The 57,671-nt window shown below is 47.6% G+C and carries 51 protein-coding genes, 1 tRNA gene and 1 riboswitch (2 of these 53 running past the window's edge); of the genes, 23 read left to right on the top strand and 29 right to left on the bottom strand.

Going from position 1 to position 57,671, the window contains the following annotated elements; all coding sequences use genetic code 11:
- Together CAN90_RS00575 and CAN90_RS00570 are read right to left on the bottom strand one after the other, a co-directional pair.
- On the bottom strand, positions 1 to 855 hold the 5' portion of the coding sequence (locus CAN90_RS00575) for a toxic anion resistance protein (RefSeq protein WP_085831894.1). Its footprint begins 279 nt before the window's first position; the window shows 855 of its 1,134 coding nt (coding positions 1-855); its start codon is at positions 853 to 855; its stop codon lies beyond the left edge, outside the window.
- A gap of 32 nt (positions 856 to 887) precedes the next feature.
- Complete coding sequence (locus CAN90_RS00570; RefSeq protein ID WP_085831893.1) at positions 888 to 1,628, bottom strand: 5-bromo-4-chloroindolyl phosphate hydrolysis family protein; 741 nt, start codon at positions 1,626 to 1,628, stop codon at positions 888 to 890.
- Between the two features lie 399 nt (positions 1,629 to 2,027).
- Between CAN90_RS00570 and CAN90_RS00565 the strand changes: the two genes are divergently transcribed.
- The gene (locus tag CAN90_RS00565; RefSeq protein ID WP_143750771.1) at positions 2,028 to 2,342 is read left to right on the top strand and encodes a hypothetical protein; all 315 of its coding nucleotides are present in this window, start codon (positions 2,028 to 2,030) and stop codon (positions 2,340 to 2,342) included.
- Positions 2,343 to 2,431: 89 nt separating this feature from the next.
- Here CAN90_RS00565 and hgdB read toward each other — a convergent pair whose 3' ends face one another.
- The 14 genes from hgdB to CAN90_RS00495 all read right to left on the bottom strand — a co-directional run bounded on the left by hgdB (position 2,432) and on the right by CAN90_RS00495 (position 17,004).
- Positions 2,432 to 3,586 carry a (R)-2-hydroxyglutaryl-CoA dehydratase subunit beta gene (gene hgdB / locus CAN90_RS00560; protein ID WP_085831891.1) on the bottom strand — a complete coding sequence of 385 codons (1,155 nt, stop codon included), beginning with the start codon at positions 3,584 to 3,586 and terminating at the stop codon, positions 2,432 to 2,434.
- Positions 3,587 to 3,591: 5 nt separating this feature from the next.
- The gene (locus tag CAN90_RS00555; protein WP_423236542.1) at positions 3,592 to 4,872 is read right to left on the bottom strand and encodes a 2-hydroxyacyl-CoA dehydratase subunit D; all 1,281 of its coding nucleotides are present in this window, start codon (positions 4,870 to 4,872) and stop codon (positions 3,592 to 3,594) included.
- An 84-nt stretch (positions 4,873 to 4,956) separates the two neighbouring features.
- Positions 4,957 to 5,745, bottom strand: coding sequence for a (R)-2-hydroxyglutaryl-CoA dehydratase activase HgdC (hgdC, locus tag CAN90_RS00550; protein ID WP_085831889.1), 789 nt, complete (start codon positions 5,743 to 5,745; stop codon positions 4,957 to 4,959).
- Positions 5,746 to 5,848: 103 nt separating this feature from the next.
- Positions 5,849 to 6,646, bottom strand: coding sequence for a glutaconate CoA-transferase subunit B (gctB, locus tag CAN90_RS00545; protein WP_085831888.1), 798 nt, complete (start codon positions 6,644 to 6,646; stop codon positions 5,849 to 5,851).
- Complete coding sequence (gctA, locus tag CAN90_RS00540) at positions 6,646 to 7,620, bottom strand: glutaconate CoA-transferase subunit A (protein WP_085831887.1); 975 nt, start codon at positions 7,618 to 7,620, stop codon at positions 6,646 to 6,648. The genes gctB and gctA overlap by 1 nt, the downstream gene beginning before the upstream one ends.
- Before the next feature lie 197 nt (positions 7,621 to 7,817).
- Positions 7,818 to 8,837, bottom strand: coding sequence for an electron transfer flavoprotein subunit alpha/FixB family protein (locus CAN90_RS00535; RefSeq protein WP_085831886.1), 1,020 nt, complete (start codon positions 8,835 to 8,837; stop codon positions 7,818 to 7,820).
- 20 nt (positions 8,838 to 8,857) lie between these two features.
- On the bottom strand, positions 8,858 to 9,637 hold the full coding sequence (locus tag CAN90_RS00530) for an electron transfer flavoprotein subunit beta/FixA family protein (RefSeq protein ID WP_085831885.1): 780 nt from the start codon (positions 9,635 to 9,637) through the stop codon (positions 8,858 to 8,860).
- A gap of 13 nt (positions 9,638 to 9,650) precedes the next feature.
- Entirely contained in the window at positions 9,651 to 10,790 is a 1,140-nt protein-coding gene (locus CAN90_RS00525; protein ID WP_085831884.1) for an acyl-CoA dehydrogenase, read from the bottom strand.
- A 32-nt stretch (positions 10,791 to 10,822) separates the two neighbouring features.
- The gene (locus CAN90_RS00520) at positions 10,823 to 11,605 is read right to left on the bottom strand and encodes an enoyl-CoA hydratase-related protein (protein ID WP_085831883.1); all 783 of its coding nucleotides are present in this window, start codon (positions 11,603 to 11,605) and stop codon (positions 10,823 to 10,825) included.
- Positions 11,606 to 11,637: 32 nt separating this feature from the next.
- Positions 11,638 to 12,936 (bottom strand): acetyl-CoA hydrolase/transferase family protein, encoded by a 1,299-nt coding sequence (locus CAN90_RS00515; RefSeq protein WP_085831882.1) that lies wholly within the window; start codon positions 12,934 to 12,936, stop codon positions 11,638 to 11,640.
- A 265-nt stretch (positions 12,937 to 13,201) separates the two neighbouring features.
- The gene (locus tag CAN90_RS00510) at positions 13,202 to 14,977 is read right to left on the bottom strand and encodes an acyl-CoA carboxylase subunit beta (RefSeq protein WP_085831881.1); all 1,776 of its coding nucleotides are present in this window, start codon (positions 14,975 to 14,977) and stop codon (positions 13,202 to 13,204) included.
- 363 nt (positions 14,978 to 15,340) lie between these two features.
- Positions 15,341 to 15,784, bottom strand: coding sequence for an acyl-CoA carboxylase biotin carboxyl carrier protein subunit (locus CAN90_RS00505; RefSeq protein WP_085831880.1), 444 nt, complete (start codon positions 15,782 to 15,784; stop codon positions 15,341 to 15,343).
- A 62-nt stretch (positions 15,785 to 15,846) separates the two neighbouring features.
- Positions 15,847 to 16,098, bottom strand: coding sequence for a hypothetical protein (locus tag CAN90_RS00500; RefSeq protein WP_085831879.1), 252 nt, complete (start codon positions 16,096 to 16,098; stop codon positions 15,847 to 15,849).
- Positions 16,099 to 16,251: 153 nt separating this feature from the next.
- Entirely contained in the window at positions 16,252 to 17,004 is a 753-nt protein-coding gene (locus tag CAN90_RS00495) for an IclR family transcriptional regulator (protein WP_085831878.1), read from the bottom strand.
- Positions 17,005 to 17,387: 383 nt separating this feature from the next.
- Here CAN90_RS00495 and CAN90_RS00490 point away from each other — a divergent pair, with 383 nt between their 5' ends.
- Together CAN90_RS00490 and CAN90_RS00485 are read left to right on the top strand one after the other, a co-directional pair.
- Positions 17,388 to 18,572: an acetyl-CoA C-acetyltransferase gene (locus CAN90_RS00490; protein ID WP_085831877.1), complete on the top strand. Its 1,185-nt coding sequence runs from the start codon at positions 17,388 to 17,390 to the stop codon at positions 18,570 to 18,572.
- Positions 18,573 to 18,875: 303 nt separating this feature from the next.
- Positions 18,876 to 19,709 carry a 3-hydroxyacyl-CoA dehydrogenase NAD-binding domain-containing protein gene (locus tag CAN90_RS00485; RefSeq protein ID WP_085831876.1) on the top strand — a complete coding sequence of 278 codons (834 nt, stop codon included), beginning with the start codon at positions 18,876 to 18,878 and terminating at the stop codon, positions 19,707 to 19,709.
- A gap of 870 nt (positions 19,710 to 20,579) precedes the next feature.
- Here CAN90_RS00485 and CAN90_RS00480 read toward each other — a convergent pair.
- The 8 genes from CAN90_RS00480 to CAN90_RS00440 form a co-directional block, all read right to left on the bottom strand.
- Entirely contained in the window at positions 20,580 to 21,425 is an 846-nt protein-coding gene (locus CAN90_RS00480) for a response regulator (protein ID WP_085831875.1), read from the bottom strand.
- A complete protein-coding gene (locus CAN90_RS00475; RefSeq protein ID WP_085832151.1) occupies positions 21,422 to 22,711 on the bottom strand; it encodes a sensor histidine kinase in 1,290 nt (429 codons plus the stop codon). Before CAN90_RS00475 ends, CAN90_RS00480 begins: the two co-directional genes overlap by 4 nt.
- A gap of 473 nt (positions 22,712 to 23,184) precedes the next feature.
- Positions 23,185 to 24,153 carry an NAD(P)-dependent oxidoreductase gene (locus CAN90_RS00470; RefSeq protein ID WP_085831874.1) on the bottom strand — a complete coding sequence of 323 codons (969 nt, stop codon included), beginning with the start codon at positions 24,151 to 24,153 and terminating at the stop codon, positions 23,185 to 23,187.
- A 93-nt stretch (positions 24,154 to 24,246) separates the two neighbouring features.
- A complete protein-coding gene (gene gdhA / locus CAN90_RS00465; RefSeq protein ID WP_085831873.1) occupies positions 24,247 to 25,596 on the bottom strand; it encodes an NADP-specific glutamate dehydrogenase in 1,350 nt (449 codons plus the stop codon).
- A 286-nt stretch (positions 25,597 to 25,882) separates the two neighbouring features.
- A complete protein-coding gene (locus CAN90_RS00460; protein WP_085831872.1) occupies positions 25,883 to 27,139 on the bottom strand; it encodes a sodium/glutamate symporter in 1,257 nt (418 codons plus the stop codon).
- Between the two features lie 403 nt (positions 27,140 to 27,542).
- A complete protein-coding gene (murI, locus tag CAN90_RS00455; protein WP_085831871.1) occupies positions 27,543 to 28,340 on the bottom strand; it encodes a glutamate racemase in 798 nt (265 codons plus the stop codon).
- An 802-nt stretch (positions 28,341 to 29,142) separates the two neighbouring features.
- Complete coding sequence (locus tag CAN90_RS00445) at positions 29,143 to 29,532, bottom strand: PH domain-containing protein (protein ID WP_085831869.1); 390 nt, start codon at positions 29,530 to 29,532, stop codon at positions 29,143 to 29,145.
- Positions 29,533 to 29,545: 13 nt separating this feature from the next.
- Positions 29,546 to 30,040, bottom strand: coding sequence for a pyridoxamine 5'-phosphate oxidase family protein (locus CAN90_RS00440; protein WP_242953531.1), 495 nt, complete (start codon positions 30,038 to 30,040; stop codon positions 29,546 to 29,548).
- Positions 30,041 to 30,333: 293 nt separating this feature from the next.
- Between CAN90_RS00440 and dcd the strand changes: the two genes are divergently transcribed.
- The gene (dcd, locus tag CAN90_RS00435; protein WP_085831868.1) at positions 30,334 to 30,861 is read left to right on the top strand and encodes a dCTP deaminase; all 528 of its coding nucleotides are present in this window, start codon (positions 30,334 to 30,336) and stop codon (positions 30,859 to 30,861) included.
- Positions 30,862 to 31,152: 291 nt separating this feature from the next.
- Here the strand turns inward: dcd and CAN90_RS00425 are convergent, their stop codons facing one another.
- The 5 genes from CAN90_RS00425 to CAN90_RS00405 form a co-directional block, all read right to left on the bottom strand.
- Positions 31,153 to 31,419 carry a DUF4321 domain-containing protein gene (locus tag CAN90_RS00425; protein ID WP_085831866.1) on the bottom strand — a complete coding sequence of 89 codons (267 nt, stop codon included), beginning with the start codon at positions 31,417 to 31,419 and terminating at the stop codon, positions 31,153 to 31,155.
- Between the two features lie 24 nt (positions 31,420 to 31,443).
- Positions 31,444 to 31,887, bottom strand: coding sequence for a dUTP diphosphatase (gene dut / locus CAN90_RS00420; RefSeq protein ID WP_085831865.1), 444 nt, complete (start codon positions 31,885 to 31,887; stop codon positions 31,444 to 31,446).
- A gap of 24 nt (positions 31,888 to 31,911) precedes the next feature.
- Complete coding sequence (locus tag CAN90_RS00415) at positions 31,912 to 34,002, bottom strand: U32 family peptidase (RefSeq protein ID WP_085831864.1); 2,091 nt, start codon at positions 34,000 to 34,002, stop codon at positions 31,912 to 31,914.
- 131 nt (positions 34,003 to 34,133) lie between these two features.
- Positions 34,134 to 34,319: a histidine kinase gene (locus tag CAN90_RS00410; protein WP_085831863.1), complete on the bottom strand. Its 186-nt coding sequence runs from the start codon at positions 34,317 to 34,319 to the stop codon at positions 34,134 to 34,136.
- Between the two features lie 41 nt (positions 34,320 to 34,360).
- On the bottom strand, positions 34,361 to 34,996 hold the full coding sequence (locus CAN90_RS00405) for a cell division protein ZapA (RefSeq protein ID WP_085831862.1): 636 nt from the start codon (positions 34,994 to 34,996) through the stop codon (positions 34,361 to 34,363).
- A gap of 500 nt (positions 34,997 to 35,496) precedes the next feature.
- Between CAN90_RS00405 and CAN90_RS00400 the strand changes: the two genes are divergently transcribed.
- The 19 genes from CAN90_RS00400 to aspS form a co-directional block, all read left to right on the top strand.
- A complete protein-coding gene (locus tag CAN90_RS00400) occupies positions 35,497 to 37,926 on the top strand; it encodes a glycogen/starch/alpha-glucan phosphorylase (protein WP_085831861.1) in 2,430 nt (809 codons plus the stop codon).
- A gap of 62 nt (positions 37,927 to 37,988) precedes the next feature.
- A complete protein-coding gene (locus tag CAN90_RS00395; RefSeq protein WP_085831860.1) occupies positions 37,989 to 39,833 on the top strand; it encodes a glycoside hydrolase family 13 protein in 1,845 nt (614 codons plus the stop codon).
- Between the two features lie 117 nt (positions 39,834 to 39,950).
- Positions 39,951 to 40,027: transfer RNA gene (locus tag CAN90_RS00390), tRNA-Arg, on the top strand.
- Positions 40,028 to 40,594: 567 nt separating this feature from the next.
- Entirely contained in the window at positions 40,595 to 41,971 is a 1,377-nt protein-coding gene (locus CAN90_RS00385; protein ID WP_085831859.1) for a sigma-54 interaction domain-containing protein, read from the top strand.
- 251 nt (positions 41,972 to 42,222) lie between these two features.
- Complete coding sequence (locus CAN90_RS00380; RefSeq protein ID WP_200807576.1) at positions 42,223 to 42,981, top strand: CoA transferase subunit A; 759 nt, start codon at positions 42,223 to 42,225, stop codon at positions 42,979 to 42,981.
- Positions 42,982 to 43,006: 25 nt separating this feature from the next.
- Entirely contained in the window at positions 43,007 to 43,666 is a 660-nt protein-coding gene (locus tag CAN90_RS00375) for a 3-oxoacid CoA-transferase subunit B (RefSeq protein ID WP_085831858.1), read from the top strand.
- An 11-nt stretch (positions 43,667 to 43,677) separates the two neighbouring features.
- The gene (locus CAN90_RS00370) at positions 43,678 to 44,820 is read left to right on the top strand and encodes an acyl-CoA dehydrogenase family protein (protein ID WP_085831857.1); all 1,143 of its coding nucleotides are present in this window, start codon (positions 43,678 to 43,680) and stop codon (positions 44,818 to 44,820) included.
- Between the two features lie 366 nt (positions 44,821 to 45,186).
- A riboswitch (glycine riboswitch) is annotated at positions 45,187 to 45,282 on the top strand.
- A 142-nt stretch (positions 45,283 to 45,424) separates the two neighbouring features.
- The gene (locus CAN90_RS00365) at positions 45,425 to 46,855 is read left to right on the top strand and encodes an alanine/glycine:cation symporter family protein (protein WP_085831856.1); all 1,431 of its coding nucleotides are present in this window, start codon (positions 45,425 to 45,427) and stop codon (positions 46,853 to 46,855) included.
- 373 nt (positions 46,856 to 47,228) lie between these two features.
- Positions 47,229 to 47,681 (top strand): GNAT family N-acetyltransferase, encoded by a 453-nt coding sequence (locus CAN90_RS00360; protein ID WP_085831855.1) that lies wholly within the window; start codon positions 47,229 to 47,231, stop codon positions 47,679 to 47,681.
- Positions 47,682 to 47,962: 281 nt separating this feature from the next.
- A complete protein-coding gene (locus tag CAN90_RS00355; RefSeq protein ID WP_085831854.1) occupies positions 47,963 to 48,667 on the top strand; it encodes an alpha/beta hydrolase in 705 nt (234 codons plus the stop codon).
- A gap of 197 nt (positions 48,668 to 48,864) precedes the next feature.
- Positions 48,865 to 49,212: a hypothetical protein gene (locus CAN90_RS00350; protein WP_085831853.1), complete on the top strand. Its 348-nt coding sequence runs from the start codon at positions 48,865 to 48,867 to the stop codon at positions 49,210 to 49,212.
- Positions 49,213 to 49,526: 314 nt separating this feature from the next.
- Positions 49,527 to 50,540: a rod shape-determining protein gene (locus CAN90_RS00345; protein ID WP_085831852.1), complete on the top strand. Its 1,014-nt coding sequence runs from the start codon at positions 49,527 to 49,529 to the stop codon at positions 50,538 to 50,540.
- A gap of 122 nt (positions 50,541 to 50,662) precedes the next feature.
- Positions 50,663 to 51,592 carry a rod shape-determining protein MreC gene (mreC, locus tag CAN90_RS00340; protein ID WP_242953544.1) on the top strand — a complete coding sequence of 310 codons (930 nt, stop codon included), beginning with the start codon at positions 50,663 to 50,665 and terminating at the stop codon, positions 51,590 to 51,592.
- Entirely contained in the window at positions 51,589 to 52,110 is a 522-nt protein-coding gene (mreD, locus tag CAN90_RS00335; RefSeq protein ID WP_085831850.1) for a rod shape-determining protein MreD, read from the top strand. Before mreC ends, mreD begins: the two co-directional genes overlap by 4 nt.
- 13 nt (positions 52,111 to 52,123) lie before the next feature.
- Positions 52,124 to 54,322 carry a peptidoglycan D,D-transpeptidase FtsI family protein gene (locus tag CAN90_RS00330; RefSeq protein WP_085831849.1) on the top strand — a complete coding sequence of 733 codons (2,199 nt, stop codon included), beginning with the start codon at positions 52,124 to 52,126 and terminating at the stop codon, positions 54,320 to 54,322.
- A gap of 250 nt (positions 54,323 to 54,572) precedes the next feature.
- Complete coding sequence (locus tag CAN90_RS00325; RefSeq protein ID WP_085831848.1) at positions 54,573 to 55,316, top strand: nucleotide-binding protein; 744 nt, start codon at positions 54,573 to 54,575, stop codon at positions 55,314 to 55,316.
- 49 nt (positions 55,317 to 55,365) lie between these two features.
- Positions 55,366 to 55,770, top strand: a complete 405-nt coding sequence (mgsA, locus tag CAN90_RS00320) for a methylglyoxal synthase (protein ID WP_085831847.1) — start codon at positions 55,366 to 55,368, stop codon at positions 55,768 to 55,770.
- A gap of 111 nt (positions 55,771 to 55,881) precedes the next feature.
- The gene (gene hisS / locus CAN90_RS00315; protein ID WP_085831846.1) at positions 55,882 to 57,189 is read left to right on the top strand and encodes a histidine--tRNA ligase; all 1,308 of its coding nucleotides are present in this window, start codon (positions 55,882 to 55,884) and stop codon (positions 57,187 to 57,189) included.
- 149 nt (positions 57,190 to 57,338) lie between these two features.
- A protein-coding gene (aspS, locus tag CAN90_RS00310; RefSeq protein ID WP_085831845.1) for an aspartate--tRNA ligase crosses the window boundary here: on the top strand, positions 57,339 to 57,671 show its 5' end (the start). The gene runs 1,467 nt beyond the window's last position; 333 of the gene's 1,800 nt are visible here — the first part of the coding sequence; its start codon is at positions 57,339 to 57,341; its stop codon lies beyond the right edge, outside the window.

Genomic DNA, 57,671 nt, shown 5'->3' with positions numbered 1-57,671 from the left:
TTGCTGCGAATGCGCTAAGCCCAAAGCAAGAACCATCTGGCTCTTCCATAGGGGGATGGTATTTACCAGGGATGACTGAATCTTCTCTGCCATCAGGCTGTCGTTGTTCTGAATGAGGCGAACCTGCGGACCCATTTGAATGGAAATCATTCGGGTCAGCTCAAGGTCATGCAGCTTCTTTTCAAAACGATTACACTGGTTAGCAAGGTCATTTGCCGCCTGAGCATCTTCCGGCAAGCCGCTAAGCTGTGCTTTCTCACGTGCAAGGCGAAGCTCGTTTTGCTGCACGCTCTCCAGCTTTTCTCTGCCTGCCAGAATGTACATAGAAACCTCTTTAAAATAGTTGAGGTTCTGCTCATACATTTTATCGAGCATGGCAATATCTTTCATAAGCTGAATTTGGTGATTCTCGAGCGTTGTGGTAATTTTATCTACATTTACCTCAACCTTATCGTACTTGGTTTTGATTGCGGCAATCTGATTATTGGTCTTCTTAAAAAAGCCGAAGATGCCCTTTTTGTCTTCGGGTTTTAACTCCATATCCTTTAGCTCAGTTACCAAATCAGTAAGCATGCCGCCTACCTCGCCCATATCCTTTGTGCGAACGTTGGCAAGTGCCGAAGCAGAGAAATCGGCAATCTTTTTTTGCGCACCCGAACCAAACTGAAGCACCTGATTGGTGTCTTTTAAATCGATTTTTTGTGAGAACGCGCTTACGAGCTTCTGCTCCTCCGGAGTCAATTGGCTTTTATCGAGCGCTTTTGGAGCGGAGGCCTCTTCCTCCTGCAAATCCCCCTGAACGGTTACAGCGGTAGGTTCTAAAGTCAAATCGGGCACAAAATCCTGATGCTCCATTGAAAAACACCCTTTCTTTCATATTTACAGTTCTATTTTAGTTTGTCTTTTGCCAGCCCTTCTCGAGCCATCATATTTTCTAATACCGTAATATCGGTTGAAATATCCAGCGCTTCATCTGCAAATAGATGGTCGAGCTGTTTTTCAAACGCTTCTTCAATACTGGAGAGTATCCCCTCCACACCCCGCATGGCAGACTCAATATTTTCCCCGGAAATATCCTGCGAAGCCATGTTCTCATAGCTTTCTAACAGCTTCACGGTAGTGGGCAAGTAATAATTAAAAAACAGACGAAGCTTTGTTGCTTTCGCCGTATTTTTTTCTAGATAAGCAAAAATTTTGCCGCTAATATTGCAGATGCGAACGATATGCGCACTCACTGCAGGGTCGGCGATTCCATTATCAAGCTCACGCAGGCGCTTTAACTGTTCGCGGCCATCATTAATCAGCGCATCCGCGGTAGCATCCCCAGTATCAGCAGGGCGCACTTCCTCCGGCACTAGAATTGTAGTTGCAGGAAAAACACGGTTCATCCCAATATAAACAACAACGGAAATGACCGCAGCAAGCACAAAGTGCCAAGCCTGATAAAACGGAAGGGCCAGTGCTGCAATTACCCAGGGCACCGCGGCGGCGTATACTGGAATTGCTGATTTTTTTGTTATCTCTCGCATTCCTTTTTCCCTTTCTTCCAGCCGGTTTTGTGTGTTTTCATTGTAATGCTTTTGTATTTTACTGTCAAGAAAAGCACATTGACAAGCACTCTCATTCACTCAATGTTCACCCGAAAATCCCAGCAAATTTCTTTCTTTTTTATTGTTGTTCTGTGAAATTATACCCGAGAATAGCCTTAACACTCCTATTTCATTGGTATTTGGTATGAACTACTCTTTAAAAATTGTTCTTTTTGAATTTTCTATTAATTCTTATCATAATACAGTACAAAAGCTTTTTCTCTTATTTACAAGTTATTATAACGGCTAGTGCCACAGAGAATTTCTTCTTTTTTTCATTCGCCCCTCAAGCCGGGGTATGCAATTGCAATCTTCCGTCGGCGGTCATTTTTAGAGCGCTCTCGTTCCCTCGCAGAAATAGGTTCGGTAGCTAAGTACTTGTTTAAAGGCGGCAAATCAAAACCTTACGCACAATCTGCAACGCACAGGCTTGTTCCTGTGCGGAAAGAAGATGCAGAGCGGGAGCTCACTCGGATTCCAAAGGCAGAGCCTTTGGTCGTTGAGAGGGAATCCAAAGGGAGAGAATCGATACTCTCCCTTTGGAAGGCCTTTGCTTACTTTCATCCTTACATGAAAGTAAGTGCCCGCCCCGGCACGAGGGGCAAAGCCCTGCGCCAGCAGAATTTCTTGCGCCGTAGTGCAACAATTCTTATATACAAGTCATTTATAATAGAAGTTATAGCGGCTAGTGCCGCAGAGAATTACTTCTTTCTTCTCATTCGCCCCTCAAGCCGGGGCAGGCTCGGTAGCTAGGTACTTCGTCCATTTACTTACGATTACTGTGAAGTAAAAAAGACCCCCTCCGGGGAAAATCCCGGTGGGGGTCAATCGATAAAATGTAATTAGATGGACTTAAGCACGTCTGCAAAAGCCTGAATAGCGGTTGCAGCCTGACCGAAGTCACGCATCTGCTGGTCAATGCCCAGCTTAATGTGCATCACACCAGCTTCATCCAAAGCCTTCTTCAGAGAGGGATACTCCATCTCTTCCGGATCACAGAACTGCTGCATGAACAGGATAAGACCCTGTGCGCCGTTCTCTTTGACCATGTTAGCAACGAACTCGCCACGGCGGTTCTCAGAGGACTTCTCATCATAAAGCAGAACATCGTGGTCAAGGCTTGCAAATTGCAGAGCCAAAGCCATCATCGGGTCTGCCTCATTTTCAGGAGCGTCTGCACGGAATGCACGGCTCTCATGAGCAACATCGTCAGCAGCAATTGCTACGTTGTTGTCCTCAAAAATCTTGAGGAGGGTCGGGTTATCACAGATGATACCGCTGGTAACCACTTTAACACCCTTCCAGTCGCAAGCAGGCAGCTTTTTGAGCTCTGCATTGAGCGCTTCGAGCTTCTCGGTGTACTCATCCTTGAGCATAAACCAAGCGGCTTTCAGCACAGCGCTGCGCTTTGTGGGGGTGATAACGTCGCAGTGCTCGCTAGCAAGCTTTACAAACTCGCGGCGGGCAGCACGGCTTCTGTTGTATACCTTAATTGCATCCTGAATCGCTTCGTCCGTTACCGGAGCGCCGCCGATTTCTTCCAGCATCTTACGGATGTTGGTGTACTGGTCGATACAGAATTTCAGGCCGTAAGCGGGCTTACGGTTCTGGGGATGTGCAAGGAAGATAGTGGGCATCTTCTCAAGCTTTGCCATTGCTACGCGAATGTTCTGGCTCATCGGGCGCAGAGTATCGCAAATGGTGGGAGTAATTACGCCATCAAGCTTGTCGAGCGTACCGTCAAGCAACATTTCAAGGCCAAGCTGTGCAATGGTGCAGTAGAAAGTTGCGCAGTATTCTTTTGCCAAAGAAATGGTTTTATTATTGCTGCCCCAGATTCCAAAGGGAACCATGCCTGCGGCATGTACGAGCTCTTCTGGTGCATAGTAAGGCAGAATGCCAATTACTTTTTTGCCCTGTGCTTTAAAATCTGCCAGCTGCTTACCGGGGTTTGCAGCAATGCTGGCCAGCTCACTGATAATCGTTTCGATACTCATGTTCGTTAGCCCTCCTTCGCAGCTTTGTTTGCTTCCATTGCCTCAACCAAGCCCTGTACGCGTGTTTCGTACTGAGCAGCGTTGAAGTTACGGGGATCCGCCTGGTCGCCGTCAAACGCAGCGCAGGGAATACCCAAATCGGCAGTGAAGCGGCGCTGCATTTCGGGCATGTAGCCAGACCACGGCTTGCAGCTACGGTTGTAATGAACGAGAACGCCATCTACCTTATTGTCACGGCAGAGGCCCTCACGCCACTCAACACCCTGTTCCAAGCAAACGCTGTTCGGCGCTTTGCAGTATGCACGACACAGGTCGTCAATACCGTCATACACGAAACCGAAAGCAGGTGCATAAACAACAGCAGTTACGTTGAGTCCGCTGCCCTTCAGGGGCTTAAACAGCGCCTTCAGGTCAGGCCAGCAGGGAATACCTTCGAACATAATGCGGTGCTTCTCTTCGAAGGGAAGAGTAGATGTGCCGTTCTTTACGTGCTCTTCCAGCTCAGTTGCCAGCAGCTCAAATGCTTCTGCAGTAGACTGCTTGCCGCGAGCGGTAACAACGTCTGCCATGTGGTTGAACAGGTCGAAGCCGGACATCGGGGAGGGCTCATACTGGCAGTAGTCACAAACCTTGAGCCAAGCTTTTGCGGTACGGTTTGCATTTGCACATACCTGCTCAAACTTCTTCTCATCGAACTTATTGCCAGAGATTTTTTCCAGCTGCTTAATCGCGTCGTCAAACTGGCCACGAATGTAAGCAACCTGGCTGTCGTCAACATGAGTGGTGTTATTATAGGGAACATCAATCATGATGAGAGGGATGTTGTGCATACGAGCAATGTTCTCGTACCACTTGGTCATACAGTTACAGATGTTGTTGCAGCACAGAACAAAGTCCGGCTGGGGCATCTGACGAGACACGTTGGTGGTTTCCACACCAGACGCATAGGCAAGGCTGATTCGGGCATAACCACAGATATCAGCATCGAAGCCCATATTTTCAGCAGCCTCACACAGGCGCTCGCCGTCATGCTGCGCTGCGATACCAGCTGCCTGGTTTTCGGGGTATACAACAGCCAAATCCAAAGCCTCTGCGATTTCGCAGGGGAATTTAGAGGAAGACCAGCCTACCGGGCGGCCAGCTTTCTTTGCTTCCCAAGCACCAGCATAAACGTCAGAAACGACCTTACGCAGTGCAGTAACGCCAGGGCTGGCGGGTTTTGCAGGTTTTTTAGCAGGCGCTGCAGCTGCGGATGCAGTCTGATCAGCGGGAGCTGTTTTTTCCATATCTGCCATAATTCTCTCGCTCCTTTATAAAAGTAGAGTTATAATGTGCGGGGTATCCCACACCGATAAAAGTAAATTTGAAAATTATTTCTTACGGGTTGCTTTCTGGTACGCAAAGAGTGCGGCACCAAGAGCACCGGCATATTGGGCAAGGGGAGAAGTAAAGACCTTATGGCCCAATTCTTCTTCCAGTGCGGCTACTACGCCTGCGTTCTGAGCAACGCCACCGGTCATAACGACCTGGTCACGTACACCAACACGGCGAGCCAAGCCGCTCATGCGGGCTGCGATGGAGTGGTGAATACCATTGATGATATCGCACGTCTCACTGCCCTGAGCCAACTGGCTAATAACCTCGCTCTCAGCAAATACCGTACAGGTAGAGCTGATTGCGACACGCTTGGTAGACTGAGCACCCAAATCGCCCAAATCGGCAACATTTACTTCCAGTACACGAGCCATAACATCCAGAAAACGGCCGGTACCAGCAGCACACTTGTCGTTCATCTGAAAGTTGACCATCAGACCATTTTCAATCTGGAGCACCTTCATGTCCTGTCCACCAATATCAATTACTGTGTGAACTTCGGGAAACAGATAGTATGCGCCTCTTGCATGACAGCTTAACTCACTCATCTGGTCATCCACAATATCGAGCGAATTACGCCCGTAACCGGTGCCAAGAATAAAAGCCATGTCTTCTTTTTTCATACCGCAGTTATCCAGCACCTCTTTAATTGCACGCTCGGGGCCGCTGGTACCAGCACCGACCGCAACCAAGGCTTTACTGACGATTTCCTGCCCGTCTTTTAAAACAACACATTTCGACGTGGTGGAACCAACGTCAATGCCTAACGTATACTTTGCTTCCATAGTAACCTTCCTAACTCTTGAACCGAATCAAATCAATACTCTGCACCACGGGCGGAGCCCCAAAAGACTCCGCCGCAGTACAAAGAATCTATAAAGTTTTTAATTACTCTTTGGGAACCTTAATGAATACCTGGCCGGGGTCAATCTCTTCACGGATTGCCTTGATGACTTCCGGAGAGGGCGGCGGCAGCAGTTCTGCTCTGGAGGTATCAATCTCAAAGCCGGTATTCTCTACGATTTCTTCAATGGAAGAAGACTCGTAGTAGCCAGCCAAGTACATTCTCTTGGTGGTTTCATCGAACTTCATAACACCCTTGTCGGTTACAACCATCAGCGGGCCGCGGTTTTGAGGCAGGCCTGCGTTTTTGCGTCCGTCAAGGCCGCCAGCCATCCAGCCGGGGCTTGTGATGTAGTCGATCTTCTCTGTGAAGCGGCGCTTCTCGTGCTGCATCATGATAACGGTGTCAACAAAGGTAGCAATACCGTTTGCACCGCCGGAGCCGGAGAAACGAGTGGTGGGGTGATTGTAATCGCCCATGGAGGTGGAGTTCACATTGCCGTAGGGGTCAATTTCAGCACCACCGATGAAAGCGATCATTCTGTCTCTGTTCTTGAGCCACTCATTGGCCTGGAAGCCAATGTAGCGAACCGGAGGCCACTGCACGGAGCAGTGAGCCATAAAGCGGCAGTCACCAACCGAGGTAGGCACCTGGATGGGATCGCAGTCAATCAATCCGCTCTCAACGATGAGAGTGCACTCAGGGGAAAATATCTTCTTGGCAACAGTTGCGCCGATGAGGGGAAGTCCTGTACCAACAATAGCGATATGGTCATTGGTGATTGCGCGAGCAATGGTGATTGCCTGCATCTCTTTGTTGGTGTAATTGTTGTAGTTAGCCATTACTTCTTCTCCTCCTTTGCCTGTGCCGTCATATCAACATGGTAGCCGAGACCCGGAACAACCTTCAAGTTAGCAATTCTAGCGGCGCCAACCTTATTGAGGTAATCCTCGTGTGTCGGGGTGGAGAATACCCACTCCTCGCAGAAAGCATCAAATGCTTCTTGCGTTTTGGAGGCAACGTCGTATGCTTTGTAGTATTTACCATCGTAGTCATAGTAGTCATAGCACTGTGACGGATGTGCACCGTGCGGTGCATGAACAATCGCATCCACGCAGAAACCGGGGATGGTGTTCAGGTTGGGATCGCGGCGAATGTACTCGTCCGAAACGAGCTCTTCGCAAGTAACAATAACCTTCTTTGCAGCGCCTGCAATATCAGTATCCTGGAACTCATCGCCCAAAATGCGGCAGGTTCCATCGGGAGAAGCCATCTGTACGTGAATAACAGCAACGTCAATCTCCGGTACAGGCAGAAGCAGAAGCTTCTCTTCGGGCTTCATCGGGTTTTGCTCAATGACGAACTTCTCATCGGGAAGTTTGTCCATGGTTTTTCTAATCTCTTTGGAGATGCCCCACTTATCAGCAAGACCGGTACCCATCATCAAACGGCTGGGAACATAAGGAAGACCCAGAGCAGCACCATGGAACATCTGCATGATGGCATCCTGAGAATAGTCCTCAAACAGGATGGTACCTTTTTCAATCGCCTCACGGAAACGGCGAGAAACGTTTGTAAAACCGGAGTTGGCGGTGTAGCAGTTGATGTAAGCCTTTACGCGCCCGCAGCCAATAAGCATGTCTGCGTCTCCGCCGTTAGCGCCTGCATTTAAGATAAAATCCTTTTTACCTTGTCTGAGGATTTCATGGATAGCAGCAAAGGGCTTTCTGTTGGTGGTGAAGCCACCGAATGCGATGCTGTCACCGTCGCTTACGAATTTCGCTACTGCTTCAGATAGCGTATACACTTTTCCCACGGTAAAACCTCCAATAATAAGTATGATAGATGGAATCGACTGGCAGAACCGGCCAGCTCCACCTCAGAAAAAGCAATTTTCAGCACAGCCTTGCGAACAGGGCCCGCACAAAGCCGGGGAAAACCCGCGCGGCGGCGCGGAGGGCTCTATCATGCAGAGCCTCTTACGCGCAGCCGTGCTGAAAGCAAGATTATAAATCAAGCGTTGCTTTTTTCTTCCTTAGCTTTTCTTACCTGCTCAGTGAACATCGGCAAGATTTTCATAGCATCGCCCACAACGCCATAGTCTGCCACCTCGAAGATGGGAGCGCTGGGGTCTTTATTAATCGCGATGATGACATCGGACTCTTCCATACCAGCCAAGTGCTGGATGGCGCCGGAAATGCCGCATGCGATATACAGGTTCGGGCGAACCGTTTTACCGGTCTGGCCAACCTGGCGGTCTTTCTCAACCCAGCCTGCGTCAACCGCAGTACGGGAGGAAGAAACAGTACCACCCAGAACCTCTGCCAGCTCTTCGAGCAGCTTAAAGTTCTCAGGGCAGCCCATGCCGCGACCACCGGAAACCAACACGTTGGCTTCCTGAATGTCCATTTTCTCGCTAACCTTTTTAATAACTTCAATAACTTCCACGTTTACGTGCTCAGCCAGGTCAGAAACAGAGAAAGTTTCAACAACCGGTTTTGCATTCTCGTTGGGAGTCAGGCGCTGCATAACGCCGGGGCGAACGGTAGCCATCTGGGGGCGGTGATCCGCACAAGCGATGGTTGCCATAATGTTGCCGCCAAATGCAGGGCGAGTCATCAACAGGTTGCCAGTTCCCTCTTCAATTTCCAGCGAGGTGCAGTCAGCGGTAAGGCCGGTGTGCACACGAGCAGAAATACGAGGAGCCAAATCACGGCCGATGGCGGTTGCGCCGTACAGCACGATCTCAGGCTGATATTTTTTCACAATTTCAGTGATAACATGCGCGTAAGGCTCGGTGGTATAAGTTTCCAAAATCGGGTCTTCCGAAATAATTACGCGGTCTGCACCGTAACGGCCAAGCTGCTCCGGCAGGTGGCCAATTTTATCACCCAGAACAACAGCGGTAACCTCTGTGTTCAAATCTTTGGCCAAAGCCTTGCTTTTGCCAATCAGCTCCAGCGCAACGTTAGAAAGCTTACCTTCTACCTGCTGGGCAAATACGAATATTCCCTTATATGCTTCGTTACTCATTATTTCTCACCACTTTCCTACTACAGAATGAATTTTTCACGCAGACGGTCAGTCAGCCAGTTGGCTGCCTCTTCAGACTCCATCGTTACAACGGTGCCCTGGCCTTTAACCGCTTTGGTAAAGGACTTTTTCACGCGGGTGGGGGAGCCTTTCAGGCCGATGTTGCCATCTTCAACGTCAAGGTCTGCTCTATGCCACTCGGTAACTTCCTTCTGGAAGGCATCAAAAATGCCGCCGGGAGTCATGTAGCGGGGTTCATTCATTTCGGCCAAAGCAGTCACCAAGCAAGGTGTTTTGACGCGAATGATGTGATAACGGTCTTCATACTGGCGCTTAATCTTTAAGGTATCGCCATCAACCTCAATTTCCTCCGCATAGGAAACGTTGGGCAGGCCGAGGTGCTCAGCAATCTGCGGGCCAACCTGTGCGGTGTCACCATCAATTGCCTGGCGGCCGGTGATAATGAGGTCGTAGTCGAGCTTCGAAATAGCAGAAGCCAGAGTAGAGGAAGTAGCCCAAGTGTCAGCGCCGCCGAATGCGCGGTCTGTTACGAGGATTGCTTCATCTGCGCCCATAGCCAATGCCTCACGCAGAGCAAGGTCTGCCTGGGGCGGGCCCATGGTAAGAACGGTAACATGTGCACCGATTTGGTCTTTCAAACGGAGGGCAGCCTCAAGGCCAGCCTTATCATCCGGATTGATGATGCTGGGAACGCCTTCACGAATCAGGGTTCCTGTTGTTTGGTCCAGCTTTACCTCGTTGGTATCTGGAACCTGCTTAATGCTTACAACGATTTTCACTGCGTGCCCCCCCTTATTTCAAAAGCGCGTTGGAGATAACCATGCGCTGCACTTCACTGGTGCCTTCGTAGATTTCGGTAATTTTTGCGTCACGCATCATGCGCTCAATGGGATACTCTCTGGTGTAGCCGTAGCCGCCGAAGAGCTGTACGCACTGTGTCGTAACTTCCATTGCAGTCTCAGCTGCATACAATTTTGCAATTGCAGCTTCGGTAGAGAACTTCGCGCCAGCCTGCTTGAGGATAGCCGCACGGTAAACGAGCAGCTTAGAAGCATCAATCTTCGCTTTCATGTCTGCAAGACGGAACTGGGTGTTCTGGAATGCAGCAATGGAACGGCCAAATTGCTTTCTCTCTTTTACATACTTAACGGTCTCATCCAAAGCGCCCTCTGCAATGCCCAATGCCTGAGCAGCAATGCCGATACGGCCGCCGTCCAGTGTGGTCATAGCAACGGTAAAGCCCTTGCCTTCCTGGCCGAGCATATTCTCTTTGGGAACGATGCAGTTTTCGAATACCAGCTCCGTAGTAGCGGAACCGCGAATACCCATCTTCTTCTCTTTTTTACCAATGGAGAAGCCCGGGAAGTCCTTCTCAACGATGAAAGCAGTAATGCCCTTCACGCCCTTGGACTTATCGGTCATTGCGAACACAACATAAATGTCTGCTACGCCGCCATTGGTAATAAAGATTTTGCTGCCGTTCAGGATGTAGTTGTCGCCATCAAGAACAGCCTTGGTCTGCTGGCCGGAAGCATCGGTACCTGCGCCGGGCTCAGTAAGGCCGAACGCACCGATTTTCTTGCCGGAAGCAAGCGGAACAAGATATTTTTCTTTTTGCTCTTTGGTGCCGTATTTGTAGATTGGGTCAGCACAAAGAGAGGTATGTGCAGAAACAATAACACCGGTGGTACCGCAAACCTTAGAAAGCTCTTCTACACACATAATGTAAGTAAGAACATCGCAGCCCTGGCCACCGAGCTCCTTCGGATACGGAATACCGAAAAAGCCGTACTTTTTCATTTTTTCAACAGTCTCTGCCGGAAAGCGCTCTTCCTCATCAATCTCGTGAGCTAAGGGCTTTACTTCCTTTTCTGCAAAGGCCGCGAACATTTCCCGAGCCATCGACTGCTCGTTGTTCAGCTCAAAATTCATATCGATCCCCCTGTTTTTAATAGTTAAAAGATTTATTTGCCAACGAATGGCGTAGGCTTACGTTTCTCCACAAACGCGCCCATCGCTTCACGCTGATCCTGGGTTTCAAAACAATCACCAAAGTACTTTGCCTCCAGCTCTGCAGCTTCCCATAAGCCAAGGCCAACGCCTTCGTTCATGGCACGCTTTGCGTTCTGCACAGCAACCGGAGCATTTGCAGCAATCTTCAACGCCAGTTCTTCTGCTTTTGCAAGCAGCTCTTCCGGTGCATACACTGCGTTCACCAACCCGATTGCAAGGGCTTCCTGCGCCTTTACTTTGCCGGCGGTAAATACCAATTCCTTCGCTTTGCCGGGGCCAATTGCCCGAGCAAGCTTTTGCATGCCGCCCCAACCGGGAGTGATGCCAAGGCCCACTTCAGGAAGAGCAAACACTGCTTTTTCAGAGGCAAGGCGAATGTCGCATGCGAGTGAAAGCTCGCAGCCGCCACCTAAAGCAAAACCGTTAACCGCTGCTATTACAGGAGCAGGGAACTGTTCTACCAAATGATAAATCCGATCGCCGAGCAGGCCGAACTCTTCGCCCTGTTTCTTCGTTAGATTCCTCATTTCGCCAATATCTGCACCAGCTACAAACGCTTTCTCACCGGCGCCGGTAAGAATTAAGCAGCGAACACCACTTTGTTTCGCCTGTTCTAATGCTTGTTCCAGATCCTTCATGACCTCGAGGTTAACCGCATTAAGCGCTTGAGGCCGATTCATGGTAAGAATCCCGATGAGGTTATCATGCTTTGCTTCAAATGTAACTAGGCTCATCTGTTTTCCTCCTGACTATTCTGCCGTTTATGTTAATATTTTGAATGGAAACGCTTTTCGAATTCCTCTTTTAAGGAATCACGGAAGTTTGGGTGGGCAATTTCAATCAGGCTGCGCGCTCTGTCACGCATGGTGTGTCCGCGAAGCTCTGCAATGCCGTACTCCGTTACAATGTATTGAACATCGTTTCGGGAAGTAGTTACCGCAGACCACTGATCAATAAATGGCACGATTTTTGAAACCTTGCCGCCCGCTGCTGTGGAATTCATTGCTAGAATGGAGCGACCGCCGCGGCTCATAGATGCACCGCGAATGAAATCGATTTGCCCGCCGACGCCGCTAATCTGCACCGGCCCAATGCTTTCAGAAACCACCTGACCAAGCAGGTCGATTTGAACGCAGGAGTTAATCGAAACCAAATTGTCGTTCTTTGCAATGACTACCGGGTCGTTCACATAATTTACGGGGTACATTTCAACCGCGGGATTATTGTGAACATAATCGTACAAACGCCGTGAGCCCATTAGGAAGGTTGCAACACTCTTCCCCTTGTGCAGCGTTTTTTTGGAGTTGTTGATCACGCCGGCCTCTACCAGCTCGACCACGCCGTCCGAGAACATTTCCGTATGAATACCAAGATCCTTTTTATCTTTTAAGAACAGAAGCACAGCATCGGGAATCGCACCGATTCCAAGCTGCAAGGTGTCTCCATCGTGAATCAGCTCGGCGCAATAGCCGCCAATCTTCTTCTCAATCTCGGTAATTTTGGGGGCGCCAAGCTCAAGAATCGGTTCGTTGCACTCCACAATATAATCTATTTCGCTCACGTGTATGAAGCAATCGCCCAATGTACGGGGCATGTTTTCATTTACCTGAGCAACCACTAGCTTCGCTACTTCAGCAGCGTGCTTTTGGTAGTCTACCGTTACACCATAACTGCACCAGCCGTGTTCATCGGGCTTAGAAACGTGAATGAAAGCCACATCCACCGGCAGAGTGGTGTCGAACAACTCGGGTACTTTATGAAAAAAGCATGGCGTATAATCGCCAATACCGGCTTCTACGGTAGCACGGGTAGCACCGCCAACAAAAATAGAATTGTGGATAAAGTGCCCTTCCATCTCCGGTGTAGCATAAGGCGCTTTTGCCAAAGGCACCATGTGGGCAATTTCAACATTCTTAAGCTCATCTTTTCGCGCAACCAATGCGTCTATTAAATGAATCGGCGCGCCCGCCGCGTTGGGTGTTACCACTCTGTCGCCGGAACGTACGTGTGACACCGCTTCTTCAGCAGATACTTTTCGCTGCGCGTACAGATCTTTCCAATCCATATATTATAAGCTCCTCATCCAAAAATAAAGCTTTGCGCCGAGACTCAGCCGCCTTCTGCGGCATATTCCCGAGCGCCCGGTGATACCGGAAATATTCTCCGGCGGCGTGTCACTTTGTGTTCACGCCGGGGTTCGGCTATTCAAAGCCGAGGTTTAGAAAAACCGGCGCACTCCCTTAATCAACATAAGGGTGGATACCACACTGTTTGATTGGGCAATGCGCCGGAGTTCCAACACGAACCACCGCCTGAAGCGGAGGATTCAATTATTTTTCAAAAGTTTTTGCAAATACGTTGTTGAAATCGCGAATCGCTCTGGGCAAAATCATTTGATGGAATGCGCAGAAAGAACGCGGGTTCTGGTAAACGGACTCAGCAAATCCAATGACGTAATCTCTGATCTTGGTCAGCTCGATGATCTCATCGATGAAGCCTTGCTGTGCGCAGAACAGCGGACCAGACTTAATGCGGTACTCTTCGATCATCTCATTCATCTTATCGATGGTGGGTTTCAGATCTTTACCTGCCTTGGCGTCTTTCACCAAACGGCGGGAGTACATAGCTGCAGCAGCAGTTTCGCCGTGCATAACGTTTACTTCGCTGGCTGCTGTGCCCAGAGTAAAGGCATTGGTGTCGTTACCCTGCGGGCCACCCATAACATAGTGAGCAGCAGCGGTGCTCTTTCTCAGGGTGATTTCAATCTGCGGAACCTTAGCGGACTGGATGGAGTAAATGAGAGACTGGCCAAGGCCGAGGAGTTCTGCTTTTTCTGCATCGTTGCCAACGTCGATACCGGTTGTATCCTGGAACCAGATGATGGGCAGACGGTCTCTGCCGCAAAGAGTAACAAACTCGCTCATCTTGATCAGGCCCTGACGATACAGCTTTCCGCCTACGCCAACGCTGTTCTCTTTGTACTCAGGGTAGTTCATCAAAATACCCTGGTAGTTCGCGATGACACCAACCAGCAGGCCGTTAACCTTAGCAATACCGGTGATGATTTCGGGGCCATAGCCCTTCTTGTACTCGTCGAACTGGCTGCCGTCAAAAATGCGGCTGAGAACGTTTTCTACATTGTAGGGGCGCTTGGTGTTCATGGTCAGGATGCTGTAAAGCTCGCTGGGCTCAAAGTTGGGCTCCTGCGGTGCATCAACACGGAAGAACTCCGAATTGTATGCTGGAATATCATCCATATACTTCTGGATCGCTTCCAGAACGCCCATTTCCTCGGTGTAAGCTTCACGGAAGAAGCCTGTCTCACCGTAGTGAATTGCAACGTTTCCGGGCGGGTCGTTAACCTGCTTCTTGGTTGCCTCAATCAGTGCCTGTGCAGCTTCGTCATCCACATAGCCCTTGGGGTTCATGCCGCCAACAATGCCGGCACCGCCAACAGCCATGTTTGCTTTTTCATGAGCAAGCAGGATGGTGGGGCTGATGCTGTGGTAGCCGCCGCCAGCCGGGTTCGTACCGTAGATACCTACGATAACCGGGATGCCGTTCTGCTGCAAATCAGCATTGCGGAAGAAGGGAGTACCACCACCACGGCGGTTTGCGTATACCTTCTCCTGCTCGTCAAGCTTAACGCCGGAGCAGTTGAGGATATAAACAAGCGGGATGTTGAGGCATTTTGCGGTGTCAGAACCACGCAGCAAGTTATCTGCCTGGCCTGCAACCCATGCGCCTGCAAGTTTCTTATTATCAGAAGCAATAATCACTGCCCACTTGCCGCGAATTTTACCAAGACCCTTAATGATACCGGTGCTGCCGGTAGAGTTGGTCTCGGGGTCGAACAAGCTGTTCAGGGGCAGAAATGAACCGGGATCTACCAGAGCCTCAATACGGTCGGTAGCGGTCATTTGGCCAGACTCATGAATGGATTCATCGGAACGGCCGCTGTTGCGGATTTCTGCAAATTTCTCTGCGATCTCCTTTTCAACTTTGCGGAATTCCGCTTCGTTTTCTGCATTCACCTGGGGGTTTGCCGAACCAATGATCGGCATATTTTTAAAGTACGAGGGCATTGAGTAACCGTGCTCAGCCATTGACAGGTGCCTCCTTTTTCAATTGAAAATAATTGGTCTGAAAAGGCAAATATTATGACAGTTACTGAAAATTACATGAAAAATCGAAAAAATACAGCCAAAAGGCCGATTTGTTAATTTTTCGACAATGTACTCGTGCTAATGTATATTCTAGCACACAAACACTCATTTGCCAAGTTGTAATTTTCAGGAAAAGCATAAACCAGCCTCTTTAAAACTTGGTTATGCCCGCTGAAAAGCCCGCACTGGATTCTTTTTAGCAAAACCTGCCTCACTGCAAAGCTAAGTTTTAAAGAATCCTGCGAGCCGTTATATCAGCGCAAGCCGAAAAGCTTTCGGCAGCAATATAAAACTGAGGGGAAATTAGCCGATAATAGCGAGCTGGTCGTTCGACTGAACGGCATCGCCCTTAGCGGTAGAAATGCTCTTTACGGTACCGTCGCAAGGAGCAACGATCTCGTTTTCCATCTTCATTGCTTCCAAAATGAAGAGAGAATCGCCAGCCTTAACAGCCTGGCCTTCGGTAACCTTCACTTGCAGAATGGTACCGGGCATGGGGCAGTTAACGGGGGTGTCACCAGCCGCTGCCGCTGCGGGAGCCTTCTTGGGGGCAGGAGCTGCTGCCGGTGCTGCTGCGGGAGCTGCCACGGGTGCCGGGGCCGCTACGGGAGCAGGTGCTGCTACGGGAGCCGGAGCTGCCTGAACTTCACCAGTGTAGACTCCTCTGGGAATCGGTTTGTAAGCGGAGGGAGCACGCTCCACATCCACCTCATATGCTTTGCCATTGACTCTTGCCAAGTATTTCATAATCGGTCTCTCCTATCACAACATAATTCTTTTTTCGTTCGTTAAAGGATGCTTTCTGGTCGTTAACACTCTCTAATGCTGTTAAACTGCAGCTGATCCAGCGGAATTTGCAAATCCTCGCTGATCGTGGCCATGATGACCGCATAAATCTCGTCTTTTCCATCATCCACAGGCTGCGGTGCCGGCGCTACTACTGGCCTTGCTGCCAATTCTTCCACGGCTGCCTTTATCTTCGTCAGCGTAGAAAGAATCGCAATCGTCAGTATTACGGTCAGTCCTGAGAACAACAGCGGCAATAACTGCTCAACTGGCATGCTCTAAATCCCCCCTCTTGGTTTCCCGTATTATGAAATTCATTTCATTTTTTGGAATTTTCAAAATAAATGATAGCATCAATTTAGATGAGTGTCAATAAAAAAACAAGACATTGGTTTTTTATTTTAAATAAAAATGATGCTACATTATTGTTATTTTTGGACAAAGCCTAACAAGGAAGATAACTGGGCTGCATGCTGCTTTACCAGTGCTTTGAACTCTTCTTCTTGTGCTCTGCTTGTGCGGGATTGCGGAGCAATTAAACCAATGGATGCAACCGCTTTACCGTTCATATCGAACACTGGGGCACCAACACCCACAGCATCTGGTATATATTCTCCTTTGGAAATTGCAACGCCTTCTTCGCGAATATGGGAAAGGCTGGCGAGCAGCTTCCTCTCTTCCTCCGGTGTAAAACCGGGGTTTTCTCTTAATTGGTTTTGAATATAATTGCGGATGAAACTTTCGGACTGAAAAGCCAAAAGAGCACGGCGGCTACCACCATAATGCAAATCCACCTCATTGCCAAAGCGTTCAATCACCTTTAGAGGGTTGGGGCCCTCCACTTTTTCGAGTACCATACCGCTGTTACCAGATATAATTATCAGGAAAACATCTTCCCTTGTAATCTTCATCAAATCTTTTAGTACAGGTTTCGCGGAATCGCTCAAGCGCAAGCGCCTTGTGGCAGCCATTCCCAGCGGAATTAGGGCAGTACCCAGCCGATAAAGATGTGTTTTGGGGTCACGAGACACATAGTTTGCACTACAAAAGGTTTGCAAAATCCGGTGTACGGTGCTGGAAGGCAGACCAGACAACTGCGAAAGCTCTGCCAGCGAACAGGATTTATCAGCTTTGCGCAGGTGCTCGAGTACCTCCATCGCACGTATCAAGCTTTGTACCATGTTTATACCTCCTTTAATTCATTCAGTAGCAAATTTCGTTTTATGAAAAACAAGTCCCTTGCTCTAAAATTACGATTTTCATCATACAAGATAATTTCACATTATGCAATTGTTATTTCCCTTCCGCTTTAAATTAAAGTATCTGCATCTATAAAACGACAAAAACACTAAAAATGCATATTTCATTTTGTTAAAAAAACCAATTAGACGACCCTTGTGTTTTGACCCCGATAGTGAGATAATAGGTATGAATTGATTCCATTATTCAGAATGAATTCCTTATAGTGAAATGGTTGGCAGATGACTTTAATTGTGAAAAACCGCTGTGCATTCCCATTTAACAGCGGAATGACCCACCAGAAAATTTAGGAGGTTACACCATTATGGCAACAGAAATTGTATTAGCAGGTGCCGTAAGAACGGCAGTTGGTAAATTCGGCGGAAGTCTTGTTGGCGTTCCTGCTCCCCGCCTTGGCGCATTCGTCATTGAAGAGGCTTTGAAAAGAGCCGGCATTAAAGGTTCCGACGTAGATGAGGTTCTCATGGGCTGCGTTATTCAGGCTGGCCTTGGCCAGAACGTAGCACGCCAGGCTGTTGTTCTCGCAGGGCTCCCGCAGGAAGTTCCCGCGCTGACCCTGAACCAAGTTTGCGGCTCCGGCTTGCAGAGCGTTAACGTTGCTGCTTCCCGCATTCGTGCCGGTGAAGCGGATGTCATTATTGCCGGTGGTATGGAGAACATGTCCGCTGCTCCTTATGCGCTGCAGCAGGCTCGCTTTGGCTACCGTATGAACAACAACAAAATCGTAGACACCATGGTTAACGATGCATTGTGGGATGCTTTCAACGACTACCACATGGGCGTTACTGCAGAAAATGTAGCGAAGAAATACGGCATCACCCGCGAGATGCAGGATGAGTTTGCCGTATGGAGCCAGAACAAGTGTGAAGCTGCACAGAAAGCCGGCAAGTTCGATGCAGAAATCGCTCCCCTCGAGATTCCCGGCAAGAAGGGCGCCGTTACCATTTTCAACACTGACGAGCAGGCTCGTGCAGGCGCAACAGTGGCAGGAATCAGCGGCATGAAGCCGGCGTTCCTGAAAGACGGTACTGTTACTGCTGCAAACGCATCCGGTATTAATGATGGTGCCGCAGCTGTGATTGTAATGAGCGCAGAAAAAGCAAAAGAGCTGGGCGTTAAGCCTTTGGCAAGATGGGTAGGCGGCTCTTGGGCTGGCGTTGACCCGGCAATCATGGGCATTGGCCCCGCATTCTCTACCCAGAAGCTGCTCACAAAGCTTAACATGGGCGTAGATGAGCTGGAAGTTATTGAGGCCAACGAAGCATTTGCTGCGCAGGCTTTGGCAGTAGGCATGGAGCTGAAGTGGGATAAAGAGAAGGTTAACCCCAACGGCGGCGCCATTGCGATTGGCCACCCGGTTGGAGCTTCCGGCTGCCGTATTCTCTGCACCCTGTTGTATGAGTTGCAGCGCCGTGGCGGCGGTAAGGGCCTTGCCACACTGTGCGTAGGTGGCGGCATGGGCGTTTCTACCATCGTAGAAGGCTTATAATCAAAATTCTGTTCCCGCCATTATTGGCAGGAGTCTCTATTTTGTATTTATCGTTTCTCACAATCATTCAGTAACCGTAGGGTTATGAACAGCGTGAGGTACTTAATTACCATTGTTCGGTCAGGCGTCCCGCGCAGATTTTTCTGCACGGGCGCTCCCCGTTTCAGTTGGTTCGAATGGTTCTCCGCCGCTGGGAGGAATTTTTTCGCCCGGCTCCGAAGGCCTGTATTTCACCCGCAGTAGGGTTTGCGCCTTTACGGCTGCCCGCGGGTGGAGAAATGATAGAAACAGGAGGTCATTCACATGAAAGTTGGCGTAATTGGAGCTGGAACCATGGGTTCCGGTATTGCTCAGGCTTTTGCGGTTACAGAGGGCTACGAAGTAGTTCTGTGCGACATTCAGGAAAGCTATGCAGAGGGCGGCAAAAAGAAGATTCAGGCAAGTTTGGAAAAGCTGGTCTCCAAGGGAAAAATGGAAGCAGCAAAGAAAGACGAGATTCTTGCTAAAATCACCACCGGCCTGAAAGAAAAGGTTGCAGACTGTGACCTAGTTGTGGAAGCTGCAATTGAGAACATGCAGGCAAAGCGTGAGCTGTTCTTGGCTTTGCAGGGCATTTGCAAGAAGGACACTATTTTCTCCACCAATACATCCTCTCTGTCGGTTACAGAGCTGTCCTCCAAATTGGACCGCCCCGTTATTGGCATGCACTTCTTCAATCCGGCTCCTGTCATGAAGCTGATTGAAATTGTTGTTGGTCTGAACACTCCGCAGGAGCTGGTTGACCGCATTACTGAAATTTCGAAAGAAATTGGCAAAACACCTGTTGTTGCAAAGGATGCCGCTGGCTTTATCGTAAACCGCGTGTTGATTCCGATGATTAACGAAGCGATTGGCATCTACGCAGATGGCACAGCCTCTGCTGAAGATATTGACACTGCCATGCAGCTTGGCGCTAACCATCCGATGGGCCCGCTTGCTCTGGGCGACCTGATTGGTTTGGACATTTGCCTCGCTATTATGGAAGTACTTCAGTCCGAAACGGGCGACACCAAGTACCGCCCGCACCCCTTGCTGCGTAAAATGGTTCGCGGCGGCGCGCTGGGAAGAAAAACCGGCAAAGGCTTTTATACCTATTAATTTGTTTTCACCATGCTAACAATGAAAACCCAGTTACTTCCATTCTCCGTTGGAAGTGACTGGGTTTTCTAATTGCAAAGTCCCTGTGAATTCTCTATATATAATGAAAAAGGAATTAATGGATGGCTATTTCTATCAGCTTTTTAAGCGGCAGTGCCGCAAGAAATTTCTTTTTAAAATCTTATTGTGCTTTGGCACAGGGTTTCCGCTGGCGCAGGGTTTTGCCCCTCATGCCGGGGCGGGCACCTACTTTCACGAAAGGGTGAAAGTAGGCAAAGGCCTTTCAAGGGGAGAGTATCGATTCTCTCCCCTTGAATCCCCTCTCAACGACCAAAGGCTCTGCCTTTGGTGAGTCTTTCCTCCTTTTCTTCTCATCAAGAAAAGGAGAGCCCGCCCCGGCTTGAGGGGCGAATGAAAAAAAGAAGTAATTCTCTGCGGCACTAGCCGCTAATAATTACTTTTTAAAATCTTATTGCGCTTCGGCACATGGTTCTGCTGGCGCAGGGCTTGCCTCTCGTGCCGGGGCGGGCACCTACTTTCACGAAAGGGTGAAAGTAGGCAAAGGCCTTTCAAAGGGAGAGGGCAGATTATAATATTAAGTGCAACACGGCTAAAATAAAGATAGACTGCAAGAGAACCAATGTATAAAATGAAGTTACTACACACCATTTTAACCGGAGGTTATCATGCAGCCATATCAACATTTTACACTAGAAGAACAAATGCCTTGCGCCGTAGCGCAACACTTCTTTTACTAACAAGGCAACGACTTTCTAAGTCAAAAAAGAAAGTCCTTCATTAATTGCATACTATTAGAGCGACAAGGATAATGTATAAAAAAGCGCTGCCTATTGTGGCAGCGCTTTTTTGTTATTGATCCATAAACACCAACAGACCGTTGATAAATTTCTTTATATTAATCTTACCACCGGAAGAGCGTTTACCGCGAATAAAATCCATCTCAGTTTTGATTCCCTCAAAGGAGAATAGGGTGCTGGAATACCGTGTAAAGGTATCGTTCATAAAATCTTCGATTCCCAGATTTGCCAAGTTAGACATTCCCTTGGCAATTGCACGGCGAATACGCTGCTCCATGCTCTTTGGGTTATCGCTGAGAATTTCGCATAGCTTGCCAATATTCTCTTCTGCCATGCTGGTTTTCTCATGGTCATACAAGTACTGGCACACCGTAACAATGTCTTTTGAGCCCTTCTCGCCAGACATGCCAAGTTGATTTAAGATATATTGCAGTCTTCGAACGGGAGTATCCTTATCATCCTTCTCCACAGGCGCAGCCGAACCAATATCAACCTGGAACATTTTGCGGATATTGGACAATGTCTGCTCCATTTGAATCTGCCGAGTAATATTTTCAATGACTCTTTTAATCTCAATAACATTAATAGGCTTGCTGATAAAAAAATCCACGCCTGCATTATACGCTTTCATAATAAGCTCTTTGTTTGATACCTGCGAAATCATAATGCACTTTGCAGTACTGCCCATTTCGCGCAGCGCGGATACCAACTGTATTCCATCAACATTCGGCATTAAGAAATCCACCAGAACTACGTCCGGTTTTAACGCCATAATCTCCTCCGGATTCGGAGCCTTTCCCTCTGAGTCGCCACACACACTGCCTAAGTTATGGTTTTCAATAATATCTTCCAGATTATTGATTACTGACAAATCGTCTTCAACAATATAAAAATTCATATAATATTTTCCTCCAGCTTTTCCGCGGGGATGATTACTCGAAACTCCGTTCCAACCCCAAGCTCAGATTTTACCTCAATAGAACCGTGGAATTTTTCTTCAACCGTCATCTGCACTCCTGACAGACCTACCCCTCGGTAAATATTCCCGGTCTCCTCATCAAATTTAGTGGAAAAACCCATTTGAAAGATACGGTCCATTGCTTTTTTCGGTATTCCTGGCCCATTATCCGCTACCGTAAAAACAATGTGTTTATATTCCCTCTCAACAGAAACCAAAATCCAGCCTTTATAGCCTTTCTTTTCAATTGCCTCAATTCCATTATTGACTAGATTCACTAATATCAGCATTAAAGAGTAGTGGTCAGCAACTACAAACTCATCCTTCACTTGAAAATCCAACTGAATATCAAGTCTGCGCGCTTCCAAAACACGATATGTGGATTCCTTTAATATTTGCAGCAGGTCACGAATCCCCATTTCTTCTTCGCTATACTGTTCATCAATTTCCTTTTGTATTCCCTGCATAATGCGAATATAGTCTTTTTTTATTTCATGAACATCTCGGGCAATGGAGAGAGCCATCTTCTTAAGCTCCGGCTGAAGATCTAGTGTAGACAGCTTTTCATATAAACGGTAGGCGTTACTCATTGCCGACTCAATTTCTTCCGTATTTTTCTCCATAAAATAGACTTCGTTTTTCAGTCGGGTCGTCATAAGGTATAGCCTTTGGTAGCGGTTCTCATGCTCCATCTTTTTCATGAGTGCACGGTAATTTTGCTCCCCTAACAGAATGGAACCGGCAACAATGGTACGGGCTACCGCAATACCAAACAAATAAATGTACATCTGTGTTTCAATGCTATTGTAACGCATTCCGGTACGCAGCCCAACCTCAAAAAAGTTGGCACAAAAATCACTGAGTGCCATGGCGACAATCAGTTTTTGAAACGGAATGGTGTGCTTGTTCTTTACGAAAAGTGAAAACAGCAACCCATATGCCACATAAAACAGCCCACCAATAAGCGCGACAGTCATATTGTCTTGCAGCTGTGAAATTCCCGAGCTTATTAAAAACAAGCGCACAATAAAGACCATAACACCGGTTACGCAACCAATTGCGGCTGAGTTTTGATCTTTGGCGATAGTCATTAATAAAACCGGAAATAAAATAACTGCCGCCGAGATTCGAAAGTTATCCGTAAAGAAATTGAAATAAAGCTGAGAGGAAAAAGTTACAATAATTGCAATCAGCAACATTCGCTTCCAGTGTTTTAAATCCAACATTTTCTTTCCCCTTACCGCAATACTATTTTCTCCCCTGTTTTTCTTGTTTTCCTCCCTTTTATCCTTCAAAAACAGGCTGTACAAAGCCAATTTATAGGGAGAAAACACCTCCTCAAAAAAAGTAAATTTTGAAAGAAAAATATTGTTAATATCTAACTACAATTATACCATAGCTTTTCGTAAAATCAACTATATAGACGGATTCAGTGAAAAAGAGTGACTTTTTATGTATTATTCCGTAATTCGCAATTTTATCGACAAAAAACGCTTATTTTTAGTCGCTTTGAAATGTTGAATAATTGCTGAAAGGAAATTGTATGAATTGGTATTTTTTTAATAATAGGAATTTGTTTTTTTCTGTACTCCGACCTTGTTTTAGAATGTGAATTAATATGTATAAGAAGAATTAAGTTGAATGGCTTTTCCGTAAAAACCTCCCGTATTCGCAAAGAATACGGGAGGGAGAAAAAACCTTATTCACCAATTCTGTTGCCCGGGAAAGCAATTGGTTTACCGTTTATAACCTCCACAATACCCTGTGCCGCAGCAGAACTGCTACGAACAACTGCCTGCCGGGTGAATTCTGCCGTGCGGGGAGTTATGATAACGTTGTCCATCTCCATCATTTGATTACCATATTCCTGTGCTTGATCAACAAGCACATCAATTCCAGCTCCCAAAATCATACCTTCTTTGAGTGCCCGAGCCATGTCTGCCTCAACGACAACATCCTTACATCCACAATTGATGAAGAAAGCATTTGATTTCATCTTTTGAAAAGCAGAATAATCTATGCTGCCTCTGGTAGACGGCAAAGAGGGCAAGTGTATCGTAATAATATCTGCTCTTTTTAGCACTTCTTCTCTATGGTTTAGCAGACGGATGGGCGCCTTCATTTCCTCTTGCTTTGCATAGGGGTCGTACCCGACTACATCCATACCAAAGCCGAATGCCGCCTTATTGGCAATCATTTGGCCAATTCGACCGCACCCCAAAACGCCAAGAGTCATACCCTCTAGCTCATATGTATCTTGCAATGCGCAGCGCACATCACAATTCCCAGTTCGGAACTCACTGTCCACACGCTTGTAGCGGCGTGCAGCCATTAGCATTAGCATCATAGCGTGCTCTGCTACCGCATTTGAATTGCATAGCGGCGCATAAACCACTTGAATGCCTTTCTGTGTTGCGTACTCTAAATCAATATTATCCAGCCCAGCGCCTTGCTTTGCAATCACCTTCAGGTTTCTCGAAGCATCCATCATTGCGGGAGTTACCGCTTCATTGTGGCACATAATCGCATCCACCTGATGCTCCTGAAGCTCTTTTATAAAACACTCTTCGCTACAGCCATCCGTAACGAAAAGCGCAGCGCCGTCATCCAATAAGATTTGCTTTCCGGAAACATCGAGTTCCTTTAATATCAGTACCTTATACTTCATCACTCTCGGGTGCCTCCTGCTTTGCTGTAAACAAATAGATAGGCGGGCGCAGAACGCCCGCCTATCCCAAACAATATAATTGTTTTGTGTTTCTTAGAATACACCCTGTGCCAGCATAGCGTCTGCAACCTTCTTGAAGCCAGCGATGTTTGCGCCAGCAACCAGATTGTAGCCCAAGCCGAACTCTTCAGCAGCAGCAACAGAAGAATCATGAATGTTCTTCATGATCTGGTGGAGCTTCGCGTCAACTTCTTCTTCAGTCCAAGACAGTCTCTCGCTGTTCTGGGACATTTCCAAACCAGAAACAGCAACGCCACCAGCGTTAACAGCCTTGGAAGGAGCAACGATCATGTTCTTCTGGCCCATCAGGTATACCAGAGCATCGTTGGTGGTGGGCATGTTAGCAACTTCGATATAGTATTTAATGCCATTAGCAACAATTTTCTTTGCCTCGTCCATGTTAATGTCATTCTGAGTTGCGCAGGGGAGAATAACATCAACTTTACGGCCCCAGGGCTTCTCGCCGGGGAAGAACTCTACGCCGAACTTGTCAGCATAATCCTGAACCTTGTCACGGCCGCTGGAACGCATCTGAAGCATGAATTCAATCTTCTCTTCAGTTACGATACCATCGGGATCGTAAACGTAGCCGTCAGGACCAGAAATGGTAACAGCCTTGCCGCCCAATTCTGCAATCTTCTTTACTGCGCCCCAAGCAACGTTACCGAAGCCGGAAACAGCAAATGTCTTGTCCTTAATGGAATCATTCTCATGGTTCAAAACTTCGTTTACATAGTAGATAGCACCAAAACCGGTAGCCTCGGGGCGAATTACGCTGCCGCCGAAGGAACGGCCCTTACCGGTGATAACACCATTCTCAAAAGCGCCACGAATACGGCGATACTGGCCATACATGTAAGCAACTTCTCTTCCGCCTACGCCCAAGTCGCCAGCGGGAACGTCGATGTCGGGACCAATGTGACGATACAACTCAGTCATAAAGGCCTGGCAGAAGCGCATGATCTCTGCATCGCTCTTACCACGGGGATCAAAATCAGAACCGCCCTTAGCGCCGCCCATAGGCAGAGTGGTCAAGCTGTTCTTAAAGGTCTGCTCAAAGCCCAAGAACTTGATAACAGACAGGTTTACGGAAGGAGCAAAACGCAGGCCGCCCTTGTAGGGACCAATTGCTCCGTTGTACTGTACGCGGTAGCCACGGTTTACGTTAACTTTACCAGCATCGTCAACCCATGCTACACGGAATTCGATGGTACGCTCGGGCTCAACCATTCTCTCGAGCAGGCCAGCCTTCTCGTACTCAGGATGAGCTTCTACCACAGGAGCCAAAGAAGTGAGAACCTCTTCAACTGTCTGTAGGAATTCGGGCTCGTTGGCATTTTTCTTCTGGGTTTCTTGCAACACTCTTTCAACATACGCGTTCATAACAAAGACCTCCATAAAAAAATTTTTCTCTAAAAATAGGGAAAATATACGTAAATATTACAAAAAGGATTTGCAAATTTGAAATTTGTGCGTACACGCCTTTCAAATTTGCTTTCCTGTTTTGTTTTAAAGTAACGTCGCGCTATTTTCAGACTCGGCACCCAGTTTAAAACCACACCATTTATCCTGAACTGCCGAACTTCCTTTTTCCACGCTCTGCCGCCCGGAAGACCGCCGGGCGGCAGAATCACACAATTAGTTATGCAAAATTAAATGGGAAGCGAAATCACGGAGTCCACCAGTTGAGGAAGCCGGTAATCGCTGCTGCGTTGACGAAGTCAATAAACAAGCCGCCAACCATGGGAATTACGAAATATGCCTCTCTTGCAGGGCCATAACGGCGGGTAATCGCCTGCATGTTAGCCATTGCGTTAGAGGTAGCACCCATTACAAAACCGATGAAACCAGCGGTCTGAACAGCTGCATTGTAGTTTTTGCCCATTACGTTGAAGATTACATAGTAAGAGAACAGATACATCAGAAGAATCTGAGCTGCCAATGTGATAATCAGCGGCAATGCCAGGTTAACCAACTGCCACAGCTTGAGGCCCATCATCGCCATTGCGAGGAACATGTTCAAGGACAGGTTGCCGAGAACATCAATTTCTTCTGCCTGGAATTTCTTACCACCAGCATCAATCACATTACGCATAACAGCGGCAACGAGCATAGCGCCGATGTAGCCGGGAAGTGTAATGCCAGTAGCGGCCTTCAGACCAACGGAAACGAGCTGACCAATACCGATTGCAACTGCGAGCAGCATGCAAGCCTGAGTAAAGTCAAAGCTGGTGCTCTTGAAAGTCTCACCATCTTCACCGTCTACAAGAGCGGCTTCAGTGGATTTGAGGTTGTGCTTGCGAATTCTTCTTGCTGCAGTAGGTCCGCCCATAATAGAACCCATAACAAGACCGAAAATCGCTGCAGTAACACCAACGAGGGAACCGGAGCCACCCATGCCGTAACCGCCCTGTGCGATTGGGGCATCCATGGTAGCACCAAAAGCTGCTGCTGTGCCGGGGCCACCAATCAAAGCGGTAGAACCTGCTGCAACACCAAGTCTGGCATCCTGGCCGAATGCAGCCATAATGCCGCCGCCCAGGAAGTTCTGCAGGAATGTCATTACAGTTGCGAGCAGCAACATAATAATGATGGATTTACCGCCGCTCTTAAGCAGCGGAATGCTTACCGTAAAACCGACGGTGCAGAAGAACACCAACATAAAGAAGGACTGCAGTGTGTCGTTGAACGAAATCGACATAACACCGGTTGCATTGAGAACTGTGTTCGTCAAAGCAAAGAAAAGTCCTCCGACCAACGGTGCGGGAATGCATTTTTCTCTCAGAAAACGGATTTTGTCTACTAAATAAGTACCAACCCAGAACAGAATAGCTGCTATACCTGCCGCCAGGTACATGTTCAGGCCTACTGTCGTCATACCAGCATCGTTGGTAGCGACATCAATAACTCCTTTAAGAGCGCCCATAAAGTTTTCCTCCTACAACAATAGAAATTTGGTTGTCTGTAAGTATGACACTTCAATGTCAAAATGCTACAGAAAAATACAATAACGTCAAAGTTACAATAAATTTTATTTGACGCCGGAGCATTTTTTATCCAACATAACCAAACCCAGGGCTTTGTTCTTGTTATTCTGCCATAAGCCCCTATGTCGGAATACTCCTAATTCTGCCAAACCGTGGCTTTTCATGAGCAACCACGTGCTCCGCTACAGCACTGTTCCCGCTAACGCTGAATTATTCAGCGGTGGAATACGAAACGCAGGCTGTGCAATATTTTTAACTCTGCCTTGCCTGAAAGCTAATCTAAAATATGTACAATCGCTTTCTGATTTCTTCACCCTTAAAAACAAATTTGGAATACTGTTTTTAAAGGACAATGTGAATTGCGGAAGATGGCTCTTTCATACCAATGCGCTTTGCCACCTGAACGTAAACCTCCGGGTCGCCTGAAGTGCAAATGGAAAAGCTGCCTTCCTTTTCCTCATCCAAAGAGTTTTTTTCCTCCAAATAACTGCGAACGGCGTTCGCCTGTTCCAGAGCCGGATTAATGTAAGTAATCTCCGGGTAACACTCTCTGAAATTCGATTCAATAATCGGGTAATGTGTACACCCTAATATAATGTGTTGAATTTCAGGGTCTTTGGATAGGATGTAGTTGATCTGGGTACGGATCTCTGTGTTAATGTCTTGCTGGTTAAAGTCACCTCTGTCAACCAGCCCCGCCAGTAGTGGGCTTCCCTTGCCGGTAACCTGTACCGTAGGGTCAAGCTGATGAATCAACTTATCATAGTTCCCTGTTGCAACTGTAAACTCGGTTGCTACAAGCCCTACCTTTTTGATTCCCGAATGCGCAACATATGCAGCAGATGGCGCTACAATGCCAACGATCTTAAAATCAAAATCTGGTGTTAATACATCGACTAGGGTTGAGATGGTATTGCAGGCGATTGCCACCACTTTTACTCCCCGCTCGCCCAAATAGCGGAGCATATTGCGGCTCAACTCTGCAATTTCTTGTGCCGTTCTGTTACCGTAGGGACAATTGGCACTGTCACCAATATACAGGATGTCCTCATGAGGCAGGATACGTTGGATTTCTTTTGCTACCGTAAGCCCGCCAATGCCGGAATCCATTACCCCTATGGACCCCTTTAAGAATGACATAACAGCCTCCTTTTTACCGCTGGGCAGTCACCTGTCCGAGCTGTCGATTTAGAATACGCCCTTATTATAGTGCATTTGTTTTGCAAAGGCAATAGCCCGAAAATGGCGACCAGCAGTGGATTTCGGCGGTGTTTGTCTACGCCTCAAGGACACATATACATCTATTTATACCGTCAATAAATCAATTTATTTTTGTCCTTTTTATTCACCCATTTTCACGCCATTTTTACTATCCCTTGTGCTTATAAAATTCACACCATTTATTTTGAATTTCTCACCGCCTTTCTTGCCATAAAAAACGGACTGCTGGCTAAGACTTTCTTCCGCAAGGGAAATAGAGCACAAAAAATGCCGAAAAAGCAAGAAAATGATTTTTTTCGTTTTCACTTCCTTCAAATGAGAGACGAAAATGGTCGAATCACGTCAAGAAAGAAGTATTGTGTACTAAAACTACTTATGTGTATGTTATCCCCCATATATTGATTCCTTACGATTTGTAGTATTTTGAAGTATTGTGAATTATATAAAAATTTTGCACGGTTTCCACTCATGCACTCCAAAACAATTCTATACAAAGCTAACAAATTTATGGATCGTGTTTTTCTTGTTCTGTCCTCCAAATAAATACAAATTGTTCTATAAAACAATAAAAAAAATATGAATTTATTTTGAACTCGCCATAAACGCTGGTTTATAGCCCACTAAAAATCGGCATGAATCTTCAAAAAAAGGATTCTGTCCTTCCCTAAAAGAAAGACAGAATCCCAAGGCAAAACAGTTGTTCCTCTATATAAGGCAATACTTATCCCAAAACATACTGTGTTATCAGGTCGTAAACCTGAAATAAGAGCCCCTCCATTTGGTTCTCTTTGTCCTTCAGAAAGCTAAGCTCCAGCACAATCCCGCCAGAGAGCACCAGCTTTATTTCGGCATCCAAATCCAGAGCACCTGCTGTTTCAATGGCATACGTAACAATACTGCGGTAGGGCACCGAAAAATACTCAACCTTTTTCCCGGTAATCCCTTGCCGGTCTACGATTAAAATCCTCTTATCGGTAAACGCGGCTACATCGCGGAATGTCTTTACACAAAACTGAAGCTCCTCCGAGGCATGCAGCAAGCGCTGTATCTCTGGTGTGGGCGATTCTTTCCCGTAAAATACAAACGATCGATTTACAACAGCGTCTCCCATTGTATTCCTCCAGTCACTCCAAGGGCGGTTTCGGTTTTCTCCAGCGGGCTTTTCCGGTAATGGATGCTATTGGTACTTTTACAACCTCCATACGGTCTACTCCGCCCTGCATTTTCTTCTCTAAAAAGGCTCCGCCCTCCGGCATTCCATATTTGTCGCACAGTGTTTTCAGCGCTTCCAACTTTTCATCGCGGTCAGTCACAAATTCTGCTGTTCCATTTATAATAACGCTTTCAAAATCGGTAGTATACTGCTCGGGGTACAGGAGCGTTTGACCAACACACATGATGCAAACGCGGGGGTCTTTTTTCAAATTCTCCAGCTTTTGGCCTTCCGGAGCCATATGAATATAAACCACACCGTCTTTTACAACAAAAGAAATTGGAACACCGTACGGCGCACCATCCTCTGCATTTACCGTACAAAGAGTTGCGTATTCCGCAGCTTCTAATATTTGGTAAGCTTCTTCTTGCGTGGTTTGCCGATCCTTTTTTCTCATAGAACGCATAAAATCACAGCCCTTTCATAGTCCCTAATGGTTTACAAGGCTTTCTTCTGCGTGTATGATACTCTATTTCACCTTATAACACAAGTATTTCCTATTTTCGACACGAAAAGCTCCGTGACGCCTTTCTTTACACAAAATCGGCAATGTGCTATAATTAAGCTTATCTATTTTTAATGCAATACACTTCTTTTCTTAAGAGAAAACGATGTTTTATAAGCCCTACTTTCATAAGAGTAATTACGAAGTGAATTACATAATAAAAACCGACTGCATAAAAAGGAGAGCCTTTCGTCATGATATTATCGGGAAAAGAGATTTTAAAGCATATGGGGAAAGAGATTGTCATCGACCCGTTCGATGAATCTAAAATGAACCCAAACAGCTACAATTTGTCTCTGCACAACGAGCTTTTGGTGTATGACGCCCCCGTACTGGACATGAAAACCCCCAACCCTGCTACTCTCATTGAAATCCCACCGGAGGGTCTTACCTTAGCACCCGGCCGTTTGTACCTTGGTCGTACAAAGGAGTTTACCAAGACCGAGGGATTTGTCCCCATGTTGGAGGGGCGTTCTTCCATTGGCCGCCTCGGAATGTGCATTCATGCCACCGCTGGTTTTGGTGATGTAGGCTTTGCCGGATTTTGGACTTTGGAAATTTTTGTAGTACAACCTTTGATTATCTATCCAGATGTTGAGGTTTGCCAGATTTATTTCCATACAATTGATGGGGAATACGACCCCTATTGCAGCGGCAAGTATCAAAACAACAAGGGAATCCAGCCCAGCCTGCTCTACAAGGATTTTGAAGGCTGTAAATAATCGTGACTGATATGGAAGAAGACTTTGTTTCAAGTCTTCTTCTTTTTTTCTATATTTAAGGAAAGGTAGAACTTATCCTCTAACAATAATAGTATGGCAAAGCAGGCAATATCACTCTTTTCCGCTTTTCTTTCCGTTTCATAATGACCTCTGCTTTGGTTTTCCACAATAGAGCTGGAAAGTGGGGAAAACCTTTTTATAAAAACCGAATCATCAACAGGCATGAAAAACCGCTGTTCTCGTTTGAAGAACAGCGGCTTTTTATTATAAGAACGAAAATGTATAACTTATTTAGGGGCGCAAATGAACCGAACTAAACACAAGAATTGCAATTGCAAGTAACAGTGCTTGTGCCACATTAATATTAACCATTAGCCCAAACGTGAAATTCACCACAGATAAATCAACCGTTACAGGCTTTAGACCAAAATCTGCACTCATGCCAAGCCAAGAAAAAAGCGGTTGCTTTGCCGTTACTGTACCAAGCAGCTTGCCCAGCACTACTGCCAGCACAAGCAGAATCACCAGAAACAAATTTTTAAGCCAATTATGTTTCATTTTGGTTTTCCTCTTTTCTGTGTGTTACTGTTTCCCAGTTGAGCCAAATCCACCGATTCCACGTTCGGTGCTGTCAAGCTCGTCCACCTGTTCCACAGGCGGCAGAAGCACTGGTGTGATAACGAGCTGTGCAATGCGTTCCCCTGGCTGGATGGTATATGCCTCTTGCCCTAAATTGCACAAACCTACGCGGATTTCTCCCCGGTAGTCGCTATCAATTACGCCAACACAGTTGGAAAGCGTAATTCCATGGCGAACCGCCAAACCACTGCGTGCATACACAAGCCCTACCCACTCTGTGGTAGGCAGTGCCATTGCTAGCCCCGTGGGAACCATTGCCCGGCCACCCGGCTGTAATTGCACCGGCTCTTGCAGGCAGGCGACTAGATCCACGCCGGCGCTGCCGGGAGTTGCCCGCTGTGGCAAAACAGCGTTAGGGTGTAGTTTTTGAAAACGAATGGGTTCCATTTCGTGCTCCTCCTGCATGCTTTGTTATTCAATACCACGATAATACAAACCTCGTGTAAAAGGTTGCTGCTCTTTGTCACGTTTTGTATTTTCCACAGCCCGCAAACCAAGATAATTCCGAAAGATTTCCTCAATTTCCACAGAGTTTTCCACAGTAAATCTTAAAACTCCGAAATCCTGCCCCCGAACTTCGCGCATTCTGTCCGCCAAATACAGCGGAACTGAATTCAAAACCTCACTGGCATCCCCATCGCACATCACAGGGAAGCGAATGCCGCGGCGGTCAGTTAACCATGCGTTTCCGCCACACTCTGCACAGCTTTGCGAGCCGTTTTTCCCAGGGCAGTTACGGCACAGCATAAGCGGCTGCCGCCCGTACACCACAAGGCCACGAGGCAAATCCCCGCCAAGCGCGGCGGCTTGGGATAAGCTAAGCTCAAAAGAAAGCTCGGTATCTTCCAAACCTTGGTGCTGTAGCCATTGGAGCGCGGGGGTGTTCATGGCATTGAGGGAAAATCCGCCGTGTACCTTCAGGCCGCTTTCCAGCGCCAGCCCAACACCACCCAAAGTGCCTGCCCATACATCACGAACACCCATGCTTTTTAAGGCGTTCAGTCGTTCCTTAAGTTTCTTTTCGGTGCCAAAAATCCCACGGGGTAGGGAAGCTGCAACCGGAAATCCACGGGAAAGCAAATCTTCAAATTGCTTTGAAGGCAGCATGGCAGGTAAATAGACCAATTCACACTGCTTAGCCAGCTCCGGGATATCCTCCACACGGCGGAACGAAGCGCGCAGCCTTAACGTTTTCGCAGGCCTGTGCGGTTCTTTTTCCGGTATAGGGAGTTTCGTAAACGGCACCGGGCTGTGCTTGGAGCGCATTGTGAGCAATTGCTCCAAAACATCGCGCCGTAGGCGGTTAAGCATCGAGATAGGCATAGAAAGCCCCGGTTCAATATCGCAAGCAATCTGTTTTGCGAAGAATGGAGTACCGCCCATTTTTTCAAGCTGAGTACGGCAGCGTTCTTCGTCAATTGGGCGATTTAGCGCCGGCTCCGGACACTCTCCAAGCGCCTCCGCGCTGTGACCCTCATCATCCGTAGCGGTGAGCGTAACAGGTTTGCCTGCATGCACCAACAGCCCCAGTGAAACCGGAACGCGGGCAAATTCATCCTTATATAGAGCATGTAATTTTGCAAATACCTCTTTGGTTGCCCCGGTCACATCTTCCTTGGAGCGTATTCCAAACATGGAACGCCCAAGCTCGCCATCCGGATACCCGGTGGTAAAGCCGGAGCGAGAGAATACCGCGGAAAGGTTTTCCGTAAGCTCAGCCGGTATCGGCTTACCATCCGCAGAATACCGGCAGGCGGCAGTTGCGGCGGCAACGTATTCCGGGCGCTTCATGCGCCCTTCAATCTTTGCGCTGGTCACACCCGCTTCTTCCAGCTCCGAAATACGAGAAATCATCGAGAGATCGCGCAAACTCAAGTCGTTGCCAGTGCCGCCGGGCACAGAGAAGGGCAGGCGGCAGGGCTGGGCGCACATGCCGCGGTTGCCGCTGCGTGAGCCTAACACCGAGCTGAAATAGCACTGGCCGGAAACCGACATACACAATGCGCCATGCACAAAGCTTTCTATTTCAATTGGGGTATTCAAAGTGCCTTCCTTTATCTCGCGAATCTGTTCGAGAGAAAGCTCTCTTGCAACCACCACACGGGGAAAACCATTTTTCGCTAGCAATCGCGCTCCCGCTGGGTTCGTGACCGACATCTGTGTAGACGCATTTAAACGAAGCTTTGGTGCACGCTCCTGCAAGAGTGAAACCAGTCCCAAATCCTGCACAATCATTCCATCTATCGGCAAACTGGCAGCATACCGGGAAAGCTCCACCGCTGCGGAAAGCTCCTCCTGCCGCAAAAGAGTATTAAGTGCTAAGTAAACCTTTACACCCCGAGCGTGGCAGTATTCCACCGCCTCCCGCAGGGCATCATCATCAAAATTTTTGGCGGATGCCCGGGCAGAAAACGCACTGCCACCCAAATAAACGGCATCTGCTCCGGAGCGAACCGCCGCAACGAGAGAATCCGGCGAACCTGCCGGTGCTAATAATTCCATTGTTTGTATCCCAACCTTACTATTGTATAAAATAATAGTACAGGCCGCCGAACGCGAAAGTAGCAATCTTGCTCCTTACGACACGCAGGCAGCCCAATCATACCAGTTACAGCACCGCAAAATGTGCAGCGCTATTTTTTTGGTTTTTTTCTTTGCTTTTCTAAATATATCACATACAGTGCAAACACAATTATCATTATGATTCCGTACGAATTGGAGGACAAGGGCTGGGTCGTCATTTTTTCCAGAACATTATAGCCAACTAAAAACATTGCAGCCGCAAGCAGAAGTACAATGGTATAATCTCGGTTGCTCATCTCAGCGCCCCTTTCTTCATTCGAACGGGTATGTTTTGTCTTTAGTCCGTTTCTTTCTTCTCAAAAAAGCTCATAAAGCTGCTGCGATCCAATTCCTCCGGTACTTCCGCAGAAAGCGGACGGGAGTAATGGCCGGTATGCACATTTGGCACAGCCGGTGCGGCAGGGCGCAGCTCTTCCACAGGCTCGTCCTCATAAGGAGGTTCTGGCATTTCGGGTTGTTCCACCGCTTTTTCTTCCTGCACAGGTGCTTTTTGCACCGGCGTCTCTACTTCTGGCACAACAGGTGCAGTGAAAGCTGCTTCACGGGCTACCGCCTGCGCCGCTTCTCCTGCCGAGAGCCGCGTACGCAGTGTTTGTATTTCTTGCTTCATACGCTCAATTTCACGGCGAGCTTCATCCGCCTCCAAGCGGCTGCGGGAAGAATCCTCTAAGTAATCTTTAATTTGAGACCGCAGATTATCTGCAGCCGCAGTTGCTTTCTTCGACTCGTCGCAGAAAGACAGAGCAGTGATAATTGAGGCCAAAGTCAGCGATACACGGTCGTTTCTGGCCATTATGCTCTGAATGCTTTTTTCCACTTCATCCCCAAGTGCGAGCACGTAGGTCTCATTATCTTCTGAGGTAAGAGTACACTCGGTTCCGCAAATATTCAGACGCACCTTAATCTTATTCATGGTGACCATCCTTTCACAGCCTTAGCAGCAGGCTAGCGTTGCTAATTTCAATCCCTTTTATTATAAGACATTTTCGCTAAATAGAAAAGAGCTTGACCCGAATTGCCATATATTCTTTCTTATTGCAGCAGAAAACTATCTCATTCCCTTTTATACGAATTTATGCATTATGCATAAAAAATAACAAAATAATACTTGTAGTAACGAAAAGCAACTCCGCACCAGACAACAGGAATAATATTGAGAGAACATGGCAAAACTTACGTTTTTTCCTATTTTATTCTGTGAGTTTATTAGAATTGTATTTCCACTCATTTTGGTATACAATAAACATAAATTGAAGTTAGCATATCTTATTAAGAAAAGCTCTTCATTAAACTAATAAAGATACAAACAAAAAACGCACTTCCCTTAATTGCGGCGCTCCCAGTTTTACAACACCAAGCGCACCGCATTGCTGTAAGGCACTTTTGGAATGAGGAATTGGAGGATAGTGTCATATGAATTATACATTTACAAACAAAGAGATTCAAACCCGTATAAAAGAAACCCTAGGACATGAAATGAGTGTGGAATGGCAGGACGCTACTGATGAACAATATTACAAAGCGGTAGCCCTCGTTGTACGTGATATGATGGTAAAAGGCCGCAAAGAATTTCGAGATAACGCAACCAAAACCGATACGAAAACCATTTATTATTTATGTATGGAGTTTTTATTGGGGCGCTCACTCAAAAACAATCTGTTTAACCTTGGTCTGGAAGGCACCTTCCGCGAGGCGCTCTCCGGTATGAATGTAAATTTAGATTATCTTTACGAGCAGGAACCAGATGCCGGGCTTGGCAACGGCGGGCTTGGGCGCCTTGCCGCTTGTTTCCTGGATTCACTGGCAACGCTCGGCTACCCCGCAATGGGGTATTCCCTGCGGTATGAGTATGGAATCTTCCGCCAAAAGCTAGTGGAGGGCTGGCAAACCGAACTGCCCGACTTTTGGCTCCCCGGTGGCAGCGTGTGGTTTCAGCCTGTACCGGATCGCGCCGTAGAGGTGCATTTTGATGGTACCATTGAGGAATCTTGGAACAACCAGTACCACGTGGTACGCCATAAGGACTACACAAAGGTTTTGGCAGTTCCTTACGATTTATATGTAGCCGGTTTGGATGGCAGGGGAATCAGCCGCCTGCGCGTGTGGGCAGCAACCTCTGCCGAAGCCGATTTTGATATGAAGCTGTTTAATGGCGGCGATTACCTGCGAGCTATGGAGCAAAACGCCATGGCAGAGGTGATTACAAAGGTACTGTACCCCGAAGATAACCACCCCGAGGGAAAAAGCCTGCGCCTGACACAGCAGTACTTCCTTGTTTCGGCTACAATTCAAGACATTATTCGTCGCCACCTTTCGGTGAACCGCACGCTTGACAATTTGCCGGAGAAGATTGCCATTCACCTAAACGACACGCACCCGGTTCTGGCAATTCCTGAAATGATGCGCATTATGCTCGACGAATGCGGTTATGGCTGGGAGCAGGCATGGAGCATTGTTCACCGCACCATGGCATATACAAACCATACCGTGATGGCAGAAGCTCTTGAGTGCTGGGGCGTGGAATTGTTCCGCCGTCGCCTGCCACGCATCTACCAAATTATAGAGGAAATTAACCGCCGCTTCTGTGCTGAAATGCACGCAAAGGGTGCAGACGGCTATAAAGTTGGCAGAATGGCACCCCTGAATGATGGTTACGTAAAAATGGCAAACCTCGCGGTGGTCAGCACGCACTCCATCAACGGTGTTTCACAGCTTCATAGTGAAATTTTAAAACAAACTGTTTTCCATGATTTCTACACCGAAATGCCCGAAAAATTCCGTAACGTGACAAACGGCATTGCGTACCGCCGCTGGCTGAATCAGTCGAACCCGGAATACGCAGACCTAATTACCGAGCTAATTGGTGAAGATTATATTCACAATGCCGCCCGGCTGGACCGCCTACTGAAATTCCAAAACGATAAAACTGTATTGGAACGCATGGCAAAAATACGCCGTAATAATAAGGAACGCATAGCCGCCTACGTATTGAAAAACAACGGAATTGAGCTAGACCCCGATTCTATTTTTGATGTGCAGGTCAAGCGCTTACACGAATACAAACGCCAGCACCTGAACGCACTTGAAATTCTTGCCACCTACCAGTGGCTTAGAGAAAACCCCAATGCAGAGTTTACCCCTAAAACGTATTTCTTTGGTGCAAAGGCCGCTCCGGGGTACTATATGGCAAAGCAGATTATTCAGTTTATTGTTCAATTGGGGAATACCATTAATAATGACCCTCGTGTTAACCAGAAGATGAAAATCGTGTATTTGGAAGATTACCGTGTCACACTCGCAGAATTGCTGATTCCGTCCGCTGACATTAGCGAGCAAATCTCGCTTGCTGGCACGGAGGCCTCCGGCACAAGTAATATGAAATTTATGATTAATGGAGCGGTGACCCTTGGCACGCTGGATGGCGCAAATGTGGAAATTCACGACGCAGTAGGGGATGAAAACATACTTCTGTTTGGTATGACCACCCCGCAGGTTCTGGAACGCAAAAACGGATACCACCCGCAGGAGATTTACCAAAACCACTTGGTTTTGCACAATGCGCTGGATGAACTCAGCCGCGGCTTCCGTGGAGTAAGTTTTGGTCAAATTGCAGATTCCCTCAAAAACAATGACCCCTATATGGTTCTGGCAGACTACGATGATTACGCTCGTGCCCGCCGCCTCTCACAGCAGCTATACCAGAACCAAGAGCACTGGTACCGCATGGCACTCATCAATACCGCCCATGCCGGGCGCTTCTCCGCCGACCGTTCCATCCGCGAATACGCAACCGAGATTTGGAACGCGGAGCCGGTTCCTCCCGTGGAAAAGGCGGAGAAATAATACACTCCCCATAATACCTGAAAAAGCAGGTTGGCAATGGGAAGAAGGAGCTTCGTTCTTTTATGTTTGATTCCAGAGACCCAATCTATAAAAGCCCCGTGGGAGCCACTCCCGCGGGACAAAATATTCATTTTAAAATAACGCTCCCCCGTACTCTTGGGTGCACAGCCGCTACACTCCACATGCAGGAGGATGCCGGTGAGAGTTTTGACTGGGAACTGTTTTGGTGCGGAATGAACGGCGAAGACCAAGAGTGGTGGGAATGCGATTTTACTCCGCCACGTAGCGGGCTGTATTTTTACACCTTCTCATTACAGACGAACCAAGGCAGCCAAACCATTGGCCGTTCGTTAGGCGGGAAGGGGGAGCTTACCGGTACAAACCTATGGCAGCTTACCGTCTATGAGCCAGGGTTTGAAACACCCCGGTGGCTCTCGGGTGGAATTTTGTATCAAATATTCCCAGACCGATTTTATTGCTCTGGAAATAAGAAAGAAAACATCCCCTCCGGGCGAAAAATGCACTCTGTATGGGGAGAAGAGCCGCAATGGTTGCCCGATGAAACCGGAGAAATTACAAACCGAGATTTTTTTGGTGGAGATTTAAAAGGGATTTGTGAAAAACTACCTTATCTACAGTCTTTAGGGGTCACCTGCCTTTATTTAAATCCCATATTTGAGGCACACTCCAATCATAGGTACGATACGGCAGATTACAGCCGAATCGACCCCTTACTCGGCACAGAAGAGGATTTCGCGCAGCTTTGCAGCGAAGCACAGCGCTTGGGAATTCACATTTTGCTCGATGGCGTGTTTAACCACACCGGCAGTGACAGCGTTTATTTTAACCGCGAGGGTCGCTATTCAACGGTGGGCGCTTACCAATCCAAGGATTCCCCTTATTACGATTGGTTCGAATTCCAGTCGTGGCCAGAGAAATACGACTGCTGGTGGGGCTTTCTTACCTTGCCCTGCATCAATGAGTGCCGCGACAGCTACCGGGAATACCTTTGCGGAGTAAATGGCATCGTACGAAAGTGGCTTCGCCTTGGCGCGTCGGGCTGGAGGCTGGACGTAGCGGATGAGCTCTCTGACTCCCTTTTGGAGCATATCACCTATGCCGCGAAAGCAGAAAAGCCTGATGCTCTCATTCTAGGCGAGGTATGGGAAGACGCCTCCAATAAAATTGCTTACGAACAGCGCCGCCGTTATTTTCAGGGAAATCAGCTCGACAGTGTTATGAATTACCCGTTCCGCAATGCAATTCTTGGCTTTTACACCGGTATGCAAGCAAAAGACGCCATGGAGATTCTGCTTTCAATACAAGAGAATTACCCACCGCAGGTTCTGCGCTGTTTAATGAACCACCTTGGTACGCACGATACGGAGCGTGCCCTCACCATTTTGGGTGGAGAAACCCTAAATGGAAGAGACCGTGAGTGGCAAAGCCAGCAGTACCTAAGCACTAACCAGCGAGAGATTGCGCTTAAGCGCCTACGCGGCGCATCCCTCATGCAATACACCTTACCCGGTGTGCCTTGTATTTATTACGGAGACGAAGCCGGCATGGAGGGCTACCGTGACCCCTTTAATCGCAGGTGCTTCCCATGGGGGAAAGAAGATGCTTCTCTTACGCAGTGGTACCGCTCGTTGGCAAAGCTGCGGCAAACCGCACACACCGCTTTGGAGGATTCACCGCTTGTACCGGTATGGGCAACCGGGCGCTGTTTGTGTTATATTCGCAATAGTGAAGCTCAGCAGCTGATGGCGGCTCTTAACTCCGGCAGTGCAGAGGAACAAATCCCCTTGCCCACTGGCTGGGAAAAAGCCACTTGCTTGGTGGGAGAAGCTCCCAGTAGTGGCGTTCTAACTCTTCCTCCTTTTGGATTTTCAGCCTTGCTGCTCTAACCAGCAGCAAGGCATTTCTACCTAAAAGAAAATTATTTTGCAGAATCTATTGACTTTTTGTCTGTCTTTGCATATAATAATAAAGCTGTTCCGTCTTAGGACAGGCATCAGCGATTTGCGCTCGTAGCTCAGCTGGATAGAGTGTCTGACTACGAATCAGAAGGTCAGGGGTTCGAATCCCTTCGGGCGCGCCAAAAGCAGTTTAACCTTAATGGTTAGACTGCTTTTTTATTAGCATAATCTACTTAAAGGGATTCGAACCCGAAAGGGTCTGAGCGTTTAGAAAATGTACCTGTGGCACATTTTTAGCGAAGAGCGGCGCCGCGGCTGTGCCGCAAGCCGGTAGGCGGTATTACCGCCGTTAAATCCCTTCGGGCGCGCCAAAAGCAGTTTAACCTTAGTGGTTAGACTGCTTTTTCTTATTAGCATTATCTACTCAAAGGAATTTGAACCCGAAAAAACCGCCCTTTGACGATTTTTTATTCTGCAAATGAAAAGCTAACATAAGTAACTAAGAATTGCAGGTTCTTATTCCCATTTAATATCAGCCATAATACGATTGCATCTTACTTTTACTTGTGTTACATTGAAGTTAATGACACAAAGTGTCTCAAAATCGAGCGAACAGTGTCTCGATATAGACACACTGTGTTCCGCTTTTCTATTAAAAATCTGCTGAGTATGCCACCATACCAGATGGCATGGAAATTGCTATATTATTTAATAGAGAATTGAAGTAATCGCGTTTGGAGGGCTGCATTATGAATTCAAAGCTCATTTCCATATCAGATTTAACGCTAGAAGAACATATTCAAACCATGCTGAACACTCCATTTGAGGGTGTATTAGCAATTGACACAGACTGCCGAATTTTTTTCGTAAATCAATTTTTTTTAGATTTTTTTCAAACTACAGAGAAAGAGATGCTCGGGCAAGACATTCGGGTTTTTATGCCAAGCTGTCGCTTGCCTGAAACACTGGGTCGCGGCTACTCGGAATGGGGAGACACCCTTGTAGCAAAAGGCAAAGAGGCTCTCGTTGCGCGTTTTCCCATCAAAAAGGATGGCCTGGTTGTTGGCGCTATGGTAAAAACTATTTTTCCCGATATGATGGTGGCAAAAAGTATTGCGGAAAAACTCGGGAGCCCTGTGAAAGTATCCCCCATAACAACTCCGATTCACCTATACACTTGTATGGACTTGGTGGGGGAAACCGAATCCATGCTTTATGTGAAAAAACTGGCTCGCAGAGCATCCCGCACCAATTCCACCATTTTAATTTCTGGTGAAAGCGGAACTGGAAAAGAAGTTGTGGCGCAGGCCATTCACACCCGTTCGGTGAGGCGCGATGGACCATTTATTAGCGTTAACTGCGGTGCAATTCCCACCAACTTGATAGAAGCGGAATTGTTTGGGTATGTATCCGGTGCATTTACGGGCGCTTTGCGCGGCGGTAACCCCGGCAAATTTGAGCTGGCAAACGGCGGCACTATTTTGCTCGATGAGATTGGGGATATGCCGCTGGATGTACAGGTTAAGCTGTTGCGTGTATTGCAAGAAAGAGAAGTATGGCGCATTGGCGCCCGTGCTCCCATTACCTTAGATGTACGCGTCATCGCCTCTACCAACCGTGATCTGCGAGAGATGATTCGCATTGGCACGTTTCGGGAGGATTTGTATTATCGCATCAACATTTTATCTATTAACATCCCTCCCTTACGCCAGAGGAAAGCAGATTTGCCAGATTTGGTGCGTTTTCTTTTACAGCGTATTAATGCACGTATCGGTTCCCATGCCTTGGGCGTTACACCCGACTCTATGGCTGAGTTTATGGAATACGACTGGCCTGGCAACGTGCGGGAGCTGGAAAACATTCTGGAGCAGGGCGTAAACTGGAGTGAGGGAGAGCTTGTCAGCCTAAAAAAAGTACCTAACAAACCTTGGGATGTTCACACCAATAAAAAAGAGAGAGAGAACGACGAGCAGCCCGGTTATCACAATGCCATGACTGAAAGGGAGAAGCAGCTAATTTTAGATGCGCTTGCCCATAACGGCGGCAACCGTGTACATGCAGCAACCGAACTCGGAATTTCCCGCTCCGCGCTATACCGCAAGCTCGACAAATATCAAATCAAATAACAAGCTTTTTATTCTGGAGGTCTCCCCGAAAAGGGAAGCCTCCTTTTTGTTTCTCTTTTGAGTCTCGTTTTAGACACAGTGTCTCGCGAACACTGTGCCACTTGGTACAGTGTTCACTCACAGAAAACGTGTAAATTACACTTTTTTACGCTCTTTTGCAGTTGGCACGCAACTTGCTAATAACAATTAGTAGTACCATTCGCAAAACAACCGTAACACAATGTGACGTATTCAAGAAGGAGGGACTTATCTTGTCTAAGCTTGGTAAAAAAGTAATGAGTATGGATGAGGCGCTTGCCTGTATCCCACAAAAGGGTGCAAAAATTTTAATGGGTGGTTTTGTGGGAGCATCGGAACCCACATGCTGCATCGAGTGGCTGATTGAACACAAAATCTCAGAGATTACCTTAATAACAAACGAACCCGGTCTAAGCGGCTTTGGCCGTGCCATGCTCTACAAAAATGGTCTAGTAAAAGAGATTATCTCTTCCCATGTTGGCACCACGGAGGAATCTACCATTGAATTCCTCAAAGGCTCCCTGAAAGTAGAACAATATTACCCGATGGGTACTTTGGCAGAGAAGGTTCGCGCCGGTGCAATGGGGCTGGGCGGTGTTTTAGTTCCCGTTGGTGTTGGGATTTTGGATGAACCGGGTCTTTTCCCAGATTTACAGGAGCCCAAACAGGTGATTCATGTAAACGGGATGGATTGCTTTGTTGAGCCCGCCATTCGCGCTCCGTATTCCATTATTAAAGCTTGGCGTGCAGATGAAATTGGCAATCTGGAATTTCGCTATACCGGCCTTAACTGCAATGCAATGTATGGTATGGCAGGCGACTATACCATTGCAGAGGTAGAAGAAATTGTACCCGTAGGCACTATACCACCCGAACGCGTAGGGTGTGCGGCACCGTTCATAAATGCAGTTGTTCAGGGCTTGAGCCTAGAAGAACATAACGAAATCTACCGCCAGCACTGGCTGAAAATCGGTAAATTAAAAGCAGAGTAAATCACGGATAAAGGAGGTATTTTGTATGGATCCCAGAGAATTAATCGCACGCCGTGCGGCGAAGGAATTAAAAGACGGCCAGCTTGTAAACCTGGGCTTTGGTATGCCTACTCAGGCTTCAAACTACTTGCCGGAGGGTGTACACCTTATGTTTCACGGGGAAAACGGCGTAATTGGCGTTGGCCCACGCCCCACCGCTGCAAATGCACAGGCAGACATTACAAATGCAGGCACTGAGCCGGTTACTCTCGTACCCGGTGCAGCGATTATGGATTTAGCCACCTCGCTCGGCGCAATGCGCAGCGGGATTTTGGATGTTACCATCCTCGGTGCATTAGAGGTTGACCAATACGGCAACATTGCCAACTGGGCAGCAAAGCGAGAGGGAAAATGGTGGCCGGGTATGGGCGGAGCTATGGAGCTTTGCTATGGCACCGAAAAGTGCATTGCAACCCTTATGCACGCAGACAAAAAGGGAAACTCCAAAATTATGAAGAAATGCTCTCTCCCTCTCACGGGAAAAGGCTGTGTAAAAACGATCGTGACGGATAAAGCCGTATTCGACGTTGGAGAGGGCCACCTAATCCTAAAAGAGTACGCACCGGGTGTTACCTTAGAGGAAATTGAGCGGCTGACTGACGCTGAATTCGTTGTGGCCGACGATTTTCATGAGATGGAACTCTGAGAGGGATAGAGATGAATCGATATACAACAGATGAGCAGGAGATGATTGCACGGGCTAAGCAATTTTCGGATGAGAAGCTGCGCCCCATTGCCCGTGAGCTAGACGAAGAGAATCGCTTTCCCACAGAGCTTGTGGAGGAAATGGCACAGGCAGGCTTTTTTGGTGCGCGTTATCCCCAAGAATTTGGGGGACTTGGCATTTCTACCGCCGCGGCTGAACGGATGGCTACGGAGCTTGCGCGCAACAGTGCCGGTGTTGCATTAACCCTGCATGTGCACTGGATGGCGGTTGACGCCATTTTAAAGTTCGGCACCACCGAGCAAAAACAGCGCTGGCTGCCAGACCTACTCTCCGGCAAGCGTATTGCCGCTTATACCATCAGCGAAGTGTGTGCAGGCTCCGACGCGGCTTCCATGCAGGCCTCCGCTGCCGCAGTAGAGGGCGGTTACCTACTTAACGGTACCAAATACTTTTCTACCAACGGCGGCATCGCAGACCTATTGGTTCTCGCATTTAAAACCGCTCCGGAGCTAGGCGCAAAGGGCATTAGCGTTTTTGTGGTTGACCGTAAAGCCGAGGGCTTGAAGGTCGGCCCAAACCTCAATAAAATGGGGTGCCGCAGCTCCAATACAACTAGCATTATTTTAAAAGACTGCTTTGTTCCTACTAAAACTCTACTCGGCAAAGAAAACGGCGGCTTTAAGGTGGCAATGTATGGCCTTATTGGCGGAAGGCTTGGTATGTGCTCTATGGGGATTGGCATTGCAGAAGCCTGCTTAGCAGAAGCCGCCACTTATGCAAACCAAAGAAGTGCATTTGGCAAGCCCATTGCCGCACTCTATTCCGTACAAGAAATGGTGGCGGAAATGCACGTGAAGCTAGAGGCCGCACGCTTATTGGTAGACGACGTAGCCAAACGAATGGACACCGGCGTTGATTGCGCCGTAGAAACCTCAACCGCTAAAATTTTTGTAGCGGAAACTGTTAACGAGGTATGCCATAAGTCTCTTCAAATATTTGGCGGACATGGTTACCTCAAAACCTGTAATTTGGAGCGCTACGCACGTGACGGTCGCTTAATGGACATTGGCGTGGGGACCTCTGAGGTTTTAAAAATGGTAGTGGGGGGCGCTGTTCTGCGAGCAAACGCGTAATTCCCTCATCGAAATACTTTATTTCATGCACCTGGTTGCTTCTCTGTATTTATTGCACAGGAACAGCCGGGTGTATTTTTTGATTCTATACATTTATTCTAAAACAAAGACAAGATATGAAGCCTCTCTTTTGATTTGATTCTTTATTCAACTAATACGGTAATAGAAAATCCAGTATATACGGAATAATTATTTTTTTAACAGCATAAATTTGACTCTGTAGAACTTATTGACTTCATTTTGCTATTATGTTATGATGGAGCAAACTTCATACTCTACAAGTGAAGTTCGTAGGAAAACGGCCGCATGGCCTACCGAAGGAGTAACACTCTCAGGTTCCCGTTGTTTCGGGTGAGGACTATGAATGGATGTAACTCTGGAGAATCCCTTAAATGGGTGCCGAAGGTGTAAGGCTCGAACGTATCGCGCTAATCTCTCAGGCAAAAGGACAGAGATCTGTGCCCAACTATCATTGGGCCTTTTTTGTGTATTTCCAGAGTCAAGCCATACCTTAAGTATGGTTTGACTCTTTTCTTTTCCTGTGGATGAGCTCCTTCCGGTAGAATTGACGGCTGTTCTTATTTATTTTGGAGGGGTGTTTTTCTTGGAATGGTTTTCTCATTTAGTCAACAGTATTAACGGTGTTTTATGGAACTTCTTTTTAATTATTCTTCTGTGCGGCGTCGGAATTTATTTTACAATTCTGACCAGAGGGATTCAGTTCCGCAAATTTAAACAAAGCTTTCACTCTACCTTTGGGTCAATTACCTTTAGCGGAAAGAAAGCAAGCGAAAAAGAAGGAATGACCTCCTTCCAGTCGCTCATCACATCTGTATCGGCTCAAATCGGAACAGGAAATTTAGCGGGTGTGGCTACTGCTATGGTTTCCGGAGGCCCCGGTGCCGTGTTTTGGATGTGGGTAAGTGCAATTTTGGGTATGGCTACCATTTACGGGGAAGCAACCCTTGCACAACGCTATAAGACCAAGGTGAACGGCACTCTGGTTGGTGGCCCTGCTTACTACATTCAGGCCGCTATTAAAGGCCCCGCAGGCAAGGTTGTTGCGGCCATTTTTGCCGTTCTAATTATTTTTGCTCTGGGCTTTATGGGCAATATGGTGCAGGCAAACTCTGTTGGCGGCGCAATGGAAGCAGCTTTCGGCATCCGTTCAGAATACGTTGGCGTCGGCCTTGCACTGCTTTCTCTGCTGGTTTTTCTGGGTGGTGTAAAGCGCATTGTTGCCGTTGCTGAAAAGGTCGTTCCTTTTATGGCTGTGTTTTTTACGGTAGCCTCTCTGGTTGTTATTTTTGTAAACTACCAGAATATTTTGACCGCATTCTACGATATTTTTGTAGGAGCTTTTAACCCGCAGGCTGTATTGGGTGGCGTTTTGGGTGTTAGTGTACAACAAGCAATTCGCTTTGGTATTGCCCGCGGCTTGTTTACCCATGAAGCCGGTATGGGTTCTACCCCTCATGCGCATGCGCTCGCCCGCGTAAAAAATCCTTGCGAGCAGGGTCTTGTTGCCATGATGGGCGTATTTATCGACACCATTGTGTTGCTTCCTCTTACCGTGCTTGCCATTTTAACCTCCGGTGTTTTAGGCTCTAAGGATGGTAAAGGGGAGTTTGTAACCGGCATTCAGCTTACACAGGCTGCTTATTCCGAGGTGTTTGGTCAGTTTGGTTATGTAATTATTGCCATCTGCGTATTCTTCTTTGCCTTTGCAACTATCATGGGCTGGTACTTCTTTGGCCTTGCCAATGTAAAGTACTTATTTGGCAAAAAGGCGGTCTCGCTCTATGCGGTACTGGTTTCTATTTTTGTTGGTGTGGGCTGTGCCCTCAAGGTAGACCTGGTGTGGAGTCTTGCGGATTTGTTCAATGGTCTCATGGTAATCCCCAACATTCTGGCATTGTTGCTTCTTGGTGGGGTTGTTGCAAAGCTCACCAAAAGCTGGGAGGCTGGCGAAGTGTACACTCCTGACTTTGAGGACGACGATAGCACAGTTTCAACTGGTGAATCCAACGGGTAACGTTAAAGCATTTCGAAAGGAGTTGATTCTCAAAAGAATCAACTCCTTTTCAAATGTATTTGCGGTGTTTATGACAAGTACACCGGATAAAACTTGTTACCCAGTAATGGATATGGGATAATGAGCGTAACGGGCAGAGGGCGCAGTAACTCCTCCCTGAAGTTTAAGCTTCTTACGAAAGAATTTCGCCTCTGTCTTTACAGTCAGATACGAATGAGCTGGATAGCGTTAAGCGCTGCATATCTAACGAGGTTGTATTGCCGTAAAAAACCAGAGGGTAACCCTGTCCGTGAATCAAATTTTACCATTCTCAGAAAGAACAGGCCGTATGAAGCGACGCCGCCAAAGAAACAAAACAACGAGGAAAAATCACATGAATATCCAATTTGCACGTGCTACTTTAGAGGACGCAGATACCTTAATTTCTGTACAGGATCAAAGTTTTTATTCCGATTTCATCAAATACGGCATTTGCCCCGGATACAACCGCTCTCGCGACAGCATGGTGAAAAGCATATCACGCAATTTTGTCTACAAAATATTGTCCGATGACATTGTTGTTGGCGACATCATTGTAAAAGACAATGGCAATGCCGATTATTTTTTGGGTTGCATCTGTATCGTTCCTGACTATGAAAACAAAGGGATCGGCCAGCTTGCTCTGTCTTTTATTGATGAATCTTTCCCCGATGCAAAACATTGGTCTCTGGAAACGCCTTCTGACAAATTGAGAAATCATTATTTTTACAAGAAGCATGGCTACGAGATTACCAAAGAGTATAATGTTGATGGCGTCCTAATTTCTTTCTTTGAAAAAAATCGGTGATTTTTTTGTATTTGCCTATTGACTTTTTATAGCTGGTCTTTCTATTTATAGTCTTTTCTTTTTGTGGTAGAATGACTTTATATTATTCAGAAAGCAAGTGACGTTATGACATAACAGATTCATTGCTTGAGTAACACCCCATGGGGCGCATTCAGGCGAGTGATGTAATCTAAAATTCCTTTTTAAAGCCAAGGAATGCCCTCGTGGAGAAACAACTGCTTAAGCAAAGATCTTCAAAAGTAATGTTGTAAATTCACGGTCTTAGAAAGGGTAATAATTGTATGAAAATAGAAACAATGAAAATTGAACAGATTCCCGCACTTGTTTGGGGAGATAGTTCCGACCAAGTGATTCTTGCCGTACACGGCAGTCACTCTCATAAAAAAGATACTTCTATTGAAATACTAGCGGAAAAAGCCGCGCAGCGTGGCATTCAGGTCATCAGCTTTGATTTGCCAGCTCATGGGGACCGCATTGGCACAGAGCCTCCCTGCAAGGTGCAAAACAGTGTAAAGGACTTACGCATAGTGATGGACTACGCCAAACAGCGTTGGTCGCAAATCAGCCTGTTTGCTTGCAGCCTTGGCGCCTATTTTAGCCTACTGGAATTTTCAAGAGAACCGCTGCACCAAGCACTGTTTTTATCTCCTTTAGTAGACATGCAGCGTATGATTACCAATATGATGAAATGGTTTGAGGTTACGGAGGAACAACTGCAAAAGCTTGGTGAAATTCCAACCCCCATGGGTGAAACCTTATACTGGGATACCTACTGCTATGTAAAGGAACACCCCATTGAGCACTGGAACTGCGACACTGCGATTTTGTACGGGGAGAACGATACCCTGTGCGAGCGCGATACCATCAACTCGTTTGTCGAGCGTTTTTCAAGCCGTTTAGAAGTGGTACCCGGCGCAGAGCATTTCTTCCACACACCAGAGCAGCTTGCTGCATATTCTGCTTGGCTCGATAAAAATCTGCGGTAATCTATTTTCTTCCCATAACTCTAACAAATCAAACCCTCAAGCGAGCTCTCGTTTGAGGGTTTGATTCATCATAGGAAAACACTCCTGCAAAATGCACCAATTCCACAATTGAGGCAAACGACTTCTATTGGGGTAGCAAGTAATCGAGCTGAGTGCAAAGTGATTTTCGCCAAAGTATACTGCAAACGGAGGAAGTAATGGATAATCTAAATCATTTGGGTCTTTCGGATGGCACTATCAAGAGTATAAAAATCATTCGGAACGAAGCAGAGGTTGTAATTGAAAGATGGAATGCAAAAGGATTAAAGTTGATTTTTGTGGATTGCTGGCGACTCAAAGACAGACAGTCAACGGATCAACCAATCGGTGATATACAGATTTTTAAAAAGTCAGATTTATTAGATGAGTTAATTGCAGATATGATAGACGGCGGAGGAACAAAAGCGGAAGTGGAAGAAGCAGTTCAAATCACTTTTTATGAGCCATCGGATAATCGAATTATTTTAGAGATTATCGCAAACGCTGTTCATGCGGAAGATTTCTAATTCCACACTATTTCTCTTGTCCAATCATACCTCTACACTGATTAAGCGAGACGCAAAACGGGTAATATTTCCTTATGATTTGGTGAGAGGGAGCAAGAAAGCGCTACTCCTAGTATTTTTGTGAATCATTCCTATTTGAAAAAATGAATTTTTTGTGATTATTTCGGTTTCCTGTTGAGAAATGACGGTACAGCGGTTATAATAGGATTATTCGGTCTAATTGGGTTTTTGCGCCCTTTTTCAAGAATTGACAGAAACTCATTCAATACATTATTGATACACATAAAACGGGCGGGAATGAAAGGGGAACATCCATGTTTGCAAAGGATATCGGAATCGATTTGGGAACAGCCAATACTTTGGTGTTCATGAAAGGAAAAGGAATCGTGATGCGCGAGCCGTCAGTTGTGGCGGTAGATATTCGCTCCGACACGGTTTTGGCTGTTGGTACACAGGCCAAAGAAATGATCGGCCGCACCCCGGGTTCCATTGTAGCGGTTCGTCCGCTAAAAGACGGTGTTATTGCGGATTTTGACATAACCGCAACTATGCTCAAGCATTTTATCAAAAAAGCAACTAAAGCAAATATGTTTAGCAAGCCTCACATTGTGGTGTGCATTCCCTCTGGTGTTACCGAGGTTGAACGCCGCGCTGTGGAAGACGCTGCCCGCCAGGCAGGAGCAAGCCAGGTTGACCTGATTGAAGAGCCTATGGCGGCTGCGATTGGAGCAGGGCTTCCCGTTGCTGAGCCTACCGGCAGTATGGTGGTTGACTTAGGCGGCGGCACCACTGAGGTAGCCGTTATTTCTTTGGGAGACATTGTTACCTCCTGTTCCGTTCGCGTAGCGGGTGACAAGTTTGACGAAGCGATTATTTCTTATGTCAAAAAGAAATATAATCTTTTGATTGGTGAGCGTACCTCTGAGGAAATTAAAATCACCATCGGTTCTGCTTTCCCCACGGAAGAGACCAGAGATGCTACGATTGTCATTAAGGGCCGTAACCTGCTCGACGGCCTGCCGAAAAATGTAACCATTCATGCCGACGAGGTTCGGGAAGCTTTGGCAGACCCGCTTTCTTTGATTGTGGATGCTGTAAAAAGCACGCTGGAGAAAACCCCGCCTGAGCTTTCTGCCGATATTATTGACCACGGTATTATGCTTACCGGCGGCGGTGCTCTGCTGCGCGGTTTGGACATGCTGATCTCACAGGAAACCAACATGCCGGTACATGTGGCAGACAGCCCGCTCGACTGCGTGGTAGACGGAACCGGAAAGCGGCTGGAGGTTACCATGCCGTCTGAATACTACAAGGCGCGGAAGAGATAAGCCTTGCCTGCAATAGTTCTTTCGCGGAGGGTTTCTTGGAGGCTCTCCGCTTTTTTCATTCAACAGGAGTGTGACTGTTTTGTTGCCGCACTCTACGCCATGGAGGTGACGATTTGAGAGATGTGTTTCACAGCAAGGGCTTTAAAGCTCTGCTGGGCATTGTTTTTATTGTATTAGGCATTATGATTTATTCGGCCGGCACAGGGGGAAGCTCTGTGTTTTCTTCTCTTTTGGGGCACATATTCACCCCCATGCAAAAGGTTTCCACAGTCATCTCCAACAATGCAGCCGCAAGCGTAGGCCGTTCTGCCGGTGATATTGAAAGTGAAAACCAAAATTTAAAAAATGAGGTAGATACGCTTCGTGCAAAGCTGATTGATTATTACCAGGTAAAGCAGGAAAACGAGCAGTACCGAACCTTTTTAGAGCTAAAGAACGAAAACAAGGATTTTACGTTTGTCTCCGGCTCTGTTGTAGGGCGCGACCCGAACGATGTATTTGGCAGCTTTACGGTAGACAAAGGCACCTTGGCAGGGGTTACTGCCGGTAGCCCGGTTATTACGCAAAGCGGAGTCGTAGGGTGGGTCTCAAGCGTTAGCTCCACTTTCTGCCAAGTGACCACTATTTTTTCACCAGACACCAACATGGCGGCGCTCGACCGCTTAAATCGCGAGAGCGGCGTTGTTAGCAGTAATATTAAACTGTATGAGCAGGGTTACGCAAAGCTTGGCTACCTTTCCTCTGAAACAAAGGTGAAAAAGGATGATATTATTGTTACCAGCGGCCTTGGCGGCATTTACCCCAAGAACCTGCCGGTGGGTACGGTCATCTCCGTTGGTCCCGAAGATTACAGCGTCTCGTATATGGCAGTGATTAAACCGTTTGTTGACCCGAAGACGGTACGAGATGTATTCATCATTACTGGCTTTCTTGGCAAGGGAGAGGCTCTTAATTCGCTGCCAGAGCCTTCTGGCTCACCGTCGAGCAGCAAAGCCCCCTCCAGTAGTTCCTCCTCTAGCAGCAAGACCTCCGGTTCGGAGGCATCTAAATGATAGACAAGAGAAAGTTGCTGCGCTATTTTGCCTATACTATAGAAATTGTTGTAATCTATTTAATCAACCAAACACCAGGGCTGATTCCTCCGGTGTTTGGTGCCCGACCGGTCTTGCTTTTGCCGGTAGCCATATGTATTGCACTGTTTGAAAGCGAAACCGCAGCAATGGGCTTTGGCCTCATGTGCGGCGCACTGCTCGATTTTGGCATGAGCGGCGGTTCGTCGCTGGGCTTTCACACCCTCCTGCTCTCCGTTTTTTGCTACTGTGCAGGGCTCATGGCGGTTCACCTGCTGCGAGCCAACCTGCTCACTGCGTTCTTGCTTTCTACCGCAGTAGTGGCCTTTATTTTCACCTTGCAATGGCTGTTCTATTATGTGTTTGTCGGGTACCAATACCCGGGTGTCGCTTTGGTCAGCCATTATTTACCCCGCTTTGTTTACACACTGCTTCCGGTGCCTCTCATTTACGCCTTTAACCGGGCCTTTGCATTGAATATCCGGGAAAGCGCCGGCTGACAGGAGGTTTTCCATGAATCGCTTTAAGGGTTTATCCCGTTATCTATTTTGCATCGTTGTTCTTCTTATTGCTTTTGGCGTGTATGGTCTCCGTTTAATCAACTGGCAGGTCATCAATGGCGCCTACTGGCTTGGGGTATCTACCCGAACGAACACCTCCTCTGTAAAAATGACCGCCGCCCGCGGGGAGATACTGGACCGCAACGGCAGTGCACTTGCCGTAAATAAAACCGTGTATGCCATCGTGTTTGACAAGGTGGCTATGACAAAGGACACACAAAACAAAACGATTCTTCAGCTTGTTTCGCTTCTTCAAAAGAGAGGAGAAGCATGGATTGATGAATTGCCTATTCAGGTAACTGCCGCGGGGGCATACGAGTTTATTCCCGGTCGTGATAAGGATGTTGCGGCCTTAATTAAGCACCTGCGCCTGAATAATTACGCAACCGCCGAGCAGTGCATTCTTCAAATGAAGAAAGACTACGATTGTGACGGCTACTCTCCGAACCAAACCCGTGCGATTGTCTCGGTACGCTATAACATGGCGATTTCCGGCTTCTCCATTTCTACGCCTTATACCTTTGCAACCGGAGTCTCGGCCGACACGGTGGGTATTATTAGCGAAAACACTCTAAACCTGCCCGGTGCAACGGTTGAAGTAACCACGGTTCGCGATTACCCGGACGGTACGGTAGCACCGCATGTGCTCGGTACACTGGGTGCTATTTCGCAGGAAGAATACGCAGAGGAAAAGAAACAGGGAAACACTTACAGTCTGGATAATTTGGGCGGTTATGCCTACAATGATTCCATTGGTAAAAGTGGTATTGAATCTTACTTTGAAAAGTACCTTCGCGGTACAAACGGATTAAAGGTAATTGAAACCACTCGAACTGGAGCCGTGGCTTCCAGTACAGTCACACAGTCACCAGTCGCGGGTGATTCCATTTACCTTACCATTGATAAAAACCTACAAAAGGTGGCACAGGTCTCACTTGCAAATAACGTTAAAAATGCGCAGGATGAGGGCAAGCGTTCCGGCGGTAAGGGAGCAGACTGCGTTGCCGGCGGTGCAGTGGTTTTGAACGTAAAGGACTTTTCTGTATTGGCAGCGGCAACATTCCCAAACTATGACCTAAACCAGTACAATTCCAATCCTTCTTATGTGTCCGGTTTGTTTCAGGATAAAACAAAGCCGATGTATGACCGTGCCTTGGTTGGCTCTTTCATGCCCGGTTCTTCTTTTAAGCCCGTTGTTGCATCTGCGGCGTTGCAGGAGGGCTATATCAATGCCTCTTCCACGGTAACCTGCCACCGTGTTTACACGTTCTGGAAAGATTACCAGCCAACCTGCATGGGTTACCACGGCACAATAAATGTAGTAACTGCGCTTCAAAAATCCTGTAATATATTCTTTTACGATACTGGCCGACGCATGGGAATCGATACACTCGATTTATACGCCAAGCGCTTTGGCCTTGGGCAGAAAACAGGTATTGAAATTAACGAGGGTGCAGGTGTTCTCTCCAGCCCGCAGGTTCGTGTGAATGCAGGTGGAGTATGGAACGGCGGTGACGTAGTTCAGGCAGCCATCGGTCAGGCTGACAACTCCTTTACTCCTTTACAGCTTGCTACCTATGTTGCCACTCTGGTAAACGACGGCACGCGGATGAAAACACATCTCATCAGCAAGGTGACAGACTATAACCGTGAAAAGACCGTGATGCAAAACGACCCTAACGCACCTACCGTAGTCGATCATGTTGGTGTTTCCAAAGAAAATCTGGATATTGTAAAGCGTGGTATGCGTGCTGTTGCTGGGCCGGGAGGAACGGCCTCATCCTTTACAAACTATGGTGTTGCCGTAGCCGGTAAAACCGGTACTGCACAGGTACCACCACATTCCGATAACGTCGTATTCGTTGGGTTTGCACCCTACGACAAACCCGAGATTGCAGTGGCCGTTGTGCTGGAATATGGTGCTTACGGCAAGTACTCCACAGCGGTTGCACGCGATTTGTTTGATGCTTATTTCTTTGGTAAAACAGTGGATGCTTCCGGGAATTTAGTATTCCCGGCAAAGCAGGAGTCAACAACCTCCGGCACCTCTTCAGGGGCGTCATCCAGTTCTTCTGCCTCCTCTGGGGCAGCACAACCGGGTTCAAGCTCCTCGGGCTCGGCATCCAGCAATACAGGGAATTCGGCGGGTTAAACCACACCAAACGGCCTTTGTGTTCTATTTTTAAAAGTATTTTATATATTGTGACTATTGCAGTTCAAATATTGAAAAAAATCTTTGACGGAGATTCACAATTGTGTTAGTATGATAACGTAAGTGAGAAGAAATCGAGAACTTTATTTTTTAAGTTGGAAGAATATCTCGCTGCGAGTTTGAAGACTCATAAAACCGTATGGCAGGTTGTTACCGCTTACGGCGTGAGGTTCTAGCGAGGAAGTGACTTATGGGAGCGGTAACGGTTATCACATCTGGCAAGGGAGGCGTGGGGAAATCCACCGTCTGTGCTGGGTTGGGACGAGCCTTAGCCGAACGGCGGCGTAGGGTTTTGTTGATAGACGGCGATGCCGGGCTGCGAAGCCTGGACCGTATGCTCGCTTTAGACGATGAAGTAATGTTCGATATTTCAGACGTCGTTTCCGGCTCATGCGAGCCAATACGCGCTATTTACGACTGCGGGGTTCCCGGGCTGTTTTTAATGCCCGCACCCTACCGGGAAGAAAATGTGATACCGCCTCATTTTATGCGGCAATTGGTACCCATTCTTTCACGCTACTACGACCACGTAATCATCGATTGCCCCGCCGGGCTTGGCGCAGGTTTTGAATCTGCGGCTGCCGCAGCACAAAGGGCACTTGTAGTAGCAACACCAGACCCGCTTTGCCTGCGCGGCAGCGACAAGGTGCGCCTATTGCTTACGCAAAATGGCATTGCATCGCAGCGGCTGGTGGTAAACCGGTTCCATTATAAAAACTTTGTGAAATCTGGCTTATTCCATGATTTGGACAATGTAATTGACTCCGCTGGAATCCGGCTGATTGGCATTGTACCGGAAGACCCGGAAACCGCCGCCGCTTTTACCGGTGGCAGGCCAGTTTCACCAAACTTTTCCGCAATGCAGGCATTTCACCGTCTGGCCGCTCGGCTGGAGGGAGAATCGGTTCCCCTTGCAAGGCTGGAAAGGCTGTAAATCATCTATACTACTATTTCATTAAATTCAGATGAAGGAGGATTAAGCATTGAATATTGCATTGATTGCCCACGACGCCAAAAAAGAACTGATGGTTCAGTTCTGCATCGCATACTGCGGGGTGCTAAGCCGACACAGCTTGTGCGCGACAGGCACTACCGGCAAGCTGGTATCGGAGGCCACGGGGCTGAGTATTCAGCGCTTTTTAAGCGGAGCGCAGGGCGGCGACCAACAGATTGCGGCACGTATTTCGTATAATGAAGTGGATCTGCTTCTGTTTTTCCGCGATCCCCTGAGTCCGAAGCCACACGAGCCCAACGATATGAATTTGCTGAGCCTGTGCGACATGCACAATATTCCTGTGGCTACCAACATCGCCACCGCGGAGGTACTCATCCACGGTTTGGAGCGCGGTGACCTGGACTGGCGCAACATCTTAAATCCGAAGTACTGATCTTGGGATTTATCTCTATTCAGGTAGGATCCCTCGCTCTCAGCGGAGCGGGGGGTTTTGTTTTAACTCGCCCACCAACTTGGCGGGAACAGATAATAAGGAGTGTTTTTTATGGCATTATTGGTTCAGGGTCCCAAAGGTACACAGGATCTTCTGCCCGAGCAAACAGCACGCTGGCAGGTCGTTGAGCAGGTGATGCGCGAAGAGGCATCTTTGTATGGCTACGGGGAGATTCGCACACCCGTATTTGAGCATACCGAGCTGTTTCAGCGTTCCGTAGGTGAAACCACAGATGTGGTTCAAAAAGAAATGTATACCTTTAATGATAAAGGTGGGCGCTCCATCACTCTGCGCCCCGAAGGAACCGCCGGCGCAGTACGCGCCCTGCTGGAGCATGCACTCTATAATGACGGTTTGCCGGTAAAGCTGTTCTATTTTACCTCCTGCTACCGCTACGAGAAGCCGCAGGCAGGCCGCCTGCGTGAATTCCACCAGTTCGGTGTGGAGGCGTTTGGCTCTGCTGACCCCATTGCAGATGCAGAAACCATTTTGCTCGGTAAATCAATTTTTGACCGCCTTGGCATGAAAGGGTATTCCATTGAAATCAACTCCATTGGCTGCCCGGAATGCCGTGCAAAATACCACCAAGCACTCAAGGAGTATTTTACGGCGTCCATTGATCAGCTTTGCGATACCTGCAAAGACCGTTTAGATCGCAACCCCATGCGTATTCTCGACTGTAAAAATCCGCCCTGCGGTGCGGTTGCTAAGAATGCACCCATTATGCTCGACTACCTGTGCGACGACTGCCGGGATCACTTTGATGGTGTAAAGGGCTATTTGGACGACGCTGGTGTGGAGTATAAGATTAACCCCACCATCGTTCGCGGGCTGGACTATTATACCCGTACCGTTTTCGAGTTTGTTTCGAGTGACCTTGGTGCGCAGAGCACCTTCTGCGGCGGCGGGCGGTACGACGGCCTCGTAGCTGAAATGGGGGGCAAGCCCTTGCCTGCACTGGGCTATGCGATTGGCTTAGAGCGTGTTCTCATGATTTTGCAAGCACAGGGGATTGAGCTACCCGTACAGTCGCAGTGCGAGCTTTTCATTGCAGCAATTGGCGAAGCATCACAGAAGAGCGCGTTTGCTTTGGTTCGCCGCATGCGTGAGTGCTCTGTATTTGCTCAGTTTGACTCCTGCGGGCGCAGCCTGAAAGCACAGATGAAGTATGCCGATAAGATTGGCGCGGTCTACACTCTAGTTTTGGGTGATGACGAGCTGCAAAGCGGACGCGGTAAGCTCAAAAACATGAAGACCGGTGAGTTAATCGAAATTTCCTTGAAGGAAGAGACCTTTGCCTCTGAATATTTGGCGGCAACCGTAGCGGCAGGCACTGCCGGTGCAAACCCGTCTATTTGACGGAGCGTCGCTTTTTTACTATAATAAAGATATTATGCAAACAACTCCATTCCCTCTTTTTCGAAAGAGGGAATGGTATGCTTGTTGCAAATGCAAAATTTCTAGAAAACAAACTGCCAGGCTCAGCCTGAGGATAGAGGAACGATACAATGTCAGAATTTATGAGCGGACTAAAAAGAACTCATTACTGCGGCACTCTGCGGCAGGAGCATGTTGGAAAAGAAGTGGTAGTGTGCGGTTGGGTACAGCGCCAGCGCGACTTGGGTCAGTTAATCTTTGTCGATTTGCGTGACCGTACCGGAATTTTACAGTTGGCATTCGGCGATACCACCGACCGCCAGATATTTGAAAAGGCTGCCAGTGTTCGTGCAGAATATGTACTTGCCGTGCGCGGAATCGTGCGCGAGCGCTCTGCGAAAAATGCCGAACTTCCTACCGGAGATGTGGAAATTGAGGTATTGGAGCTGCGTATTCTTGCGAAA

Source organism: Clostridium merdae (assembly GCF_900176635.1).
Lineage (GTDB): Bacteria > Bacillota > Clostridia > Oscillospirales > Acutalibacteraceae > Faecalispora > Faecalispora merdae.
This window is presented reverse-complemented; position numbering and strand designations above follow the sequence as displayed.

What these genes read in the sequence shown, in the direction of transcription:
- hgdB (WP_085831891.1), bottom strand. Translation starts at nt 3,586, where the DNA reads ATGAGTATCGAAACGATTATCAGTGAGCTGGCCAGCATTGCTGCAAAC.
- CAN90_RS00555 (WP_423236542.1), bottom strand. Translation starts at nt 4,872, where the DNA reads ATGGAAAAAACAGCTCCCGCTGATCAGACTGCATCCGCAGCTGCAGCG.
- hgdC (WP_085831889.1), bottom strand. Translation starts at nt 5,745, where the DNA reads ATGGAAGCAAAGTATACGTTAGGCATTGACGTTGGTTCCACCACGTCG.
- gctB (WP_085831888.1), bottom strand. Translation starts at nt 6,646, where the DNA reads ATGGCTAACTACAACAATTACACCAACAAAGAGATGCAGGCAATCACC.
- CAN90_RS00535 (WP_085831886.1), bottom strand. Translation starts at nt 8,837, where the DNA reads ATGAGTAACGAAGCATATAAGGGAATATTCGTATTTGCCCAGCAGGTA.
- CAN90_RS00525 (WP_085831884.1), bottom strand. Translation starts at nt 10,790, where the DNA reads ATGAATTTTGAGCTGAACAACGAGCAGTCGATGGCTCGGGAAATGTTC.
- CAN90_RS00520 (WP_085831883.1), bottom strand. Translation starts at nt 11,605, where the DNA reads ATGAGCCTAGTTACATTTGAAGCAAAGCATGATAACCTCATCGGGATT.
- CAN90_RS00515 (WP_085831882.1), bottom strand. Translation starts at nt 12,936, where the DNA reads ATGGATTGGAAAGATCTGTACGCGCAGCGAAAAGTATCTGCTGAAGAA.
- CAN90_RS00510 (WP_085831881.1), bottom strand. Translation starts at nt 14,977, where the DNA reads ATGGCTGAGCACGGTTACTCAATGCCCTCGTACTTTAAAAATATGCCG.
- CAN90_RS00505 (WP_085831880.1), bottom strand. Translation starts at nt 15,784, where the DNA reads ATGAAATACTTGGCAAGAGTCAATGGCAAAGCATATGAGGTGGATGTG.
- CAN90_RS00500 (WP_085831879.1), bottom strand. Translation starts at nt 16,098, where the DNA reads ATGCCAGTTGAGCAGTTATTGCCGCTGTTGTTCTCAGGACTGACCGTA.
- CAN90_RS00495 (WP_085831878.1), bottom strand. Translation starts at nt 17,004, where the DNA reads ATGGTACAAAGCTTGATACGTGCGATGGAGGTACTCGAGCACCTGCGC.
- CAN90_RS00490 (WP_085831877.1), top strand. Translation starts at nt 17,388, where the DNA reads ATGGCAACAGAAATTGTATTAGCAGGTGCCGTAAGAACGGCAGTTGGT.
- CAN90_RS00485 (WP_085831876.1), top strand. Translation starts at nt 18,876, where the DNA reads ATGAAAGTTGGCGTAATTGGAGCTGGAACCATGGGTTCCGGTATTGCT.
- CAN90_RS00480 (WP_085831875.1), bottom strand. Translation starts at nt 21,425, where the DNA reads ATGAATTTTTATATTGTTGAAGACGATTTGTCAGTAATCAATAATCTG.
- CAN90_RS00475 (WP_085832151.1), bottom strand. Translation starts at nt 22,711, where the DNA reads ATGTTGGATTTAAAACACTGGAAGCGAATGTTGCTGATTGCAATTATT.
- CAN90_RS00470 (WP_085831874.1), bottom strand. Translation starts at nt 24,153, where the DNA reads ATGAAGTATAAGGTACTGATATTAAAGGAACTCGATGTTTCCGGAAAG.
- gdhA (WP_085831873.1), bottom strand. Translation starts at nt 25,596, where the DNA reads ATGAACGCGTATGTTGAAAGAGTGTTGCAAGAAACCCAGAAGAAAAAT.
- CAN90_RS00460 (WP_085831872.1), bottom strand. Translation starts at nt 27,139, where the DNA reads ATGGGCGCTCTTAAAGGAGTTATTGATGTCGCTACCAACGATGCTGGT.
- murI (WP_085831871.1), bottom strand. Translation starts at nt 28,340, where the DNA reads ATGTCATTCTTAAAGGGGTCCATAGGGGTAATGGATTCCGGCATTGGC.
- CAN90_RS00445 (WP_085831869.1), bottom strand. Translation starts at nt 29,532, where the DNA reads ATGGGAGACGCTGTTGTAAATCGATCGTTTGTATTTTACGGGAAAGAA.
- CAN90_RS00440 (WP_242953531.1), bottom strand. Translation starts at nt 30,040, where the DNA reads ATGCGTTCTATGAGAAAAAAGGATCGGCAAACCACGCAAGAAGAAGCT.
- dcd (WP_085831868.1), top strand. Translation starts at nt 30,334, where the DNA reads ATGATATTATCGGGAAAAGAGATTTTAAAGCATATGGGGAAAGAGATT.
- CAN90_RS00425 (WP_085831866.1), bottom strand. Translation starts at nt 31,419, where the DNA reads ATGAAACATAATTGGCTTAAAAATTTGTTTCTGGTGATTCTGCTTGTG.
- dut (WP_085831865.1), bottom strand. Translation starts at nt 31,887, where the DNA reads ATGGAACCCATTCGTTTTCAAAAACTACACCCTAACGCTGTTTTGCCA.
- CAN90_RS00415 (WP_085831864.1), bottom strand. Translation starts at nt 34,002, where the DNA reads ATGGAATTATTAGCACCGGCAGGTTCGCCGGATTCTCTCGTTGCGGCG.
- CAN90_RS00410 (WP_085831863.1), bottom strand. Translation starts at nt 34,319, where the DNA reads ATGAGCAACCGAGATTATACCATTGTACTTCTGCTTGCGGCTGCAATG.
- CAN90_RS00405 (WP_085831862.1), bottom strand. Translation starts at nt 34,996, where the DNA reads ATGAATAAGATTAAGGTGCGTCTGAATATTTGCGGAACCGAGTGTACT.
- CAN90_RS00400 (WP_085831861.1), top strand. Translation starts at nt 35,497, where the DNA reads ATGAATTATACATTTACAAACAAAGAGATTCAAACCCGTATAAAAGAA.
- CAN90_RS00395 (WP_085831860.1), top strand. Translation starts at nt 37,989, where the DNA reads ATGTTTGATTCCAGAGACCCAATCTATAAAAGCCCCGTGGGAGCCACT.
- CAN90_RS00385 (WP_085831859.1), top strand. Translation starts at nt 40,595, where the DNA reads ATGAATTCAAAGCTCATTTCCATATCAGATTTAACGCTAGAAGAACAT.
- CAN90_RS00375 (WP_085831858.1), top strand. Translation starts at nt 43,007, where the DNA reads ATGGATCCCAGAGAATTAATCGCACGCCGTGCGGCGAAGGAATTAAAA.
- CAN90_RS00370 (WP_085831857.1), top strand. Translation starts at nt 43,678, where the DNA reads ATGAATCGATATACAACAGATGAGCAGGAGATGATTGCACGGGCTAAG.
- CAN90_RS00360 (WP_085831855.1), top strand. Translation starts at nt 47,229, where the DNA reads ATGAATATCCAATTTGCACGTGCTACTTTAGAGGACGCAGATACCTTA.
- CAN90_RS00355 (WP_085831854.1), top strand. Translation starts at nt 47,963, where the DNA reads ATGAAAATAGAAACAATGAAAATTGAACAGATTCCCGCACTTGTTTGG.
- CAN90_RS00350 (WP_085831853.1), top strand. Translation starts at nt 48,865, where the DNA reads ATGGATAATCTAAATCATTTGGGTCTTTCGGATGGCACTATCAAGAGT.
- CAN90_RS00345 (WP_085831852.1), top strand. Translation starts at nt 49,527, where the DNA reads ATGTTTGCAAAGGATATCGGAATCGATTTGGGAACAGCCAATACTTTG.
- mreD (WP_085831850.1), top strand. Translation starts at nt 51,589, where the DNA reads ATGATAGACAAGAGAAAGTTGCTGCGCTATTTTGCCTATACTATAGAA.
- CAN90_RS00330 (WP_085831849.1), top strand. Translation starts at nt 52,124, where the DNA reads ATGAATCGCTTTAAGGGTTTATCCCGTTATCTATTTTGCATCGTTGTT.
- CAN90_RS00325 (WP_085831848.1), top strand. Translation starts at nt 54,573, where the DNA reads ATGGGAGCGGTAACGGTTATCACATCTGGCAAGGGAGGCGTGGGGAAA.
- hisS (WP_085831846.1), top strand. Translation starts at nt 55,882, where the DNA reads ATGGCATTATTGGTTCAGGGTCCCAAAGGTACACAGGATCTTCTGCCC.